This window comes from Rhodococcus sp. IEGM 1406 (assembly GCF_030056745.1).
GTDB lineage: Bacteria > Actinomycetota > Actinomycetes > Mycobacteriales > Mycobacteriaceae > Rhodococcus_F > Rhodococcus_F erythropolis.
This window is the reverse complement of record NZ_JASHKO010000004.1, coordinates 519,043-576,713: the sequence shown is the minus strand read 5'-3', so window position 1 is coordinate 576,713 and position 57,671 is coordinate 519,043. Positions and strand designations below refer to the sequence as shown.

At 63.4% G+C, this 57,671-nt stretch carries 52 protein-coding genes (2 of these 52 only partly in view); 36 read left to right on the top strand and 16 right to left on the bottom strand.

Annotation, left to right across the window (positions count from 1 at the left end):
• Window positions 1-151: the start of a formate dehydrogenase accessory sulfurtransferase FdhD gene (fdhD, locus tag QM596_RS21485; RefSeq protein ID WP_283309899.1), read on the bottom strand. The gene continues 719 nt to the left of window position 1, outside the view; only the first 151 of its 870 coding nucleotides appear in the window; it begins with the start codon at window positions 149-151; its stop codon lies off the left edge, out of view.
• Window position 152: 1 nt separating this feature from the next.
• Window positions 153-2,462, bottom strand: a complete 2,310-nt coding sequence (locus QM596_RS21480) for an FdhF/YdeP family oxidoreductase (RefSeq protein ID WP_024487627.1) — start codon at window positions 2,460-2,462, stop codon at window positions 153-155.
• 120 nt (window positions 2,463-2,582) lie between these two features.
• Here QM596_RS21480 and QM596_RS21475 point away from each other — a divergent pair, with 120 nt between their 5' ends.
• From QM596_RS21475 to QM596_RS21465, 3 genes are all read left to right on the top strand, one after another.
• Window positions 2,583-3,590 (top strand): iron-siderophore ABC transporter substrate-binding protein, encoded by a 1,008-nt coding sequence (locus QM596_RS21475; RefSeq protein WP_283309898.1) that lies wholly within the window; start codon window positions 2,583-2,585, stop codon window positions 3,588-3,590.
• Between the two features lie 63 nt (window positions 3,591-3,653).
• Window positions 3,654-4,268, top strand: a complete 615-nt coding sequence (locus QM596_RS21470; RefSeq protein ID WP_024487628.1) for a GNAT family N-acetyltransferase — start codon at window positions 3,654-3,656, stop codon at window positions 4,266-4,268.
• A gap of 12 nt (window positions 4,269-4,280) precedes the next feature.
• On the top strand, window positions 4,281-6,314 hold the full coding sequence (locus QM596_RS21465) for a S9 family peptidase (RefSeq protein ID WP_024487629.1): 2,034 nt from the start codon (window positions 4,281-4,283) through the stop codon (window positions 6,312-6,314).
• A 72-nt stretch (window positions 6,315-6,386) separates the two neighbouring features.
• On the opposite strand, the gene QM596_RS21460 is transcribed toward QM596_RS21465, so the two are convergent.
• The gene (locus tag QM596_RS21460) at window positions 6,387-7,088 is read right to left on the bottom strand and encodes a hypothetical protein (RefSeq protein WP_019749074.1); all 702 of its coding nucleotides are present in this window, start codon (window positions 7,086-7,088) and stop codon (window positions 6,387-6,389) included.
• A gap of 172 nt (window positions 7,089-7,260) precedes the next feature.
• Between QM596_RS21460 and QM596_RS21455 the strand changes: the two genes are divergently transcribed.
• The 9 genes from QM596_RS21455 (at window position 7,261) to proB (ending at window position 19,721) form a co-directional block, all read left to right on the top strand.
• Window positions 7,261-9,942: a valine--tRNA ligase gene (locus QM596_RS21455; RefSeq protein WP_024487630.1), complete on the top strand. Its 2,682-nt coding sequence runs from the start codon at window positions 7,261-7,263 to the stop codon at window positions 9,940-9,942.
• Window positions 9,939-11,378: a bifunctional tetrahydrofolate synthase/dihydrofolate synthase gene (gene folC, locus QM596_RS21450; protein ID WP_019749072.1), complete on the top strand. Its 1,440-nt coding sequence runs from the start codon at window positions 9,939-9,941 to the stop codon at window positions 11,376-11,378. Before QM596_RS21455 ends, folC begins: the two co-directional genes overlap by 4 nt.
• Entirely contained in the window at window positions 11,375-11,830 is a 456-nt protein-coding gene (locus tag QM596_RS21445) for a DUF4233 domain-containing protein (protein ID WP_019749071.1), read from the top strand. The genes folC and QM596_RS21445 overlap by 4 nt, the downstream gene beginning before the upstream one ends.
• A gap of 18 nt (window positions 11,831-11,848) precedes the next feature.
• The gene (gene ndk / locus QM596_RS21440; RefSeq protein ID WP_042952256.1) at window positions 11,849-12,268 is read left to right on the top strand and encodes a nucleoside-diphosphate kinase; all 420 of its coding nucleotides are present in this window, start codon (window positions 11,849-11,851) and stop codon (window positions 12,266-12,268) included.
• A 449-nt stretch (window positions 12,269-12,717) separates the two neighbouring features.
• On the top strand, window positions 12,718-15,966 hold the full coding sequence (locus tag QM596_RS21435) for a translation initiation factor IF-2 N-terminal domain-containing protein (RefSeq protein ID WP_283309897.1): 3,249 nt from the start codon (window positions 12,718-12,720) through the stop codon (window positions 15,964-15,966).
• A gap of 319 nt (window positions 15,967-16,285) precedes the next feature.
• The gene (gene rplU, locus QM596_RS21430) at window positions 16,286-16,597 is read left to right on the top strand and encodes a 50S ribosomal protein L21 (RefSeq protein ID WP_003944533.1); all 312 of its coding nucleotides are present in this window, start codon (window positions 16,286-16,288) and stop codon (window positions 16,595-16,597) included.
• 42 nt (window positions 16,598-16,639) lie between these two features.
• A complete protein-coding gene (gene rpmA / locus QM596_RS21425; RefSeq protein ID WP_003944532.1) occupies window positions 16,640-16,909 on the top strand; it encodes a 50S ribosomal protein L27 in 270 nt (89 codons plus the stop codon).
• A gap of 212 nt (window positions 16,910-17,121) precedes the next feature.
• Complete coding sequence (obgE, locus tag QM596_RS21420; RefSeq protein ID WP_019749068.1) at window positions 17,122-18,573, top strand: GTPase ObgE; 1,452 nt, start codon at window positions 17,122-17,124, stop codon at window positions 18,571-18,573.
• Window positions 18,574-18,617: 44 nt separating this feature from the next.
• Window positions 18,618-19,721: a glutamate 5-kinase gene (proB, locus tag QM596_RS21415; protein WP_019749067.1), complete on the top strand. Its 1,104-nt coding sequence runs from the start codon at window positions 18,618-18,620 to the stop codon at window positions 19,719-19,721.
• Here proB and QM596_RS21410 read toward each other — a convergent pair.
• On the bottom strand, window positions 19,694-20,551 hold the full coding sequence (locus tag QM596_RS21410; protein WP_283309895.1) for an NAD-dependent protein deacetylase: 858 nt from the start codon (window positions 20,549-20,551) through the stop codon (window positions 19,694-19,696). The two genes, proB and QM596_RS21410, sit on opposite strands and share 28 nt — an antisense overlap.
• A 50-nt stretch (window positions 20,552-20,601) precedes the next feature.
• Between QM596_RS21410 and QM596_RS21405 the strand changes: the two genes are divergently transcribed.
• Window positions 20,602-21,123 (top strand): VOC family protein, encoded by a 522-nt coding sequence (locus QM596_RS21405; protein ID WP_019749065.1) that lies wholly within the window; start codon window positions 20,602-20,604, stop codon window positions 21,121-21,123.
• Between the two features lie 44 nt (window positions 21,124-21,167).
• Here QM596_RS21405 and QM596_RS21400 read toward each other — a convergent pair whose 3' ends face one another.
• The 9 genes from QM596_RS21400 to QM596_RS21360 form a co-directional block, all read right to left on the bottom strand.
• Window positions 21,168-22,100 (bottom strand): D-isomer specific 2-hydroxyacid dehydrogenase family protein, encoded by a 933-nt coding sequence (locus QM596_RS21400; RefSeq protein WP_283309894.1) that lies wholly within the window; start codon window positions 22,098-22,100, stop codon window positions 21,168-21,170.
• 9 nt (window positions 22,101-22,109) lie between these two features.
• A complete protein-coding gene (locus QM596_RS21395) occupies window positions 22,110-22,508 on the bottom strand; it encodes an ectoine synthase (RefSeq protein WP_003944463.1) in 399 nt (132 codons plus the stop codon).
• Window positions 22,509-22,523: 15 nt separating this feature from the next.
• The gene (ectB, locus tag QM596_RS21390; protein WP_020969986.1) at window positions 22,524-23,786 is read right to left on the bottom strand and encodes a diaminobutyrate--2-oxoglutarate transaminase; all 1,263 of its coding nucleotides are present in this window, start codon (window positions 23,784-23,786) and stop codon (window positions 22,524-22,526) included.
• 48 nt (window positions 23,787-23,834) lie between these two features.
• Window positions 23,835-24,350 carry a diaminobutyrate acetyltransferase gene (gene ectA / locus QM596_RS21385; protein ID WP_019749063.1) on the bottom strand — a complete coding sequence of 172 codons (516 nt, stop codon included), beginning with the start codon at window positions 24,348-24,350 and terminating at the stop codon, window positions 23,835-23,837.
• 160 nt (window positions 24,351-24,510) lie between these two features.
• Window positions 24,511-26,610 carry a RecQ family ATP-dependent DNA helicase gene (locus QM596_RS21380; protein ID WP_070386586.1) on the bottom strand — a complete coding sequence of 700 codons (2,100 nt, stop codon included), beginning with the start codon at window positions 26,608-26,610 and terminating at the stop codon, window positions 24,511-24,513.
• Window positions 26,611-26,649: 39 nt separating this feature from the next.
• A complete protein-coding gene (locus QM596_RS21375) occupies window positions 26,650-27,471 on the bottom strand; it encodes a MerR family transcriptional regulator (RefSeq protein WP_113683735.1) in 822 nt (273 codons plus the stop codon).
• A gap of 69 nt (window positions 27,472-27,540) precedes the next feature.
• The gene (locus tag QM596_RS21370; protein ID WP_283309892.1) at window positions 27,541-28,407 is read right to left on the bottom strand and encodes a ribokinase; all 867 of its coding nucleotides are present in this window, start codon (window positions 28,405-28,407) and stop codon (window positions 27,541-27,543) included.
• Complete coding sequence (locus QM596_RS21365) at window positions 28,404-29,846, bottom strand: MFS transporter (protein ID WP_029255664.1); 1,443 nt, start codon at window positions 29,844-29,846, stop codon at window positions 28,404-28,406. Before QM596_RS21365 ends, QM596_RS21370 begins: the two co-directional genes overlap by 4 nt.
• 243 nt (window positions 29,847-30,089) lie before the next feature.
• Window positions 30,090-31,193, bottom strand: a complete 1,104-nt coding sequence (locus tag QM596_RS21360) for an NADH:flavin oxidoreductase/NADH oxidase (RefSeq protein ID WP_283309891.1) — start codon at window positions 31,191-31,193, stop codon at window positions 30,090-30,092.
• Between the two features lie 149 nt (window positions 31,194-31,342).
• Here QM596_RS21360 and QM596_RS21355 point away from each other — a divergent pair, with 149 nt between their 5' ends.
• The 11 genes from QM596_RS21355 (at window position 31,343) to holA (ending at window position 42,914) form a co-directional block, all read left to right on the top strand.
• On the top strand, window positions 31,343-32,629 hold the full coding sequence (locus QM596_RS21355) for a glutamate-5-semialdehyde dehydrogenase (protein WP_019749057.1): 1,287 nt from the start codon (window positions 31,343-31,345) through the stop codon (window positions 32,627-32,629).
• A 41-nt stretch (window positions 32,630-32,670) separates the two neighbouring features.
• On the top strand, window positions 32,671-33,582 hold the full coding sequence (locus QM596_RS21350) for an AAA family ATPase (protein ID WP_019749056.1): 912 nt from the start codon (window positions 32,671-32,673) through the stop codon (window positions 33,580-33,582).
• 8 nt (window positions 33,583-33,590) lie between these two features.
• Entirely contained in the window at window positions 33,591-35,054 is a 1,464-nt protein-coding gene (locus QM596_RS21345; RefSeq protein ID WP_283309890.1) for a vWA domain-containing protein, read from the top strand.
• Between the two features lie 18 nt (window positions 35,055-35,072).
• Window positions 35,073-35,789 carry a nicotinate-nucleotide adenylyltransferase gene (nadD, locus tag QM596_RS21340; protein ID WP_080657183.1) on the top strand — a complete coding sequence of 239 codons (717 nt, stop codon included), beginning with the start codon at window positions 35,073-35,075 and terminating at the stop codon, window positions 35,787-35,789.
• Between the two features lie 46 nt (window positions 35,790-35,835).
• Complete coding sequence (gene rsfS / locus QM596_RS21335; RefSeq protein WP_003944502.1) at window positions 35,836-36,282, top strand: ribosome silencing factor; 447 nt, start codon at window positions 35,836-35,838, stop codon at window positions 36,280-36,282.
• Window positions 36,279-36,953, top strand: coding sequence for a histidine phosphatase family protein (locus QM596_RS21330; protein ID WP_019749053.1), 675 nt, complete (start codon window positions 36,279-36,281; stop codon window positions 36,951-36,953). Before rsfS ends, QM596_RS21330 begins: the two co-directional genes overlap by 4 nt.
• Complete coding sequence (octT, locus tag QM596_RS21325) at window positions 36,940-37,722, top strand: diglucosylglycerate octanoyltransferase (RefSeq protein WP_019749052.1); 783 nt, start codon at window positions 36,940-36,942, stop codon at window positions 37,720-37,722. Before QM596_RS21330 ends, octT begins: the two co-directional genes overlap by 14 nt.
• Before the next feature lie 4 nt (window positions 37,723-37,726).
• Entirely contained in the window at window positions 37,727-38,581 is an 855-nt protein-coding gene (locus tag QM596_RS21320; protein ID WP_019749051.1) for a DegV family protein, read from the top strand.
• Window positions 38,582-38,662: 81 nt separating this feature from the next.
• Window positions 38,663-39,583, top strand: a complete 921-nt coding sequence (locus QM596_RS21315) for a ComEA family DNA-binding protein (RefSeq protein WP_020908213.1) — start codon at window positions 38,663-38,665, stop codon at window positions 39,581-39,583.
• Complete coding sequence (locus QM596_RS21310; protein WP_283309889.1) at window positions 39,580-41,940, top strand: ComEC/Rec2 family competence protein; 2,361 nt, start codon at window positions 39,580-39,582, stop codon at window positions 41,938-41,940. The genes QM596_RS21315 and QM596_RS21310 overlap by 4 nt, the downstream gene beginning before the upstream one ends.
• Complete coding sequence (gene holA / locus QM596_RS21305; protein ID WP_003944476.1) at window positions 41,937-42,914, top strand: DNA polymerase III subunit delta; 978 nt, start codon at window positions 41,937-41,939, stop codon at window positions 42,912-42,914. The genes QM596_RS21310 and holA overlap by 4 nt, the downstream gene beginning before the upstream one ends.
• Window positions 42,915-43,580: 666 nt before the next feature.
• On the opposite strand, the gene rpsT is transcribed toward holA, so the two are convergent.
• On the bottom strand, window positions 43,581-43,841 hold the full coding sequence (rpsT, locus tag QM596_RS21300) for a 30S ribosomal protein S20 (RefSeq protein ID WP_003944567.1): 261 nt from the start codon (window positions 43,839-43,841) through the stop codon (window positions 43,581-43,583).
• A 197-nt stretch (window positions 43,842-44,038) separates the two neighbouring features.
• On the opposite strand from rpsT, the gene QM596_RS21295 reads away from it, so the two are divergent.
• From QM596_RS21295 to QM596_RS21280, 4 genes are read left to right on the top strand one after another with little or no spacing between them, the layout of a single operon-like run.
• Window positions 44,039-45,661, top strand: a complete 1,623-nt coding sequence (locus tag QM596_RS21295) for a circularly permuted type 2 ATP-grasp protein (RefSeq protein WP_019749047.1) — start codon at window positions 44,039-44,041, stop codon at window positions 45,659-45,661.
• 56 nt (window positions 45,662-45,717) lie between these two features.
• Window positions 45,718-46,689 (top strand): alpha-E domain-containing protein, encoded by a 972-nt coding sequence (locus QM596_RS21290; protein WP_019749046.1) that lies wholly within the window; start codon window positions 45,718-45,720, stop codon window positions 46,687-46,689.
• A gap of 8 nt (window positions 46,690-46,697) precedes the next feature.
• Window positions 46,698-47,528, top strand: a complete 831-nt coding sequence (locus QM596_RS21285; RefSeq protein WP_007731033.1) for a transglutaminase family protein — start codon at window positions 46,698-46,700, stop codon at window positions 47,526-47,528.
• Window positions 47,529-47,587: 59 nt separating this feature from the next.
• Entirely contained in the window at window positions 47,588-48,361 is a 774-nt protein-coding gene (locus QM596_RS21280) for an aquaporin (RefSeq protein WP_019749045.1), read from the top strand.
• Window positions 48,362-48,391: 30 nt separating this feature from the next.
• On the opposite strand, the gene QM596_RS21275 is transcribed toward QM596_RS21280, so the two are convergent.
• Window positions 48,392-48,925, bottom strand: a complete 534-nt coding sequence (locus tag QM596_RS21275; protein ID WP_161120668.1) for a type II toxin-antitoxin system PemK/MazF family toxin — start codon at window positions 48,923-48,925, stop codon at window positions 48,392-48,394.
• Window positions 48,926-48,997: 72 nt separating this feature from the next.
• Between QM596_RS21275 and lepA the strand changes: the two genes are divergently transcribed.
• The 3 genes from lepA (at window position 48,998) to QM596_RS21260 (ending at window position 52,887) form a co-directional block, all read left to right on the top strand.
• Complete coding sequence (gene lepA, locus QM596_RS21270; protein WP_003944564.1) at window positions 48,998-50,890, top strand: translation elongation factor 4; 1,893 nt, start codon at window positions 48,998-49,000, stop codon at window positions 50,888-50,890.
• A gap of 6 nt (window positions 50,891-50,896) precedes the next feature.
• A complete protein-coding gene (locus tag QM596_RS21265) occupies window positions 50,897-51,826 on the top strand; it encodes an NAD(P)H-dependent flavin oxidoreductase (protein ID WP_283309887.1) in 930 nt (309 codons plus the stop codon).
• Window positions 51,827-51,906: 80 nt separating this feature from the next.
• Window positions 51,907-52,887 carry an ABC transporter substrate-binding protein gene (locus QM596_RS21260; RefSeq protein WP_232252677.1) on the top strand — a complete coding sequence of 327 codons (981 nt, stop codon included), beginning with the start codon at window positions 51,907-51,909 and terminating at the stop codon, window positions 52,885-52,887.
• Between the two features lie 144 nt (window positions 52,888-53,031).
• On the opposite strand, the gene QM596_RS21255 is transcribed toward QM596_RS21260, so the two are convergent.
• Window positions 53,032-54,990, bottom strand: a complete 1,959-nt coding sequence (locus tag QM596_RS21255; protein ID WP_003944557.1) for a glycoside hydrolase family 15 protein — start codon at window positions 54,988-54,990, stop codon at window positions 53,032-53,034.
• Window positions 54,991-55,072: 82 nt separating this feature from the next.
• Between QM596_RS21255 and QM596_RS21250 the strand changes: the two genes are divergently transcribed.
• The 5 genes from QM596_RS21250 to cysW all read left to right on the top strand — a co-directional run.
• Entirely contained in the window at window positions 55,073-55,279 is a 207-nt protein-coding gene (locus QM596_RS21250) for a hypothetical protein (protein WP_007731042.1), read from the top strand.
• 123 nt (window positions 55,280-55,402) lie between these two features.
• Window positions 55,403-55,492: an Ms4533A family Cys-rich leader peptide gene (locus tag QM596_RS29725; protein ID WP_309599318.1), complete on the top strand. Its 90-nt coding sequence runs from the start codon at window positions 55,403-55,405 to the stop codon at window positions 55,490-55,492.
• Window positions 55,493-55,688: 196 nt separating this feature from the next.
• The gene (locus QM596_RS21245) at window positions 55,689-56,720 is read left to right on the top strand and encodes a sulfate ABC transporter substrate-binding protein (protein WP_003944569.1); all 1,032 of its coding nucleotides are present in this window, start codon (window positions 55,689-55,691) and stop codon (window positions 56,718-56,720) included.
• A gap of 7 nt (window positions 56,721-56,727) precedes the next feature.
• Window positions 56,728-57,576, top strand: a complete 849-nt coding sequence (gene cysT / locus QM596_RS21240; RefSeq protein WP_003944556.1) for a sulfate ABC transporter permease subunit CysT — start codon at window positions 56,728-56,730, stop codon at window positions 57,574-57,576.
• Window positions 57,573-57,671 carry the 5' end (the start) of a sulfate ABC transporter permease subunit CysW gene (gene cysW, locus QM596_RS21235; protein ID WP_003944503.1) on the top strand. 708 nt of this gene lie beyond the right edge of the window, so the window shows 99 of its 807 coding nt (coding positions 1-99); the start codon lies at window positions 57,573-57,575; the stop codon falls past the right edge of the window. The genes cysT and cysW overlap by 4 nt, the downstream gene beginning before the upstream one ends.

The following is a 57,671-nucleotide window of genomic DNA, read 5'->3' as shown; positions in this document are numbered from 1 at the left end:
CGTCGTTGCCTGGTGTTCGCATCGTCACGGCCAGCACCTGACCGCCAACCCTCATTTCGAGTGGTTCTTCGACGGCCAGCGTGTCGGGGCGCGTGACGACCCGATCACCCGAGATTCGAACGACCGGTGTTCGTGCGGTGACCCGTCCCATCTCAGGCGCCTGATGCTTCGAGTCGAACAGTGACGGCCTTCGAGACCGGCGTGTTCGACTTGGCTGCAACGTGTTCGAGGGGAACGAGCGGATTTGTCTCGGGGTAGTACGCCGCCGCATTGCCGCGGGGGGTGTCGTAGGAGACGATGCGGAATTCCGTGACCCGACGCTCTTCGAGTGTTCCGTCTGGTGTTGTCCACTCGGACACGATGTCGACGAGATCGCCGTCGCGGAATCCGAGTGCAGTGATGTCTTCGGCATTGACGAGGATGACCTTGCGTCCGCCCTTGATACCGCGGTATCTGTCGTCGAGGCCGTAGATCGTGGTGTTGTACTGGTCGTGGCTGCGCATGGTCTGCAGTATCAGGCGCCCGCTCGGGGTGGGTATCCAGTGAAGTTCGTTCACGCCGAAGTTGGCTTTGCCGGTGTGCGTGCGGAACTCACGCGAGTCACGCGGTGGGTGTGGGAGCTGGAATCCATCCGGCTGGCGAACCCGGGTGTTGTAGTTTTCGCATCCGGGCACCACTCGTGAGATGGAGTCGCGAATCAGGTCGTAGTTGCCCTCGAAGGCCGACCAGCGGACGGAGTGATCGCTGCCGAGTAGTTCGCGGGCGAGTTGGCAGATGATGGCGACTTCGCTACGTAGGTAGGGGCTGACCGGCGTGAGGCGTCCGCGCGACAGGTGCACCATGGACATCGAATCTTCCACGGAGACAAGCTGCTTTCCGCCGGCCTGGACGTCGAGGTCCGTGCGTCCGAGGGTGGGGAGGATGATTGCGGTCTGCCCGTGAACGACGTGGCTTCGGTTCAGTTTGGTGGAAACCTGAACGGTGAGTTCGCATTGGCGCAGCGCGGTTTCGGTGGCTGCGGTGTCCGGGCTGGCCTGGATGAAGTTGCCGCCCATCGCCATGAAGAAGCTTGCCTTGCCGGCATTCATCGCGCGGATCGCGTCCACGGTGTCCCACCCGTGCTTGCGAGGGCTCGAGATCGAGAACTCGGTGTCGAGCGCGGACAGGAACTCTTCCGGCATCTTCTCCCAGATGCCCATCGTGCGGTCACCCTGGACATTGGAGTGTCCTCGCACCGGACAGACCCCGGCACCGGGTTTGCCCATCATTCCACGCATGAGCAGCAGGTTGACCGCTTCTTCGATGGTGGCGACTCCGTGTGTGTGCTGAGTGATGCCCATGGCCCAGCAGGTGACGGTTCGCTCGGATCGGGCAAGCGCGGCAGCCGTTTCCTCGAGCTGCGCCATCGACAGGCCCGTCGCCTCGAGTACCGTGTCGAGATCGACCGCGCGGATGTGCTTCTCGTATTCGTCCCAACCGGCGCAGTAGCGGTCGACGAATGCGCGATCGACCACGGTGCCGGGAGCGCGATCTTCCTGCTCGAGCAGCAGCTTCCCCAGACCTTGGAACAGCGCCATGTCGCCGCCCAGCCGGATCTGCAGGAACTCGTCCGCGATGTCGACTCCGTGCCCGATCACGCCGGAGACTTTCTGCGGATCCTTGAACCGTCGCAATCCCGCCTCGGGGAGGGGATTAATGGCAATGATCTTGGCGCCGTTGCCCTTTGCCTTCTCGAGTGTCGAGAGCATTCGAGGGTGGTTGGTGCCGGGATTCTGTCCGGCGATGAGGATGAGATCGGCGTTCTCGAGGTCGGGAACCGTCACCGAGCCTTTGCCGATGCCGATGGATTCGGTCAGTGCGCTTCCGGACGACTCGTGACACATGTTGGAACAGTCGGGCATGTTGTTGGTGCCGTAGCTACGAATCATCAACTGGTAGAGAAACGCTGCTTCGTTGGACGTGCGACCGGAGGTGTAGAACACTGCTTCGTCCGGCGACGCGAGGCCGTTCAGATGTTCGGCGATCAGTGCGTACGCGCCGTCCCAGTCGATCGGCTGGTAATGGGTTGCTCCCGGGGTCAGGACCATCGGGTGCGTCAGTCGGCCCTGTTGGCCGAGCCAGTAATCGGTCTTGCCTTCGAGGTCGGTGATCGAGTGCTCCGCGAAGAATTCGGGTGTGACGGTGCGAAGCGTTGCTTCCTCGGCAACGGCCTTCGCTCCGTTCTCGCAGAACTCGGCGGGCTTGCGATGTCCGGGAGTCTCCGGCCACGCACACCCCGGGCAGTCGAAGCCGTGACGCTGGTTGAGCCTGGTGAGCGTTCGGGCGGTCCGCAGGGCTCCCATCTGCTCGATTCCTCGTTGCAGCGACACCAGAACGGCCGGCACTCCGGCGGCGTAGTCCTTGGGGTGCGTGACTTCGAGATCCGATTCGTCGATGTCTTTCGAGGGGCCCTGGCGCGTCATGTCTCCATACTGGCCCGAACGGCGCGGTACTGCCATCGAATGGGCCGGTCGAACTCACCGGAATGCGACATTCATCGGCTAGCCTTACCTACCGAACGAGCGGACTTAAGGGGTAAGAGCATGGATCGAACGGACGCAGGTCGGCTGACCCGGCGCGGATTTCTGATCGGCACGTCGGGAGCGTTGCTGGCATTCGCCGCAGCCTGTTCCAGTTCGAACGACGAGGACACGCCCCCCAGCGGCGACTCTGCGGGATCGATCACCCACAAATTTGGGGCTACCGAGCTGCCCGAGGATCCGCAGCGGATCGTCAGTGTCGGATACAACGATCAAGATGCGATCCTCGCCCTCGGTGGGACTTTGGTCGGAACCTTCGACTGGTACGGCGATTACCCCTACGGTGTGTGGCCATGGGCGCAGCCGTTGTTGAACGGGGCGACTCCCGAGATCATCGGAACCGCGGGCACCACCATTCAGATGGAGAAGGTCGCTGCCACGACACCCGACCTGATTGTCGGCACCTACTCCGGGCTCACTCAGGCGCAGTACGACAAACTCAGTGCCATAGCGCCGACGGTGGCGCAGCCGAAGGAGTTCGCGGATTACGGAATCCCCTGGCAGAACCAGACGATCATCATCGGCGAAGCGCTGAGGCAGCAAGGAAAGGCCACCGAGCTGATCGCCGGCGTCGACAAGAAGTTCGCCGACGTGAAGACGGCCAATCCGGCGTTTGCCGGCAAGACCGTTCTGGTCGGCGCGTTGAAGGGGCCGGGGCAATTCGGGGTCTACGGACCGGAAGACCCCAAGGTGAGGTTCTTCACTGAACTCGGATTCGTGAATCCGCCTGTCACCGATCAGATCACGGGTAACTTCGCCGAGATCAGCACCGAGCAACTCTCGCTTGCGGACGTCGACGTACTCGTCTGGTACGCCGGTGGTGGCTACGGCGACAAGCTTCGGGCGGAATTGGACAAGACCCCGATCTACCAGGAACTCGAAGTCGTGAAGGACGGCCGCGCGATCATTCTGGAAGACGCTGCTGCCGAAGCCATGACGTGGAGCACCGTACTGAGCTTGCCGTATGCGCTCGAACAGATTCCGCCGCGGATTGCGGGCTTGCTCGTCTGATCGGTTCAAGGACAGCGCTGTTCAAAGTCCAGGGATTCGGACAGTCGGCGGTACTCTCGCCTCATGGGTGTACACGTGCGGCCGGCTGTCCGATCCGATATTCCGGCGCTGTCGGCGGTGTTGGCCGAGGCGTTCGAAGATGATCCTTTGATGGCCTGGATGTTGCCGGACGAGGACTCCAGGGCTGAGCGCCTGACGAAACTGTTTGCCGCAGAAGCTCGTTACCACCACTTCGCCGGTGGCGGTGTCGAGGTGGCCACCGATGACAACGGCGTGATCGGCGGGGCAACTCTGTGGGATCCGCCGGGGCGGTGGAAGCAGTCGTGGATTTCCGGGCTCGTGAGCCTGCCCGCAATGGTGCGTGTCTTCGGCAGGGGGCTACGACACGCGGCCGAGGTCAGCTCCGTTCTCGAAGGAGCACATCCGAATTCGCCGCACTGGTATCTCGCGACGGTCGGGACCGGCAGCGCGGCGCGCGGTGGGGGATACGGCAAAGCCCTACTGAACTCCCGGTTGGAGCGTTGCGATCGTGAACACGTCGACGCTTACCTCGAGAGCAGCAAGGAATCGAACATCCCGTACTACAACCGCTTCGGTTTCGAAGTGATCCGTGACATCGTCATGCCAGGCGGCGGGCCGACGATCTACGCAATGATGCGTCAACCGCGGGGCGCGTGATACCAACTAGTGGTGACCCAGATTCCCGAGCTCCACGCAGGCACACCGTTCGACGAACTCGACGACTACATCGCTCTGGCCAGGTTGTCCGGCCTGGTGTTGTCACCCGACGGCTCGCTGCTGATCTGCGCGCGCGCCGTTCTCGACGACAAGAGCGCCGAATACGTGTCCTCGTTGTGGGAGATCGACCCGGAAGGTCGGCGTCCTGCACGTCGGTTGACCTGGGGCTCGACCAGCGAGTCGGGTGCTGCCTTCGCGTTCGACGGCGACGTGCTCTTCACCGCCACGCGAGCCGTGCCGGGCGAGAGCGATCCGCAACCCGCACTCTGGCGCTTGCCCGCGGCGGGCGGAGAAGCTCAGCTGTTGATCTCACGTCCCGGTGGTGTCTCGTCGGTATCAGCGGCCAAGGCGGCGCCGACGTTCGTGGCCCAGACTTCGGTCATGGCTTCGGCGATCAGCCTCGACCAGGACGATCAGGTGCGATCGGCGCGCAAGGACAAGAAGGTCACGGCGATGCTGCACACTGGTTATCCGGTGCGGCACTGGGACCACGACCTGGGCCCCGATCATCCGCATCTGGTTGTCGCCGAAACGGATTCGAAGGAATCCGTCGAGTTGCGGGACATCACACCGACTGCAGGCGCGGCGCTGCGGGAGACGTCGACCACGATTTCCGACGACGGTCTCTTCGTCGTGACCACGTGGGCTGTCGGCGCGGCTAGTGCCGCCCGCCGATCGACGTTGGTTCGGATCGACACGGTGACCGGCGACCGAACCACCCTTGTCGACGAGGCCGACGCGGACGTCTACAACCCGGTGCTCTCGCCGGACGGAACCAAGCTCGCGTTCATCCGGGAGACTCTCACCACGCCGGAGTCCGCACCGCGAATGACTCTGCAGCTCTACGACTTCGGATCCGGTGCCGTGACCGGCGTGGCCGACGGCTGGGATCGCTGGCCTACCTCACTTGCCTGGCTACCCGACGGATCCGGGCTGGTGGTCACCGCTGACGACGGCGGCCGAGGGCCGATCTTCACCATCGACCTGTGGGGTCAGCCGGTGCGCCTGACAGCCGACGACGCGGCGTACACCGATGTTCGAGTGGCGCCGGACGGCGAGTCGATCTACGCGTTGCGAGCCTCGTACGAAGCGCCGCCGCACGTGGTGCGGGTGGATCTGGGATCCGGTGAGATCACTGCACTTCGTGGACCCGACGCATTGCCGGAGCTGCCGGGAACACTGACCGAGATCACCGCTCGCGCCGAGGACGGTTCGACAGTCCGGAGTTGGTTGGCACTGCCGACCGGCGCCGCACCGCACGCGCCGGTGCCGTTGCTCCTCTGGGTCCACGGCGGCCCACTCGGTTCGTGGAACACCTGGTCCTGGCGGTGGAACCCGTGGCTGCTCGTCGCCAAGGGCTATGCCGTACTGCTGCCCGATCCCGCACTCTCGACCGGATACGGGCAGGATTTCGTCCAGCGCGGGTGGGGTCAGTGGGGCAAGGCGCCCTTCACCGATCTGATGGCGATCACCGATGCTGCCGTCGCGCAGCCCGAGATCGACCCCAAGCGAACCGGCGCGATGGGTGGTTCGTTCGGCGGTTACATGGCCAACTGGATCGCCGGCCATACCAACCGTTTCGACGCGATCGTCACCCACGCAAGCCTCTGGGCACTCGATCAATTCGGCCCGACGACGGACGCGGCCTGGTACTGGCAACGCGAGATGTCGCCGGAGATGGCCGTCGAGAACTCGCCACACCTGTACGTCGCGGACATCACGACTCCGATGCTGGTCATCCATGGCGACAAGGACTACCGGGTTCCGATCGGTGAGGGCTTGCGACTCTGGTACGAACTGCTCGCAGAGTCAGGTCTGCCCGCCGACGACGACGGGAAAACGGACCATCGCTTCCTGTACTTCCCCGACGAGAATCACTGGGTGCTCAAGCCGCAGCACACCAAGATCTGGTACGAGGTGGTCACCGCGTTCCTCTCCGAGCACGTTCTCGGCGAAGATGTCGCGCTGCCGGAGATTCTGGGCTGAACGCGCGCATGCCTCGTTCGGCTGAAGCAGCCGAACGAGGCATGATCGTCTTCGCGCGGATCCGGACCGGACTCAGGCGCCGGGGCAACGAACGGTGTACGACCACTCGGTGTGGTCAGGGCCCGTGACGCGAACCAGAACGGACGACGCCCCACCGGCGGGCACGTTGACGACAGCTGAACCAGTTCCCTCGTTGATGTTGTCGCCGATGTATCCGGTGCTGTGGATCAACCGACCTTCGTAGTACACCTCGATCAGGTCCGGGACGTTTTCGGTCTCGTAGCCGAGCACGAACGAGGTCGGGCCACCGCGGCCGAGTTCGTGCTTGGTGCTGGTGATTCCTGCGCCGCCCGAGACGGTCGAGGCGTCGCAGCGCTGCGTGGGTGCAAACGATCCGCCGCCGCCGCTGCCGCTGGCCAGGCCACTGAGAATGTCCCTGACGTTGCCACTGGCCAGGCCGTTGACGATGTCCGTCGCGCTGGTCGAGCCGGCGTTCAGGCCGCCGAGAACGTCGTTGAGGTTCCCAGTGGCGATCCCGCCGACGATGTCGCCCACGCTGCCGCTGGCGATGCCGTTTGCGATGTCGTTCCCGATATCGCCGACGCTTCCGTTGATCGTGGCGCTACCACTGTCGATGCTTCCTTGCACACTTTCTTCGATGCCGGGGGCAGCGGACGCAGTCGCCGGAAGCACGAGGGCAACCGCCGCTCCGATCGTCGCGGCCGCCGCCAAGGTTCGAACGCCGGGACGGCGAGAACTCCAGTTGTTCAACATATTTGCTCCACAGGTAGTTGGTCGGTCGTCCTTCAGAGCGATCCTGTCAGCGGAGCGGATCGGTGAATATCGTTTGTTCGGCTGACCCCGGACTGCGGGGCAGTCGTTCGTGTGCGCCGTGGCGGCCGACGGGCGAATTCGTTCACGACGGGGGAGTCATTAGGATCAAGTGGTGACCAGTGCAGCTCCAGAGAACCCCCAGACCCCCGCCGACGCCCTACCCAAGAGCTGGGACCCCAGCGCTGTAGAGGCCGATCTGTATCAAGGCTGGGTAGACGCCGGGTACTTCCAGGCCGACGCGACCAGCGACAAGCCCGGCTACTCCATCGTGCTGCCGCCCCCGAACGTCACGGGCAGCTTGCACATGGGCCATGCCCTGGATCACACCCTCATGGACGTGCTCAGCCGTCGCAAGCGGATGCAGGGCTACGAGGTGCTGTGGCTACCTGGCATGGATCACGCCGGTATCGCCACGCAGTCCGTCGTCGAGAAGCAACTCGCTGCCGACGGCAAGACAAAGGAAGATTTCGGCCGCGAGCTCTTCATCGACAAGGTCTGGGACTGGAAGCGCGAATCCGGTGGAACCATCGGGGGCCAGATGCGGCGCATCGGTGACGGTGTCGACTGGAGTCGCGATCGTTTCACGATGGACGAGGGCCTCTCGCGCGCCGTTCAGACCGTCTTCAAGCGCATGTTCGACGAGGGTCTGATCTACCGCGCCGAGCGTCTCGTGAACTGGTCGCCGGTGCTGCAGACCGCGATCTCCGACATCGAGGTGAAGTTCGAGGACGTCGAGGGTGAGCTGGTTTCCCTGCGCTACGGCTCGCTCGACGACAACGAGCCGCACGTCATCGTCGCGACCACTCGCGTCGAGACGATGCTCGGTGATACCGCAGTGGCGGTCCATCCCGAAGACGAGCGCTACAAGCACCTCATCGGAACCACTCTCGATCATCCGTTCACCGGGCGTCAGATTCCGATCATCGCGGACGACTATGTCGACCCCGAGTTCGGAACCGGCGCAGTGAAGATCACGCCGGCTCACGACCCCAACGACTTCGAGATGGGCCTGCGGCACAACCTGCCGATGCCCACCATCATGGACAAGACCGGCAAGATCGCCGACACGGGAACCGAATTCGACGGTATGGACCGCTTCGAGGCTCGCGTCAAGGTTCGCGAAGCTCTCGCCGAGCAGGGACGCGTCGTCGCCGAGAAGCGCCCGTACCTGCACAGCGTCGGGCACTCCGAGCGTAGCGGCGAAGCCATCGAGCCTCGTCTCTCGTTGCAGTGGTGGGTCAAGGTCGAGACGCTCGCCAAGGCTGCGGGTGACGCGGTTCGCAACGGGGACACCGTCATTCACCCGGCGAGCCAGGAACCGCGATGGTTCGACTGGGTCGACAACATGCATGACTGGTGCATTTCCCGCCAGCTCTGGTGGGGCCACCGCATTCCGGTCTGGTACGGCCCCGAGGGTGAAGTTGCGTGCTTCGGTCCCGACGAAACGGCACCGGAAGGCTGGGTCCAGGATCCCGACGTCCTCGACACCTGGTTCTCCTCGGGACTGTGGCCCTTCTCGACGATGGGCTGGCCCGACAACACGCCCGAACTCGAAAAGTTCTATCCCACCAGCGTTCTCGTCACCGGCTACGACATACTGTTCTTCTGGGTCGCCCGCATGATGATGTTCGGCACCTACGTGTCCGAGGACGAGTCGATCACCGCCGGTCCGGGTAAGTCCGGCGCGCAGATGCCGTTCAAGGACGTGTTCCTGCACGGACTGGTCCGCGATCAGTACGGCAAGAAGATGTCGAAGTCTCGCGGCAACGGTATCGACCCACTCGACTGGGTCGATCGTTTCGGCGCCGACGCCCTGCGATTCACACTCGCACGCGGCGCCAACCCGGGCAGTGACCTGTCCGTCGGTGAGGATTCGGCGCAGTCCTCGCGCAACTTCGCGACCAAGTTGTTCAACGCGACCAAGTTCGCACTGATGAACGGCGCTGCTCCCGCGCCGCTGCCTGCTCGGAGCGAACTGACCGACGCCGATCGTTGGATCCTCGACCGTCTCGACACGGTCCAGGCCGAGGCGGACGCCGCATTCGATCGCTACGAGTTCAGCAAGGCGTGCGAAGGCTTGTTCCACTTCGCGTGGGACGAGGTCTGTGACTGGTACCTCGAACTCGCCAAGGTGCAGTTCGCCGCCGACGAGGCTGTCGCCGCGAACACCCGCGCCGTGCTCGGCAACGTTCTCGATGCACTGCTCCGCCTCCTGCACCCGGTCATTCCGTTCGTGACCGAAACCCTGTGGAAGGTGCTCACCGGTGGTGAATCCGTCGTCGTCGCCGACTGGCCGACGTTGTCCGGTGTGGCAGTCGACACCCAGGCCGCCACCAGGATCGAAGACACCCAGAAGCTGATCACAGAGGTGCGACGTTTCCGAAACGATCAGGGGCTCAAGCCTTCCCAGAAGGTTCCGGCTCGTGCGTCCGGGCTCTCGGAGGCAGGCATGGACGGCCAGTTCGCCTACGTGGCGGCGCTTGCCAAGCTGACCGAACCCGAAGAGGGATTCACCGCGTCGATCTCCGTCGAGGTGCGTCTGAGCCAGGGCACCGTCACGGTCGACATCGACACCTCGGGCACCATCGACCTCGGCGCGGAGAAGAAGCGGCTCGAAAAGGACCTCGCGGCAGCGCAGAAGGAGCTCGTCACCGCTGACAACAAGCTGGCGAACGAGGCCTTCCTGGCGAAGGCGCCCGACGCCGTCGTCGACAAGATCAAGACACGTCGCCAGATCGCCGTCGAAGAGATCGAGCGCATCACAGGACGTCTGAAGGAGTTGGCCGACAAGTGAGTTCGTACGAGCCGTCCCAATTCGACGCTCAGAGTTCGGTTCCGACTCCGGTCGACATCGCCGAACTGGCGCTGGTGGAAGCAGAACTCGACAAGCGTTGGCCTGAGACCAAGATCGAGCCGTCACTGACTCGTATCGAGGCGCTCATGGATGTCCTGGGCTCACCGCAGCACAACTATCCGTCGGTGCACGTGACGGGAACCAACGGCAAGACGTCGGTGACGCGCATGATCGACTCCTTGATGAGCGCTCTGCATCGTCGTACCGGCCGAACCACCAGCCCTCATCTGCAGATCGCGACCGAGCGGATCAGCATCGACGGTCATCCGATCTCCCCGCGGCTCTACGTGGACACGTTCCGCGAGATCGAGCCGTACGTGCAGATGATCGACGCACAGTCGCAGGAAGCCGGGGGACCGGCGATGAGCAAGTTCGAAGTGCTCACTGCGATGGCCTATGCGGCATTCGCGGAGGCTCCGGTGGACGTCGCCGTGGTCGAGGTCGGCCTCGGCGGACGCTGGGACGCCACGAACGTGATCGACGGACAGGTCGCGGTGATCACGCCGATCAGCCTCGATCACGCCGAGTACCTGGGCACCGACCTGGCCGGAATCGCGGAGGAGAAGGCCGGGATCATCAAGAAGGGCCGCGAGGACCTGGTTCCGGTGGACACCGTCGCGATCATCGCCGAGCAGACTCCCGAAGTCATGGAGGTATTGCTGCGCCGTGCTGTCGAGGTCGAGGCCGCGGTCGCGCGTGAAGGCTCGGAGTTCAAGGTGCTTGCTCGCCAGATCGCGGTAGGCGGACAGCAGCTCGAACTTCAAGGCTTGAGTGGTGTGTACACCGACATCTTCCTCCCCCTTCACGGTGAGCATCAGGCGCGCAACGCCGCGCTCGCGCTCGCTGCCGTCGAAGCGTTCTTCGGCGCCGGTCCGGATCGACAACTGGATCAGGACGCTATCCGCAACGGGTTCGCCTCGATCGTCAATCCCGGTCGCCTCGAACGTGTTCGGAGTGCGCCGACGGTCTTTCTCGACGCCGCCCACAATCCCGACGGCGCCCGCGCTCTCGCGGCCGCACTGGCCGCGGAGTTCGACTTCCGCAAGCTCGTGGGAGTTGTCAGCGTCATGGCGGACAAGGACGTCGACGCCATCTTGACCGCATTCGAATCCGTCTTCGACGAGATCGTCGTCACCCACAACGGGTCACCCCGGGCGATGGATGTCGAGGAGCTGGCGAACATTGCCGTCGCGAAGTTCGGCGACGAGCGCGTCGTCGTGGCGCCGGTGCTTGCCGACGCGTTGGAAGTCGCGATCGAAATCGCCGAGCAGGTCGCCGAACCCGGCGAAGCCGTATCAGGGGCAGGTGTGGTGGTGACGGGATCCGTCGTGACCGCAGGCGCCGCCCGCACGCTGTTCGGAAAGGACCCCGCGTGAGTACCCCGTCAGATGCCAATCCCGAGTCCGGAGGCCACGAGCCCGGAGACCCCGAGTCCGGAGACACTGCCGGCGAGTTCGGGCCTCCGACCAAGGACCCCTGGAAAAGTTTCCGCGGAGTGATGGCCGGAACCCTGATCCTCGAGGCGATCGTCGTGCTGCTGGCTTTGCCGGTTGTCGCGGTCGTCGGCGGTGGCCTCACCGCGGCCTCCGCGGGATTCATCATCGGGTTGGCGGTACTGATGATTCTGGGAGCCGGCGTCCAGGGCAAGCCGTGGGCGATGGGGTTCAACGTCGCACTGCAGGTGATTCTTCTATTCGGTTTCTTCGTCCACCCGTCGATTGCCGGTGTGGCGATCACCTTCGGGATCGTCTGGGGATACCTCGTCTACCTGCAGAGAGACATCAAGCGCCGGATGGACAAGGGCCTGCTTCCCGGCCAGCGGGACTGACCATTTAGGCTGTCCGCTGTGACTGAGCGCACCCTCGTACTGATCAAGCCCGACGCCGTTGCCCGTGGATACGTAGGAGAAATCCTCAGCCGTATCGAGCGCAAAGGCCTGACAATTGCAGCACTCGAACTCCGTGTAGCTTCCGAAGAGGTGGCTGGTAGCCACTACGCAGAACACTCCGAGCGCCCGTTCTACCCGAGCTTGTTGGAGTTCATCACCTCCGGTCCGCTGGTGGCCGCAGTGCTCGAAGGCCCCCGCGCCATCGCTGCTTTCCGTCAGTTGGCCGGCGGAACCGACCCGGTCGACAAAGCTCTTCCGGGCACCATCCGTGGCGACTTCGGACTCGAAGCGCAGCAGAACCTCGTTCACGGCAGTGACTCCGTGGAGTCGGCAGAGCGCGAAATCGCTCTGTGGTTCCCCGCGCTGTCGTCCATCTGAATCTTCGATCGGGGCCTCTGGCCCACATGAACGGGCCTTCGGCCCACATCTCCACAGCGAATTCTCGGCACGTATCCCACATCGGTGCGCCCTTTGCAGTTGCAGGCGCGTTGGTGTGGGATACTGCTTTCAGTTGAACCGCAATTTGTTTTACGCACGTTCAACCGGATGACACCTAGGTTCGATGCCCTTTCATCGCTGCTCCAGGTCAACAGGAAATCCCTGGACCTCTGCACGCTGGATGATCAGGCGCTCGCGCACAGGACAACGGCCATCCAGCCAGGCACTTCATGTGCTCGCAGTGAATAACGGGCATTGCGGACCATGCGGAGCGAGACCTTACAATCTCGCACTCACTTCTGAGTGCGAGTACACACAGCACGCTCCCGCGTGGCCGCGTGACAACTCGACTTCTGGGTTGGACGCGCCCGGGGGCTGAGGAGACTTACGTGGCCGATCAATCCCCAACCGAATCAGATTCCAGCACCACCCCGGAATTTCCCGACAAGATGCGCGTACACGCGCTGGCGAAGCTGCTCGGTGTCACCAGCAAGCAGGTCCTTGCCGAAGCCGCAGCGCTCGGTACCGAATTGCGCAGTGCGCAGTCGAGTCTCCAACGTGACGTTGCCCAGCGGATTCACGCCTCGCTGACTTCCGCGGCCGAGGCCATCGAGCCGGTCGTCGCCGAGTTCGATAGCCTCATAGACCCGGTTGTCGAGGCCCCGGTTGCCGAGGCCCCTGTTGCGGAAGAGCCTGCTGCAGAGGCTCCTGCCGAGAAGCCTGTCAGGGCTCGTCGCACCCGCAAAAAGGTCGTTGTCGAAGAACCGGCCGCCGAAGAACCTGCCGCCGACGAAACAGTGGATCCGGCTGTCGCCGAGATCAGCGCTGGACTCGACGCCGCTGCTGCGCTGCAGAGCAAGGAAGCCGAGCAGTCCGATCTGTTCACTTCCTTCGAGGCGCCGCAGACCCATCAGCCCGAGGTGGCTCCCGCCGCGCCGCAGGTCCCGCTGTTCCTGCAGCCGGATCTCGAAGCCGCCGAGGTAGCTCCGCGTCGCCGTCGCGCACGCCGCGAGCCCGCTGCACCGGCGGTCGTCGAAGAGAAGCAGACAACTGCGGAAGCCGAAACCGTCGTTCCCGAGGCAGCACCGGTTGCAGTTCCTGCCGTCGAAGAGCCGGCTGTGACCGCACCGCAAACCGAGGGCGAGAGCGCCGAGTCCGAGGACGAGGACGACGATCAGCCGCGTCGCCGTCGTCGTGGACGCCGTGGACGTGGACGTGGTCGCGGTGAACAGGGTGGCGAGCAGGGCTCGGACGAAGAGTCGGATACCGCTACCGAATCGGAGCAGGAATCTGCCCCTGCGGCAGTCGAGAAGCAAACCGACGACGCTGCCGGCGAAGAATCCGGTGATAAGTCCGAGTCCACCGCTGATGCGGATTCCGAGAATGCCGACGATTCCGATCTCGATGCCGACGGATCGAGCCGCCGTCGCCGCCGTCGTCGTCGTCGCAAGACCGGCACCGACGGCGCCACCGACGCGACTGCGACGTCCGAGGACGATCCGCCGAACACCGTCGTTCACGAGCGCGAACCTCGCAACAAGACCCGCGTCAAGGACGAGGTCCAGGGCATCAGTGGTTCGACACGTCTGGAAGCCAAGCGTCAGCGTCGCCGCGACGGTCGTGACGCCGGCCGTCGTCGCCCGCCGATTCTGACCGAGTCGGAGTTCCTCGCGCGTCGTGAGGCCGTCGATCGCGTCATGGTTGTGCGTGATCGAGCAGACAGCGGTCAGCCGCATGCGACTACACAGGTAGCAGTCCTCGAAGACGGAGTGTTGGTCGAGCACTTCGTCACCAACTCGGCGTCCGCGTCGATGGTCGGCAACGTGTACCTCGGACGTGTCCAGAACGTGCTCCCCAGCATGGAAGCGGCGTTCATCGACATCGGACGTGGCCGCAACGGCGTTCTCTACGCCGGTGAGGTCAACTGGGAGGCTGCCGGTCTCGGTGGCAACTCGCGCAAGATCGAGCAGGCCCTCAAGCCGGGCGATCAGGTGCTCGTTCAGGTCAGCAAGGATCCGGTCGGCCACAAAGGTGCTCGACTGACCACACAGATTTCGCTTGCCGGTCGTTTCCTCGTCTACGTGCCCGGTGGTACGTCCACGGGTATCAGCCGCAAGCTTCCGGACACCGAGCGCAAGCGTCTCAAGGAAATCTTGCGCGACATCGTTCCCGCCGACGCCGGCGTGATCATTCGCACGGCGTCCGAGGGCGTCAGCGAAGAAGAGTTGGCGCGCGACGTGACTCGTCTGCAGGCTCAGTGGGCCGGCATCGAGGAGCAGGCCGCGGCTGCGGACACCGGTAAGTCCGGCAACCCGCAGGCGCTGTACGAAGAGCCTGACATGCTGGTCAAGGTCATTCGCGATCTGTTCAACGAGGACTTCTCCAAGCTGGTCATCGAGGGCGAGAAGGCGCATACGACGGTCGAGAACTACATCAACTCCGTTGCGCCCGACCTGCTTCCGCGACTCGAGAAGTACACGCCGAACAACGGTATCGACGTCTTCGCTGCTCGCCGTATCGACGAGCAGTTGGCCAAGGCGCTCGATCGCAAGGTGTGGCTGCCGTCCGGCGGCACCTTGGTGATCGATCGCACCGAGGCCATGACCGTCGTCGACGTCAACACCGGAAAGTTCACCGGAGCCGGCGGAAACCTCGAAGAGACCGTTACCCGCAACAACCTCGAAGCAGCCGAGGAGATCGTTCGCCAGATGCGCCTGCGGGACATCGGCGGAATGATCGTCGTCGACTTCATCGACATGGTCCTCGAATCGAACCGGGACCTGGTCCTGCGTCGGCTCACCGAATGCCTGGGTCGCGATCGCACGCGCCATCAGGTGTCGGAGGTCACGTCACTCGGACTCGTGCAGATGACGCGCAAGAAGTTGGGCACCGGATTGGTCGAGGCCTTCTCGACCACCTGTGAGCACTGCCACGGCCGCGGCATCATCGTCCACTCCGAGCCGGTCGAGGTGAAGTCCTCGGACGACGGGGGATCGCGTTCGGGCTCGCAGCGAAGCGAATCCGGCACCTCGCGCAAGAACAAGCGTGGCCGCGGAGACAAGTCGCCTTCGACCGAGTCCAACGGACAGGAAGCTCCGGCGCCGGAGGTTCCGGCTGTCGACGCGACCGTCAAGCGGGCTCATCCGGTGGCATTGGCGATGGCCTCGCACCACCACGACGACGACGAGACCGTCGCGGCCGACTCGATCGAGTCTGATTCCACCGGTACGTCTTCGGGGGATGATGCATCCAAAAGTGCCGATCGGCAACAGGATCGGCCGATCGATACTCCTGCTGCTACTGAGCGCCATGACGTTCCTGTTGTGGACTCTGCTGCGGAAGAAGTATCCGCAGTGGACAACGAGTCGGCGGCAGCTTCGACCGAAGCAGCTCCGCGCGGTCGTCGGCGTAGTCGCCGGGCGTCGCGGGCAGCGTCGGCACCGGTTGCCGAGGCAGCTCCCGAGGTGGGTACGGTCTTCGTGATTCCGACTCCGGAACCCGTGGCAGAAGCGGTCGTGGAAAACGTTCCGGCTCCGGCCACCGAAGTTCCGGCTGAGGAAGAAGTTGTCGTCGTCAAGCGACCCCGTCGCAGGCGTGCAGCAGCACGCCCCGCAGGTCCTCCGGTAGACGGAGAGTAAGAACTACTGGCTTTCGGTCGGTTGGATGACTTCGCGATGAGCGAGGACATCCAACCGTTATCCGAAGTTTCAGCTGGTAGAAGCAGTACAGAGTAGTGAGCACCACCCCTCGGCGGGGCGGTTTGACCCTGACGGTTGCTTTCCCGTAACCTTGGAGGGTCGCCACCCGGCGGTAGAGATTCCGTGTGCCTAGAGTGCGCGTGAATGTCCCGGTACGTCAGTGCCGAGCCGAGGTGACATAAACCAGACCAGTCGCGATGCATTTGAAGCCTCAGGCAGCAGCGCGAGCAAGTTCGAAGAAGCAAGGGGTAGCCCTCCGATGGCAACGTACGCGATCGTCAAGACCGGCGGAAAGCAGTACAAGGTCGCTGTTGGTGACCTCGTCAAGGTCGAGAAGATCGAGGGTGAGCCCGGCACTGCTGTCTCGCTTGCTCCCGTTCTCGTGGTCGACGGATCTGACCTGACCACCGACGCGGCCAAGCTGGCCAAGGTCGCAGTCACCAGTGAGATCGTCGAGCACACCAAGGGCCCGAAGATCCGCATCCACAAGTTCAAGAACAAGACCGGTTACCACAAGCGTCAGGGCCACAGGCAGCCGATCACGGTGCTCAAGGTCACGGGCATCAAGTAACCAGTTCTTTCTAGCTAATTTCACCCGAGGAGGGTCAATAGCATGGCACATAAGAAGGGTGCATCCAGCTCCCGTAACGGTCGCGATTCAAACGCCCAGCGCCTCGGCGTGAAGCGCTTCGGCGGCCAGTCGGTCAGCGCAGGCGAAATCCTGGTTCGCCAGCGCGGCACGCACTTCCACCCCGGCGTCAACGTCGGCCGTGGCGGCGACGACACCCTGTTCGCTCTCGCTGCCGGTGCAGTCGAGTTCGGCCAGAAGCGTGGACGCAAGACCGTGAACATCGTTCCGGCCGTCGTTGCGGCTGAGGTCTAGTCTTTCTCGCTAGTTGTGCGTCACCGGTTCTACTTTCGGTAAGAGAGTGACGCGTTCCAAGCTCCCGATAGGGGCGGACCAGGGTTGAAATAACCCGGTCCGCCCCTATCGTTTGTTTAAGCAGTGCCAGTTTTACCCCGAGCAACCCTGCTCACCAGAAGTTCAGCTCATCGCGTGAGACCCGCAATTGACTGAGGAAGGATCCGGCAGTCATGTCCCGATTCATTGACCGTGTTGTGCTGCACGTCAGCGCTGGAAAAGGCGGCAATGGTTGCGCCTCCGTACACCGCGAGAAGTTCAAACCGCTCGGCGGTCCGGACGGTGCCAACGGAGGTCGCGGTGGCGACGTCATCCTCGTGGTTGACGAGAACATCCACACCCTCCTCGACTTTCACTTCCATCCCAACGCGAAGGCGACCAACGGCAAGCAGGGCGCCGGCAGTAACCGCGAGGGTGCAAACGGTGAAGACCTCATCCTCAAGGTCCCGGATGGAACTGTGGTTCTCGATACCGACGGCAACGTCCTTGCCGACCTCGTCGGTGTCGGCTCGCGCTACGACGCCGCTCAGGGCGGCCGCGGCGGACTCGGCAACGCAGCACTCGCCTCGAAGGCTCGCAAGGCCCCAGGTTTCGCACTCCTCGGTGAAGACGGTGTCGAGCGTGACCTGGTGCTCGAACTCAAGTCGGTAGCCGACGTCGGTCTGCTCGGATTTCCCTCTGCCGGTAAGTCTTCGCTGGTGTCCGTTCTCTCGGCGGCCAAGCCGAAGATCGCCGACTACCCCTTCACCACTCTGGTCCCCAACCTCGGCGTCGTCTCGAGCGGTGACACCACCTTCACCGTCGCCGACGTGCCCGGGCTGATCCCCGGTGCCAGCGAAGGCCGCGGTTTGGGCCTGGACTTCCTGCGCCACATCGAACGCTGCGCCGTATTGGCGCACGTGATCGACTGCGCCACCCTCGATCCGGGGCGTGACCCGATATCCGACATCGACGCCCTGGAAGCAGAGCTGGCCGCGTACACGCCCGCGCTCTCCGGCGACTCGGGACTCGGTGACCTCGACAAGCGCCCGCGCGTCGTCATCCTGAACAAGACCGACGTTCCGGAGGCAGCCGAGCTGGCCGAAATGGTCACACCCGAGATCGAAGCTCGCGGATGGCCGGTCTTCACCATCTCGGCGGTGAGCCGAGAAGGTCTGCGACCGTTGACATTCGCGCTGGCGAAGATGGTCCGCGACTACCGCGAAGCTCATCCGAAGCCCGAGCCGAAGCGCCAGGTCATTCGCCCGGTCAAGGTCAAGGACTCCAGCTTCACCATCGAGAAGGATCCCGACATCCCCGGTGGGTTCGTCGTCCGAGGCACCCGCCCGGAGCGGTGGATTCGTCAGACCGCCTTCGACAACGACGAAGCCGTTGGTTACCTCGCCGACCGTCTTGCACGCTTGGGTGTCGAGGACGCATTGGTCAAGAAGGGCGCTCAGCCAGGGGCCTCCGTCACCATCGGTGACGTCAGCTTCGAGTGGGAGCCGATGACGCCGGCCGGTATCGATCTGACCCGTACGGGCCGTGGAACCGACCCGCGTCTCGATCAGGTGGAGCGTATCGGCGCCGACGAGCGCAAGCATGCTCGTCGCGTCCGCCGCGGGCTGCTCGACGAAGACGCCTGACTCACGCGATTTCAGGACGAAAACCGAAGAGAGGGAACGGGACTGTGCTCGGGTCCACCAGGGAGTCGATAGCGTCGGCTCACAGTATCGTCGTGAAGATCGGGTCGTCTGCGCTCACCAGTCTGGTGGCGGGACTCGACACTCACCGACTTGATCTGTTGGCCGATGCCATCGAGGCCCGCATGCGCGCGGGCTCCGATGTTGTCGTCGTCTCGTCCGGTGCCGTCGGCGCCGGACTGGCGCCGCTGGGACTGACCAAGCGACCGCGGGATCTCGCGACCAAGCAGGCTGCGGCCAGCGTCGGTCAGTTGGCGCTGGCTCACGCCTGGGGTACGTCGTTCGCCCGTTACGGGCGTACCGTCGGGCAGGTTCTACTCACGGCGGACGACATCGCTCGACGGACGCAGCACCGCAACGCCCAACGGACACTCGATCGTCTACGGGCATTGCACGCGGTGGCGATCGTGAACGAGAACGACACCGTTGCCACCACCGAACTTCGATTCGGTGACAACGATCGGTTGGCTGCTCTGGTTGCTCATCTCGTCGGCGCCGACGCGTTGATCCTGTTGTCGGATGTGGACGGTCTGTACGACGGGGATCCCCGAAAGGGCGATGCCACACTGATTCCCGAGGTCAACAGTCCCGAGGATCTCGACGGTGTGGTTGCCGGTTCGGGTGGCGCTCTCGGTACCGGAGGCATGGCGTCAAAGCTCTCAGCAGCACGCCTGGCCGCTGATTCCGGAGTGCCGGTGCTGCTCGCGGCAGCATCGGACGCTGCGCAGGCACTCAGTGGTGCCGATGTCGGAACAGCATTTGCGCCCCGGCCGACGCGATTGTCGGCTCGCCGATTCTGGGTACGTCACGCCGCTGACACATCGGGTGACCTTCACCTCGACGAAGGCGCCGTTCGCGCGGTGGTGTCCAAGCGTCGAAGCCTGCTATCCGCGGGCATCGTCGGTGTGTCCGGCGATTTTCACGCCGGCGATGTCGTGTCGCTGATGGGACCGGGGGAGAAGCCCGTCGCTCGGGGTGTCGTTGCGTTCGACGCTACGGAGATCGAGGAGATCCTGGGGCGCTCCACCGCCGATCTACCGGCCGACATGCAGCGTCCCGTGGTTCACGCGGACGACTTGGTGGCGCTGTAGCTGTCGTACTCGACCAGGGCGGAAAGTGCTTCAGCACAACCGACTTCGAGCTTGAGGTCGGCGTATTCGTCACCTCGGGTCGTTCCGCGATTGACGATGGCGATCGGCTTCCCGGTCTTGGCGGCATGCCGAACGAAACGCAGACCGGACATCACCGTCAACGACGACCCGGCTACCAGCAGTGCATCGGCTTGGACGACGAGGCTGTACGCCCGGGCCACACGTTCCTTGGGGACGGATTCACCGAAGTAGACGATGTCCGGCTTGAGTAGCCCACCGCACACGGCGCAATCCACGACGCGAAAGTGTGCGGTGGATTCGATCACGGCATCTGCATCGGGCGCGATCTCGACTCCCGTTGCAGCAGCCACAGTTTCGGCAAATCCGGGGTTGGCTTCCTCCAGTCTCTCGGCGAGAGTGGTGCGGGAGATCAGCCGCTGGCAGCTCAGGCATCGAACCTGCGCGTAGGTGCCGTGGAGGTCGATGACGTTTCGCGCGCCGGCCTTGGTGTGCAGGAGGTCGACGTTCTGGGTGATCACACCGACGGCTCGCCCTGTTTGCTCGAGTGCCGCGACGGCCCGGTGGCCCTGGTTGGGCCGCGAGCTGTCCATGTATCGCCAGCCGATGTGGTTACGCGCCCAGTAGTGACGTCGAAACGCCGGATCGCCGATGAACTGCTGGAACGTCATCGGATTGCGCGGGGGTGAATCGGGGCCACGGTAGTCCGGGATTCCGGAGTCGGTGGAGATGCCTGCACCCGTCAGAACTGCCAGGCGACGGCCGGACAGGAGCTCGGGAAGGGCGTCGAGGCGGCTGTTGTCGGTAGGCACCGTTCCAGGATAGGCGCGTGTGCGAGACGGCGGCGCGGAGGAAGTCCGAAATGTTCAATAGAACACGTGTACGACTGTCGATACTCGTAGACATGAACACAGTGAACCCAATTCCCGCTGGTTACCACACGATCACTCCCTACCTTGCGGTGCCGGACGGCCATGCCGCACTCGACTACTACAAACGAGCACTCGGAGCTGAGATCGTCGACGCGATGAATGCACCTGACGGCACTCTCATGCATGCCGAGATTCGGATCGGTGATTCGATGCTGCAGCTTTCGCAGGAGATGCCGGACTTCGGTCTCAGGTCGCCGCAGGACGGCTGGGTGCATTCGTCCATCGTCGTTTACACCGAGGACACGGATGAGTTCGTCGATCGGGCCGTCGCCGAGGGAGCCACGCTGGTCACGGCGGTCGCCGATACGTTCTCGGGTGACCGGCACGGAGTGTTTCTCGACCCATTCGGCCATCGGTGGGCCGTATGCACGAAGGTCGAGGACGTACCTGCGGAGGAGGTGGCTCGCCGGGCGCGGGCGCTCTTCTTCCCGGATACGGATTCGCCACAGTAACTTTCAGCAGCTTTCGCCGGATCATTCAGGCTGCGGCGGCGTGCTCAGTATCCGGCGACCGGGTCGACGAGGGCAGCCAGTGCCTCGCCCTTCGCGAAGCGGGTCACGTTCTTGGAGACGTGATCCGCAAACGCGGCGGGGCGAATTCCCGGCGGATTGGAATCGTGGGGTGTGATGATCGCATTCGTCAGATCCCACAGCGGGTGGCCGTCCGGGAGGGGTTCGGGGTCGGTGACGTCGAGACCGGCGCCGCCGATCTGTTCCGACTCGATTGCCTCGACCAGCGCGTCGGTATCGACCAGCGATCCGCGCGCGACATTGATCACCCAGGAATGGGGTTGCATCGCCGCCAACTGCGTGCGGCCCACGAGGTGACGTGTGGCCGGGGTGGCGGGCGCAGCGATCACGAAGTGATCTGCGCGAGAATAGATTTCATCCATCCTGGAGGCGGGGTACGTCGAGATGGCCCCGGGAACCGGGCTACCGGAACGATTGACTGCGATGCTGTCCGCCCCCTGCGCGGCCAGCATCGGAATCAGCGCGCGGCCGATACCGCCTGCGCCGATGATCGCAACCGTCGAGCCACGAAGGGTGCCGATCTTGGGAAAGAACTCGAACTGACGCCACGTTCGAGCTTCGATGTGTGCGGGCAGGTGACGAACTCCGGCCAACAGCAGCATGAGCGCGTGCTCGGCCACCGAGGCCGAAAACGCGCCGGCCGCCGAGGTCCACGTGATTTCGGTGTCCTTCGGAATCACACCGGAGTCGAACCAATCCTCGATTCCCGCCGACGGCAGCTGCACCCACCTGACCGACGCCGGTAACTCCGACGGAAAAGTTTCGGGTGAGCCCGCCCAGATCAGGGCGTCGGCAGTGTCGATCGGACTGATCAGACCTCCGCCCCGAAGCACCGCGCTGTCGAGCAGTGCATCGGGGACGGGGCCGATCGCTACGCGTGGAGAGGTGTCAGTCGCCATGACTAGACGCTACGCGGGGACCTCCACCAGTGGGTAGACACCGTTCTCGTCGTGTACTTCACGCCCGGTGACCGGCGGATTGAAAACGCAGAGCATGCGCATCTGCGTATCGGGCTCGACGCGGTGACGCTCGTGACCGTTGAGCAGGTACATCGACCCCGGTGCGAGATCGTATTCCTTGTTGTTGTCCAGGTCGATCAGCTTGCCGGTGCCCTCGACGAGCCAGACCGCTTCGACGTGGTTGGCGTAGTGGAACTCGTTGACCGAACCTGCCTTGATGGTGGTTTCGTGGAACGAGAACCCGACGCGGTCGCCGCCGAGGACGATGCGCTTGCTGCGCCAGTTGCCGTCCTCGCTCGTGATGTCGCGGTCGGTGTCGGTGATCTCGGTGGTGGTGCGAACGATCATGGGAGAGTCCTTCCTCTAGCTGCAGACCTTGAGTGTCGCCTCGGCCAGGATGGAGAGGCCGTGCTCGAGCTCGTCATCGGTAATCGTCAGTGCCGGAAGCAGTTTCACAACCTGGTCGGAGGGTCCGGAGGTCTCCGCGAGCAATCCCTCGTCGAATGCCAGCTGGCAGACCTTGCCGGCGCGCTCGGGTTGATCGAAAACGAGGCCCTGAACCAGGCCGCGTCCGCGGTGCGAGACCTCGCCGGGGAACTGATCGGAGAGATTGGCGAAGCATTCGCTGATGCGTGCGCCCTTCTTCAAGGTTGTCTTCGTCAGTGCGTCGTCGGACCAGTAGTGGTCGAGTGCAACCTTGGAGGTGACGAACGCCGGGTTGTTGCCACGGAAGGTGCCGTTGTGTTCGCCCGGTCCCCAGACGTCGAGTTCACGCTTGAACAGCGTGAGCGCCATCGGCATTCCGTAACCGCTGATCGACTTGGACAGCGTGACGATGTCGGGAACGATTCCGGCCTCTTCGAAGGAGAAGAACGGCCCGGTGCGGCCGCAGCCCATCTGGACGTCGTCGACGATCAGCAGGATGCCACGATCCGAGCACAGTGTTGCCAGCGCCCGAAGCCATTCGGGGCGAGCGACATTGACGCCGCCTTCACCCTGAACGGTCTCGACGATCACTGCCGCGGGACGGTTGATGCCGCTACCGGAATCATCGAGAACGCGGGAGAACCACTGGAAGTCCTCGGTGACGCCGTCGAAGTAGTTGTCGAAGGGCATCGGTGTCGTGTGCACGAGCGGAACACCGGCGCCCGCGCGCTTCATCGAGTTGCCGGTCACGGAGAGTGCACCAAGTGTCATTCCGTGAAATGCGTTGGTGAAGTTGATGACTGCCGAACGTCCGGTCACCTTGCGAGCCAGCTTCAATGCAGCCTCGACGGTGTTCGATCCGGTCGGGCCGGGGAACTGGACCTTGTAGTCCAGGCCGCGCGGCTCGAGGATGTTGCGCTGAAAGGTCTCGAGGAACTCGCGCTTGGCGACTGTCGACATGTCGAGGCCGTGCGTGATGCCGTCGCTCATGATGTAGTCGACGAGCGCCGATTTGAGCACCGGGTTGTTGTGGCCGTAGTTGAGGGCGCCGGCACCGGCGAAGAAATCGAGGTATTCGCGTCCGTTTTCGTCACGAATCCAGGATCCGGATGCGCTGGTGAACACTGCAGGCCAGTCACGGCAGTAGCTGCGGACCTCGGACTCGAGGGTTTCGAAAATGCTTGCTTCGTTGATATTCATATCTTCTTTGTTCCTCCGGGGCATGCTGTATGCCGAGCGCGAAATGCGCTAGGCGCCGATCGTGTAAAGATCTTCGGCTTCGTGTCCATCGGGAAAATCTTTGGGCGAGAACAAGTTCTGCCTGGTTATCGGTACTTCGCGTCGACGTGCGAGCGCGGTGAAGAGTGCGATCGAAGCCTCGTTGTCGGGGCTGATCGTCGTCTCCAGATGTGTAACACCCAGTGGGGCAGTGCGATCCATCAAGTCGGACAGCATGCGGGCAGCAATTGCCTTGCCGCGCTGGTCCTCGTCGACCGCGACTTGCCACACGAACAGGGTTTCCTGCGCGCTGGGACGGGTATAACCGGAAACGAATCCGACTACGCGGCCGTCTACCTCTGCGACGATGGACGTCGCGCTGAAATCCCTGCACCACAACAGGTATGCATAACTCGAATTGAGGTCGAGCACCTTCGAATCACGTGCGATCTCCCAGAGCCGGACTCCGTCATCGATCTGTGGGCTTCTGAACAACACCGCGTCCGGCGCGGTGGTCGGGATAGCTCTCGTATCAACAGGCTTCATCGGTCATCTGAACGTAACAATCATTGCTGTCGAAGTCATGCAGATGTCCGTTTCGGGCCGTGCGGAACCCGTTGCGCCCCAGGTGAGGACATGAATGTGATCGTGCTCACATTATGTAACTTTTGGTGTTGTCCGAGCGACTATTTCGGGCCAAAACTCTCTATTTGGGGCTCGCGAGCGCCAATGGGAGGACTGAATGCGCACCTGCCTGCCGAAGTGCGCGTGCGGCCATCGTGAAAGTCCAACCGGTGTCGGCGATTGCGTCGACAAGAAGTATCGGTCCCTGATGGATACTCATGTCCGGGACTTCCCAAACATCGACCAGTCCGGACACGCGATAGGCGGAGTTCGCTGCCGACACCGGAGGGTGGTCGGGTCGCAAGCGAAGGGTGCCCAGGTCGGTCAATCGCCCGACCTCGGCCAGCTTGGCAGCCAGGCTCGACACCAGCAACGGATGCGTCGTGGATTCGAGGGCCATGACACCGGTGGGGCGCTCGGCCCAATTCCAGGCGGCCAGAACGCTGATACACGCGCTGACCACCGCATCGGGTACCTCCGCGTCGGGTCCGTCGAAAAGCGCGCGGAGACGTTGGCCCCAGCCCAGGTCCGACATCCGTCCGAGAATGCGCCCGGTTTCCGGTCCCTCGGTGATCTTCCCGGACAGCTTGACGCCCAGCTTGCTCAGGCCGGTCGGCCACATCTTGCGCGGCTCCAGGTCGAATCCGGGGCGCTGCAAGCGTGCCCGAGTCTCGTCGAGGGCGGTGGTGTCGACAGTGGTGTCGTAGCGATTGCCGGTGCAGTTGTCACAGCGTCCACACTGTGAGTTCTCCGATGTCAGACCAGGATCGTCGAGTTGTTCACGCAGGAAGGTCATTCGGCACGTGGTGATGCTCTGGTACTCGACCATTGCAGCCTGCTCGGCCTGGCGAGCGTCGTCGAGTCGACCGTAACGCTCGGCGTCGTACACCCAAGGTTCTCCGGTGCTGATCCAACCGCCCTTGACTCGTTTGACCGCGCCGTCGACGTCGAGAACTTTGAGAACCATTTCGAGACGGGTGCGATTGAGCTCCACCAGCGGTTCGAGTGCCGGTGTCGACGTGGCCTTTTCGGTGTCGAGGTGCTCGATGACGCTGCGGACCAGATGCTCGCGGGGGAAGGCGACCGAGGCGAAGTAGCTCCAGATCTGCTTGTCCTCGGCGCCCGGCAGCAGGATCACGTCTGCCCTGTCGGTGGAACGCCCGGCGCGGCCCACCTGCTGGTAGTACGAGATAGGTGACGACGGTGCGCCGAGGTGGACGACGAACCCGAGATCAGGCTTGTCGAAGCCCATCCCGAGGGCCGAGGTGGCCACCAGAGCCTTGACGCGATTGCCCAACAGGTCCTGCTCGAGGGATTCACGTTCGGTGGGATCGGTCTGGCCCGTGTAGGCGGCGACTGTATGACCGCGCTCGGAGAGCAGGCTTGCGAGGTCGCGAGCGGCCGAAACCGTCAGCGTGTAGATGATGCCCGATCCCGGCAGCGTCTCGAGCATGTCGGCGAGCCAGGCAGCGCGCGCCGTCGCCTCGGGAATGTGAACCACGGAAAGGTGAAGTGACTCGCGTTCGAGCCCGCCACGAAGTACGAGAGTTTCCTCGCCGCCGACGCCGAGTTGCGCGGACACGTCCTCGACGACGCGGTTGTTTGCCGTAGCCGTGGTCGCGAGGACGGGAATGCCCTCGCCCAGTTCGGCGATCAAAGTCCTGATACGCCGATAGTCGGGACGGAAGTCGTGTCCCCAGTCGGAAACGCAGTGAGCCTCGTCGACCACTACCAAGCCGGCATCAGCTGCCAGGGACGGGAGAACCTGATCGCGGAAGTCGGGGTTGTTGAGGCGCTCGGGGCTGACCAGCAGTACGTCGAGATCGTTGGCTGCAACGCGGGCGTGGATGTCGTCCCACTCCGTGACATTGCCCGAGTTGATGGTCGCGGCTCGCACCCCGGCACGCTCGGCAGAACTGACCTGGTTTCGCATCAGGGCCAACAACGGAGAGACGATGACCGTGGGGCCATGACCTGCTGCCCGGAGCAGCTTCGCCGAGATGAAGTAGACCGCAGACTTGCCCCAGCCGGTCCGCTGGACGACGAGGGCACGCTTGCGTTGCACCACCAGCGCCTCGATGGCCGTCCACTGGTCCTCGCGTAGGCGGGCATCCGGCCCCGCGAGTTCACGGAGCAGTCGCTCGGCTTCGTCGCGCATGGCTGGGGCAGTGGCGGTGGTCATGGACCCCATGGTGCACGACCCTGCCGACACGTGCGGGCTTCAGGCCTTGGCAACAGGTTCCTGCAGCTCGGTGACCCAGCCGTCGACGTCCTCCGGGCACGCCAGCGTGACCTCCCGGCTGGGGCCGGCATTGCGGTATCCCGCTGCGTCGATCCACTGAGCCAAGGCTTGATAGGCGGGTAGGCAGTTGTCCATCGACCCCTTGTGCAGCAGCGAGGCCACCTGAGCTTCGGCCTGCAGTTCGACGACCGCGAACTCGTAGTCGCCCTCGGGATCCGCATCGACCGGTAGCGCGGCATGCACGACGACGTTCTCGTCGTCACCGGCATCCTCGTAGTACGCGAGCGCAGGTCCGATCGCGGCGATACCGGCACGATCCAAACCGGTGCACAGGCGCTCGTACAGCCCGCGAACCACCGGACCGATCGACGACGGATCCATCGTCTTGGCGGTACCGGTCAACTCCGCGACCCGCAGCGCCGGAACGGACTTGATCACAACCTCGTATGCGGACATCTGTCCCTCACTTTCGATGATGCGTAGGCGCGCCTGTACATGCGCCAGTCGCGCGGTGTCTTCCTGGATTCGGGTCTCGAGTTCTGCTCGGCGAAGCGTGAGCATCCCGCGGATTTCGTCGACGGTGACCGCCGACTCCACCACCTGCTGGACCTGGGCCAGGGTCAGGCCCAGCTCCTTGAGTGCGACGATGCGGTTGAGCAGCGCCAACTGGCCCGCGGTGTACGAGCGGTACCCGGTGGATGCGTCGACCCTCGCGGGCGTGAGCAGGCCGATGGCGTCGTAGTGGCGGAGCATGCGCACGGACACGCGACCTGCTCTCGCGAAGTCTCCGATGCTCAACATGGTTACTTGCCCCGTTTCTCCCTCACGAACCCGACACCTACAGGTTTACGACCTCACACGGTGTCAGAGTCAACCCTGACGCTTCAGCACTTTTTCGATCGCAGCGCGAGTGGGTGACGACACCGAAGCGCCGCGGACCGTCGTCGCCAGACTTCCCGCCGTGGCAGCGAACTGCAGGGCGCGGTCCTGGTCCTGCACCCACTCCACGGCGAAGGCGCCGGTGAAAGCATCGCCTGCGCCAGTTGTATCCACGGGTGTCACGGCCGGGGAGTCGGCGTGGATTGTCTCCTCGCCCGACCGGAGATCCGCGCCGCCGGCCCCGAGCGTCGTGACGAGGTATCGGACGCGACCGGTGACCGCGGCCAACTGCTCCGACTCGGTCTGGTTGACGATCAAGATGTCGACTGCATCGATCAGTGGATCCGGAAGTTCTTGCACAGGAGACGGATTGAGGATGACCGTCGTCCCGTTGGCATGTGCGTGCTCGGCTGCTGCTGTAACTGTCTCGACCGGGATTTCGAGTTGGCACAGTAGAACGTCGGCGTGTGCGATCGCGTCGAGGTCTGCTTCTGACAACGAGGTGACCGAGGAATTGGCGCCCGGGACTACGATGATGTTGTTCTCCGCGTCTTCGCTCACGGTGATGGCGGCAACGCCACTCGGGCCGTCGACACTACGAAGCAACGCGGTGTCGACCCCGGCGTCTTGCAGGGTCTCGCGCAATTGGGTACCGAAACCGTCGTCGCCGACCGCGCCGACGAACGACACGTCCCCACCGGCTTTCGCGGCGGCGATGGCCTGGTTGCTGCCTTTGCCTCCCGCCGCGGTGGCAAAGGCAGTGCCGAGCAGCGTTTCTCCCGGAGCGGGGAATCTGGACACTGACGTGGTCAGATCCATGTTGATACTGCCGACGACGACGATTCGAGGCGTGCTCATACCTCGAGGTTATCGGCCTTCATTCTCTTGCGGCGAACCTTGCGGATGATCCGACGTGCTTCCTCGTCGGTGGCGACGGAGGGCGGAGAGCCGTCGAGTGGCTTGCGTGCGGTCTCGGGGATCATCAGGACTGCGATACCGCCGATCACGGCGGCGATCATCATGTACATCGGTGCGACCAAGTTGCTGCCCGTTGCACTTTCGAGGGCGGTGAGCACCAGGGGAGTGGTTCCACCGAAGATCGACACCGCGAGGTTGTATCCGATTGCCAAGCCGCCGTACCTGATTCCGGTCGGAAAGAGCGCGGGAAGCACGGACGGGAACACCCCGACGAACAGCAGGAGCAAGCCGCCGAGAATTGCGAGTCCCAGGAAGACCGTCACGTAGTTGCCGATGCCGATCAACAGGTAGGCAGGCAGGGACAGGACGAAGAATCCGATGAAACCGCTGAGCAGCAAGGGTTTACGCCCGACGCGGTCCGAGAACTTTCCGACGTAGCTGATTCCCATCATCATCACGATCATGACGATGATCATCAGAACGAGTCCGTGGGATTCGTCGTAACCCAACGTGTTGGTCAGATACGTCGGCATATAGCTGAGCAGGCCGTAGTGAGCGATGTTGTACGTGGCCACCAGAACGATGCACAGAACAAGCGGACGCCAGTTGTCGACGAGAGTTTCGCGTAGTTTCTTGCCGGTGGATTCGTCTGCGAGGGAACGCTCTTCGGCCTGCTCCATCATCTGGAATGCGGGAGTTTCCTCCAAACGTAGACGGAGGTACAGGCCGATGAGACCCAGCGGTCCGGCAATGAGGAAGGGGATGCGCCAGCCCCACTGGAGGAGGTCCTCGGCGCTGACGACGGTCTGGATGATCGTCACGATGCCCGCTGCCGCCACATATCCTGCCAGAGTCCCGAATTCGAGGAAGCTGGCGAAGAAACCGCGCCGCTTGTCCGGCGCGTATTCGGCAACGAACGTACTGGCCCCGCCGTATTCGCCGCCCGTGGAAAAGCCCTGCAACAGGCGTAGGAGTACCAGCAGGATCGGGGCGGCGATACCGATGGATTCGTAGCTCGGGATGAGGCCGATGGCGAAGGTACTGCCGGCCATCAGAATGATGGTGGTGGCAAGGACTTTCTTGCGTCCGATGCGGTCACCGAGTGGACCGAAGAACAATCCGCCGAGAGGGCGGACGATGAAGGCAGCCGCAAAAATTGCAAACGTCGAGAGGAGTTGAGCGCTGCCGCTCGCGTCCGGGAAGAACACTTTTCCGATAGTGGTAGCTAGATATGCGTAAACGCCGAAATCGAACCACTCCATGGCATTTCCGAGCATCGTTGCCTTGACAGCGCGCTTGACGGACGCATTGTCGGTGACGCAGACATCGGGTGATTCGGCCACTTCGAGAGCGCTGATCGAGTTCTCTGGTGTAGTCATGACATGCGCTCCCCAGCGCAATCATCGAACCGAGCGGGGCACGTACCTGATGCACGCATCTTTTCGTTGCCCACTCGCCGATGAGCCGGTCGGGAAATCGAGCGTCCGCGTGCCCTGTGGCTCGTTGCGACCCCCGTCGCACGGCTCTGGCCCGCGGCAGTGTCCGGAGCCCACAGGGCTCCGGACTACCGGCAAGTAAGACGCTTACGCTATCAAAGTTGGGCGCGGGAGCCGATTTTCGGGCTAGAAGGCGCGGGCGTACTGCGACGGGATATGCGGTCCTACCTCGGCGTTCAGTTCACGGGCCGCCCGGCGCGCCCAGTAGGGATCACGCAACAGTTCGCGGCCGAGGAGCACCGCCACTGCGCTTCCGTCTTCGACGATCTTCTCGGCCTGTTCGGGTTCGGTGATGAGGCCGACGGCGGCGGCCGGTAGCAGGCTCTCGTTCTGCAGGCGACGGGCGAACGGAACCTGGTATCCCGGTTCCACCGGAATCTGTGCCGCCGGTGAATTGCCGCCAGTGGAGACGTCGACGAGATCGACCCCGTAATCGGAGAGGATGTTGGCCAGGGCAACGGTCTGATCCGCGGTCCAGCTGTCGACCTCGAGCCCACGCTCTTCCGTCAGCCAATCGGTCGCCGAGACCCGGACGAAGAGCGGTAGCTCGGCCGGCCACACCTCGCGGACTGCTGTCAGGATTTCGAGGAGCAATCGAATGCGGTTCTCGAAGCTGCCTCCGTAGCGGTCCGTTCGCTTGTTGCTCTCGGGGGAGAGGAACTGATGGATCAGGTATCCGTGGGCCGCGTGAATTTCCACGACCTTGAATTCGGCCTTCAATGCGCGGGTAGCCGCCGCTGCGAAGTCCGCGACGACCTTCTCGATGCCCTCCGGTGTGAGCTCTACCGGATCGGCAAGGTGACCGAACGGAACCGCGCTCGGGGCAACCGTCTGCCATGAGAGTCGGTCGTCGGCGGGCAGGCTCTTGCCGCCGCGCCACGGAACCTGCGTCGACGCTTTGCGTCCGGCGTGCGCCAACTGGATTCCGGGCACTGCGCCGAAGTACGCGAGTTGCGCGTTGATCTCGGCGAAGGCTTGCGCCTGCGTGTCGTTCCAGATCCCCAGATCAGCTGCCGATATGCGGCCTTCGGGATTGACGGCCGTCGCCTCGGTGAGAATCAGGCCGGTGCCGCCGATTGCACGGCTCACCAGATGCGTGCGATGCCACTCGTTGGGCACTCCGACCTGGTCGCCGATGACGTCAGCGGAGTACTGGCACATCGGTGCCATCCAGACGCGGTTCGGGATGGTGACGCCACGCAGGGTCAAAGGCTCGAACAACACACTCACGGATGGCTCCTGACTCGAAGAAGAAGGTCGGTGGGTGCAACAGCGCCGCGCATCGGAATTGTTCCCCGGCGGTCCGCCGGAATGGTCCCGGGTGGTCACAGCCTCGTTCCGCCGAGCAGGCCGCGGAGGTGGGTGGTTAATGTGTATTCATGACCGCTGTGACTTCCAACGCAGAAACCGTCGACTCGAACGCGTCCGACACCAAGTCCGTCGTGCACGACGCCGCACGCCGAGCCCGTAAGGCTTCGCGTGTCCTGGCTTTGCTGACCACGGCGCAGAAGGATGCTGCGCTCCACGCCGCAGCCGACGCGGTACTCGCGGCAAGCGATCGGATTCTCGCGGCCAACGCTCTCGATATCGACACCGCGAAGGCGGGCGGCACCGAGGAATCGCTGCTCGACCGTCTTCGTCTGACGGCTGACCGGATCGAGGGCATCGCGTCGGGTTTGCGTCAGGTTGCCGGACTACCCGATCCGATCGGTGAAGTTCTTCGCGGCTCCACTCTGCCGAACGGTTTGGAGCTACGCCAGCAGCGCGTTCCGCTCGGTGTCGTCGGCATGGTCTACGAGGCTCGCCCCAATGTTACCGTCGACGCTTTCGGGCTGACTCTCAAGTCGGGAAATGCTGCGCTGCTTCGTGGTTCGTCCTCGGCAGTCAAGTCCAACGAAGCGTTGGTGGCGGCGCTACGCGCGTCGTTGGTTGCTCAGGGGCTCCCCGAGGACTCCGTTCAACTTCTGCCGAGTGCGGATCGGTCGACGGTCACGCACCTCATCCAGGCCCGCGGCCTCGTCGACGTCGTCATCCCGCGCGGTGGCGCCGGCCTGATCAGCGCCGTCGTGCGTGATGCCACCGTGCCCACCATCGAGACCGGTGTCGGTAACTGCCACGTCTATGTTCACTCGGCCGCCGATCTACTGATGGCCGAGAAGATTCTTCTCAACTCCAAAACCCGTCGGCCCAGTGTCTGCAATACAGCCGAAACCGTCCTGGTCGACGCCGCCATCGCCGAGACGGCCGTGCCGAAGTTGCTTCAAGCGCTTCAGATGCACGACGTCGTCGTGCACGGCGATCTGCCGGGACTCGTCCCGGCCACCGAGGACGACTGGTCGAAGGAGTACCTCACGCTCGACGTCGCGCTCAAGGTCGTCGAGAACCTGGACGCTGCGGTCGAGCACATCGACCAATACGGGACCGGCCACACCGAAGCCATCGTGACTTCCGATCTCTCGGCTGCCCGTGAGTTCACCGCTCGCGTCGACGCCGCGGCAGTGATGGTCAATGCGTCGACTGCCTTCACCGACGGTGAGCAGTTCGGATTCGGCGCCGAGATCGGCATCTCCACCCAGAAACTGCATGCGCGTGGCCCCATGGGGCTACCGGAACTGACGTCCACCAAGTGGATCGTCTGGGGCGACGGGCACACCCGACCCGCCTGAAAAGTTCACCAGACTTGCCCCACCCTTTTTAGGAGTTAACCGTGGACCGAGCTCTTCCCGATACAACACCGTTCTTCTCGAGCGTCGACGACGTGATCGAGCGTTTGGCCGAGACGGGTTACCTGTCCGACAAGGGCACTGCAACGGCAGTGTTCCTTGCCGACCGACTGGGCAAGCCCCTGCTCATCGAGGGACCGGCCGGTGTCGGAAAGACGGAACTCGCCCGCGCAGTCGCCCAGACCACGGGCGCAGAACTGGTGCGTCTGCAGTGCTACGAGGGCGTCGACGAGGCTCGTGCGCTGTACGAGTGGAATCACGCGAAGCAGATTCTTCGGATTCAGTCGGGCGGGGCGAGCGGAGCGAGGGGTGATGTCGCGGTCGACCACAGCTGGGACTCGACGAAGGCGGATGTCTTCTCGGAGGAGTTCCTGCTCGCACGTCCACTGCTCAAGGCCATTCGCCGCGAGGACCCGACGGTGCTGTTGATCGACGAGACGGACAAGGCAGACGTCGAGATCGAAGGTCTGCTCCTCGAAGTGCTCAGCGACTTCGCGGTCACGATCCCCGAGCTCGGAACGATCACCGCCACCCGCAAGCCGTTCACGGTGCTGACGTCCAACGCCACGCGCGAACTCTCGGAGGCTCTTAAGCGTCGTTGCCTCTTCCTGCATCTCGATTTCCCGGACGCCGACCTCGAGCGTCGCATCCTCGCAAGCCGGGTGCCGGAGCTTCCTGAAGCGATTGCCGAGCAGCTGGTCAACACCATTCGTGTTCTTCGCGGAATGCAGCTCAAGAAGGTTCCCTCGGTGTCCGAGACCATCGACTGGGGACGCACCCTCCTCGCGCTGGGCATGGACACGCTCGACGACGACGCCGTACGCGCCACGCTCGGCGTGATCCTCAAGCACCAGTCGGACCAGGTGCGTGCCGCCGCTGAACTTCGGCTGAACTGAGGTCTGTCATGGCTCCCGCAGGATCGACGTCGCCGCTCTCACCCGGCGGCCTGGCAGCGCCGCACGGGATTCCCGGTCACCTCGTCGATTTTGTCGAGGCTCTGCGACGACGCGGAATCATGGTCGGCCCGTCCGAGACCGTCGACGCCGGTCAGGTCATGTCGGTTCTCGACCTGCTCGATCGTGAAGCGCTTCGTGAAGGGCTGGCATGCTCGCTCCTGCGTCGACCTACCCACCGGGCGACGTTCGACGCCGTCTTCGACCTGTGGTTCCCCAAGGCGATCGGTGACCGTGCGGTCGGCGACGTCGACGTCACACTGCCGCGCAAGCCAGACGGCTCGATCGACCTACAGGCATTGCGTGAGCTGATCGCCGAACTGCTGACAGACGGCAGCGACGAGGCGATGGAGATGACCGAACTCCTGACCGCCGCGATGGTCGAGGAACTCGGGCAGTACCAGTCGAGTAACGGCCCGTCGTTCTCCGCCTATCAGGCGCTGCGCGACGTCGCCCCGGAGACGTTGCTCAACAAGATCCTGCAAGGTCTACTCGGCAACCAGGAAGGCGCCGGGTCCGAGGGCAAGGACAATTCCGACTATCAGTCCGAGGTCGCCAAGCGCACGGCAGCGCAGCGCATCGCGGACTTCCGCAAGATGGTCGAGAAGGAAACGCGTCGACGCACCGCCGAGAATCTGGGTAAGGAACGCGTCGCCACGTACGGCGTTCCGAAACTCGCCGAGGAAGTCGACTTCCTGCGGGCCTCCGACGCCGAACTCACCACACTGAAGAAAAACGTCGCACCACTCGCTCGTCTGTTGGCCAGCCGTCTCGCGGTGCGTCGTAGCCGCTCCCGCTCGGGTTCGATCGACCTGCGTCGCACGTTGCGCAAGTCCATGTCGACGGGCGGAGTGCCGATCGATCTGGTGCAGCGTAAGCCGAAGCGAGCGCGTCCGGAACTTGTGGTGATGTGTGACGTGTCGGGTTCGGTGGCGGGGTTCAGCCATTTCACCCTGCTCCTCGTCAACGCGTTGCGCGAGCAGTTCTCACGAGTGAGGGTGTTCGCGTTCATCGACACGACCGACGAGGTCACGCGGTTCTTCGACTCGAACGCAGACCTCGGGTCCGCGATGTCACGGATGGTGCGTGAAGCCGAACTGATCACCTACGACGGCCACTCCGACTACGGGCACGCCTTCGGGGTCTTCCAGGAGAAGTTCGCGCAGTCGATCACCAGTCGCACGTCGCTGCTGGTACTCGGCGACGGTCGCAACAACTACCGCGATCCCAACCTCCAGTCGCTGTCGCAGATGGTTGCGGTTGCCAAGCACGCACACTGGCTCAACCCTGAGTCGAAGGGGCAATGGGGAACGGGTGACTCTGCGGCGAAGGTGTACAACGAGGTCATCAGCATGCACGAGTGCCGCTCGGCCCAGCAGCTTGCCGACGTCGTGTCCCGTCTGCTGCCGGTCTGACCCGTAAGCTCGACACTCGTGCAGAAGGGACTATCGGTGGAACGTGCTCGACGCCTCGGAGTGATGGGTGGCACCTTCGACCCCATTCACCATGGCCACCTCGTTGCGGCCAGTGAGGTCGCCGACCGGTTCGGACTCGACGAAGTGATCTTCGTCCCCACCGGGCGGCCCTGGCAGAAGCAGGGGAGGGGCGTCAGTCCTGCCGAGGACCGGTACCTCATGACGGTCATCGCCACCGCCTCCAACCCGCGGTTTTCCGTCTCTCGGGTCGACGTCGACCGTGAAAAAGTGACGTACACCGTGGACACACTGCGAGACCTCAGGGCCTACCATCCCGACGCCGAACTCTTCTTCATCACCGGTGCCGATGCGCTGGCCAGCATCCTTTCCTGGCAAGATTGGGAAGAGTTGTTCGCATTGGCGAAGTTCGTCGGGGTATCGCGACCGGGTTTCGATCTCAATGCAGAGCACCTGGCCGGTCACCTCGACACCATGCCCGCCGACGCGGTCACGTTGATAGAGATTCCGGCACTTGCCATTTCGTCGACCGAATGTCGTCGTCGGGCAAGTGAAGACCGCCCTGTCTGGTACCTGGTGCCGGATGGAGTGGTGCAGTACATCTCGAAGCGGAACCTGTATCGACCTGTCGACGCGGAGCGCCGCGACGGAGCTACAACGATGTCGGAGCCCGCACCGGGGAAGTCGGAAGCCGTCCCGGGCGCCGAATCGAGCTAGCCGAGAACAACAAGTACTTTCTGAAGACGAAACTGGAGAACATCGAGTGAGTGCAAACACCGAAGCCATCGACATGGCACGCATCGCGGCCTTGGCAGCCGACGAGAAGCTGGCCACCGAAGTGGTGGTGCTCGATGTGTCCGAACAGTTGGTCATCACGGACTGCTTCGTGATCGCATCTGCGACCAACGAGCGTCAGGTCAACTCGATTGTCGAGAACATCGAAGACCGCCTCCGCGAAGCGGGACACAAGCCGGTCCGCCGTGAAGGCACCCGCGAGGGCCGCTGGGCACTGCTCGACTACGCCGACATCGTCGTCCACGTCCAGCATGACGAGGAGCGCAACTTCTACGCTCTCGATCGTCTGTGGAAGGACTGCCCGACGGTCGAGGTCGAAGGCCTCGGACAGAACCGTCCCGGCCCCGCCGATGCCAACACGGTGTTCGAGACCGACACGGTTTCCGAGCCGGACGCGCAGGATCCCTCGCTGTGACTTCGTCGGCGCCCAGTGCGGCGTCGAACCCTGTCCGCCGGCTCATCCTGCTGCGTCACGGACAGACCGAATACAACGCCGACTCTCGGATGCAGGGGCAACTCGACACCGACCTGTCGGAGTTGGGACGCACGCAGGCCAAGAGTGCAGGTCCGGTGATCGCCGATCGCAGACCGTTGACGATCGTGTCCTCGGATCTGCGGCGCGCGTATTTCACGGCAGTCGCTGTCGGTGACGCCGCCGGACTTCCGGTCCTCACCGACACGCGTCTGCGTGAGACACACCTGGGTGAATGGCAAGGCCTGACTCATCATGACGTCGACGAGCGCACTCCCGGTGTGCGATCTGCCTGGCGGGCGGATGCCACGTTGGCGCCGCCCGGCGGCGAAAGCCGAATCGACGTCGCGAATCGCAGCCTCCCCGTAGTTCACGAATTGCTCGACACGCACCCGGACTGGGCCGAGCGGCCCGTAGTTCTGGTGGCGCACGGAGGCTTGATCGCGGCACTGACAGCGGCATTGCTCGACTTACCCGTCGATCGCTGGGCCGTCCTCGGCGGATTGGGAAACACCAGTTGGGTGCAACTCAGCGGACACGGTGACGTCAAGTCGATCGAGTGGCGACTCGACGTATGGAATGCTTCTGCGAGTGTCGCAAATGACGTCCTCTGAAAGTGCCGACGGGCAGCGCCCCGTCCTCCTCGTGCTCGCGGATTCGCTGTCGTATTTCGGCCCCAAAGGCGGCCTCGCGGCAGATCATCCACGCATCTGGCCCAACATCGTGGCCGACGAACTCGGCTGGGACGTCGAGTTGGTCGCCCGTATCGGCTGGACGTGCCGCGACGCGTGGTGGGCACTGACTCAGGATCCTCGTGTGTGGGCGGCCGTGCCGCGGGCCGGCGCCGTCGTGTTCGCGGTCGGCGGTATGGACTCGCTACCGTCCCCATTGCCTACCGCGCTCCGCGAGACCATCCGCTACGTTCGTCCTCCGGCGCTTCGACGCGTGGTGCGCGAGGGTTATCAGTGGCTGCAGCCGCGGCTTGCACCTCTGGGCCGCCCGGTCGCACTTCCGCCCAAGCTGAGCGTCGAGTATTTGGAAAGCTCGCGAAATGCGTTGGAGTACATGCGGCCGGAACTGCCGATGATCGCGACCCTGCCGTCGGTGCACCGCAGCGATGCCTACGCGAGCGTGCACGCCGGACGACCTGCCGCGGTGTCCGCGATCACCGAGTGGGCTACGGAGAAAGACGTTCCCGTAGTCGATCTCGCGGATGCAGTGCGTGACAACGTCTTTTCCGAGAACGGCAACCCCGACGGTATTCACTGGGGTTGGGACGGTCATGTCGGTGTAGCCCGCGCGATGATCGCTGCGATTCGCGGGGTGGAGTCGAAGAAAGTGGTTTCGCCGCAACTGGTATCACCGCCGAGCGAAGTCGGGTAGCAGAATGCCGGTCGTCGTCGTCACGGATTCCTCCGCCTGCATCCCGCAGGAGTCGGCCGACGCATGTGGGATTCAGGTGGTTCCGCTCCATGTGCTCCGTGACGGCTGCGACTTGCGTGAGGGTGTCGACGCAATGCCGAGCGACCTGTCAGGAGTGACAACGGCCGGAGCGTCGCCCGCCGAGTTGTCCGAAGCGTATGCACGCGCCCTGGACATGAGCGACGGTGACGGCGTTCTCGCCGTGCACATTTCACGGCAACTCTCGGGAACGTGGGAAGCCGGACGAGTCGCAGCCCAGGAGTTCGGTGGAGCCGTCCGGATCGTCGATTCGCAGTCGGCCGGAATGGGTTTGGGCTATCCCGCTCTCGAAGCTGCGCGCTTGGCCGAGAAGGGTGCGTCACTCGAAGAGGCGTACGGCCGGGCGGTCGACGTCGCGAGTCGTGGGCGCTGCTACATCGTCGTCGACAAACTTGATCAATTGCGTCGGGGCGGACGAATCGGAACCGCAGCCGCGTTGTTGGGTACTGCGTTGGCGATGAAGCCGATCCTGCATCTGGTGGACGGCAAGCTCGTGCTCGGTGAAAAAACACGTACGACCACCAAAGCGCTTGCACGCTTGGTGGATTCGGCAGTCGAGCGCGCCGGTCTCGGCCGCGTGGCGATAGCCGTGCATCACATGCGAGCGCGAGAGCGTGCCGACGCGATAGCGGAACAGTTGGCCGAGCGCATTCCCGATGTGGCGGAATCCGTGGTCACCGACTTCAGCGCGGTTATCGGAGCGCACGTCGGTGTCGGCGCGATCGGTGTTGTGGTGTGCCCGCTGCCGGAGATCGACAGCGCGGTGGACGCGAACACCTGATCGTTTCTCCACAATCCGCGAGTTCTCCACAGATTGAAATTGCTCGTCTTCGGCGGCATGGTCTCTCGTTAGCGTCCAGTCATGAGGATCAGCGAGGAGCGCGAGCGGGCGCGTGATCGCCTCGCGGCGATGGACGGGAACTACCGGCAGCGACAGGCCGTCGACGACTTCGAGGATTCAGCGTCTTTCGAGAGGTCCCCGCAGCCATTCGAGAGGTCCCCCGAGTGGCTTCAGGACTTCGACGAAGACGAATACGAAGCTCAACCCGACTCGTCACGGTTCGATCGGCTGCCCGAGCGCTGGCGCGGTACACGTTGGCGCCCGAGCCGATCGGCGACCTGGGTGTTGGCGATCGTTGCAGCCCTGGCCACGGCAATCGGCTTGTTCACGGTGTGGTGGGATTCTCCGAGTTTGCAGGCGGTCCCACCGTTGCCCTCGCCCCAGAATGTCACGGAGCAGAATGTCACGGCGCAGAATGTCACTGCCGACGATGGTGAATCAGCCAGTCCCGTACCGACCGGCGTCGTAGCGGAGCAGCCGCCTGAGGCTTTGGTGGTCAGTGTCGTCGGACTCGTGCGCACGCCTGGGCTCGTCAACCTACATTCGGGCTCGCGCATCGCCGACGCGCTCGCTGCGGCAGGTGGAGTGCTCGAGGGCGCAGAGACGGTGGGCCTGAATCTGGCACAGAAGCTTGCCGATGGTGATCAGATCGTGGTGGGGGCCGCCGATCAGTCCGGTGGTGTTTCAGCGAGTTCGAGTACCACTGCGGGAGGGACCGGCCCCGCCGCCGCGGGGGAATCCGGCGGGGCTGGTCTGGTGAACCTCAACACCGCTACCGAGGCCGAACTGGACGACCTTCCCGGGGTAGGGCCGGTAACGGCTGCGGCGATCATCTCCTGGCGAACTTCCAACGGAAAATTCACGGACATAGAACAATTGGGGGAAGTCGACGGGATCGGCCCGGCAAGGTTGGCCAAACTGCGAGTGCTGGTATCGGTGTGAACGAACCGGAAGTCTCGCCGGTCCTCGACGCTCGACTGCTACCGTCAGCCGTCGCAGTGTGGGGGAGCAGTGCGGTGGGGATCCTGTTCGGCGCGGTCGCCGCGTGGGTACTGGCGGTGGCATGCGCTATTCCAGCGGCAATCCTCACTTACGCGGTTGTGCGCCGGACATCTGCGGGGTGGGCACGAATCATGTTGGTTGCATTGCTGTTCGGTGCCGGATGCAGTGTCGTCATCGGGTGGCGGGCGACCGAGGTCGAGGGGCACCCACTGACCCGGGCTGCGCTCGAAGGAGCGTGGGTGAGTGTCGAAGTGGAACCCTCGGAGGATCCGCACGCAGTCTCTGGCGCGGCGGGTCAAGGTCAGGTTTTCTTCAGGGCAAGCGTCAATTCGGTGACTGCCCAGAATCACAGGTACTCCGGAGGCGGCTTGGTCACGATCCGGGCGCCCAGTTCGTCGTGGCTCGAAGTTGTTCCAGGGCAGAGCCTCACGGTTCGCGGCCGGGCGAGTCAGCCATGGCGTAGCGATTCCACGCTCGCCGTGATCACGTCCGAGGGGCCTCCCGTCGCGGTGGGAGAAGTGCCCTGGTATCAGCGATGGGCGAGTGTGGTGCGTACTCGTTTCGCCGCTGCGTGCTCGGCTGCGCTCCCGCCGGATCAGGCAGGTCTGCTGCCTGGCCTCGTCGTCGGAGACACATCGGCGTTGTCGCCGGTGGTGAAGGACAACTTCACCGTTGCCGGGCTTTCCCATCTCACCGCGGTGTCCGGCGCCAATATCAGCATTCTGCTCGGGGCGGTTCTGCTGCTGGTCAGAGCCGCGGCGCTCAGTCCGCGCGTCGGCGCTGCTTTGGCGCTGGTAGCCCTCGTTGCGTTTGTTGTCGTCGCGAGGCCGTCGCCGAGTGTTCTGCGCGCCTCGGTGATGGGCCTGATCGGCCTGCTCAGTCTGGTGACCGGTCGACGCAAACAGGCACTGCCTGCTCTTGCCGCAGCCGTCATCGTTCTGGTTGTCGTGATGCCCGAACTTGCCGTCGACTGGGGGTTTGCGCTGTCGACCACGGCCACGGGCGCGTTGGTAATCATTGCTCCGGTGTGGGTGGATGTGCTTCGCCGACGAGGTTGGCCCCGTTGGTTTTCGGAGATGACGGCTGTCTCGAGTGCTGCGTTTGTCGTGTCTGCGCCACTGGTGGGCGCCATGGCGGGAACCTTCAGTGTGGTTACGATTGCCGCGAACATGGCCGTGGCGCCTGTGATCGGAATCATCACGGTGTTCGGTGCGGTGATTGCCTTGTGTGCGCTGATCTGTCCACCGATCGCGGTGTTCATCACGCCGCTGGTCCGGCCGCCGATGGGGTGGCTGCTGTACGTGTCCGAGCGGGCGGCGGCGCTTCCCGGAGCGTCGGTGGCGGTGCCGTCAGGGCTCATCGGTGCTCTGATCGTCGTAGGCGTCTTACTGGCCGCGGCCCTGACGCTGTGGAATCGGATCTCGAGATGGGTGGTCGGCGTCCTCGTTCTGGGAGTTGTTCTAGCCCTCGTCTTTCAGCACGTGTTCGGCGGTGGTCGTATTGCTCCGGGGTGGGTACTGGTGATGTGCGACGTCGGTCAAGGGGACGGTCTTGCGCTCTCGACTGGAGACGGCAGGGTGATCGTCATCGATGTCGGTCCTGATCCCACGTCGATGGATCGTTGCCTGAACATGTTGGACGTCAACGACATCGCGTTGCTGATGATCAGTCATTTTCACGCCGATCACATCGGTGGATTGGAAGCAGTCCTGGGTGGGCGTTCGGTCGCTGCGGTCGGAGTCGGGTCGATGTTGTTGCCGGAGTCAGGTTTTCGGACGGTAAAGGATGCCGCCGAGTCGCACGGCGTTCCGGTTGTCTCGTTGCGGGCAGGTATGGAGTTGACGTTGGGATCGGTGAACATGGAGGTTCTCGGACCGTTGCTTCCGGCTCCCCGCGATACGGGGGACGGCGCGGACGCCGCCAACGATCAGTCGCTGGTGGTGATGGCGCACACGGGCGCGGGTCGCATTCTGTTGACGGGCGACGCCGAAGTTGCGGGGGAGGAGGCCATCCTCCGATCGGGAACGGACGTGAAGGCCGATGTGTTGAAGCTGCCCCATCACGGTTCTCGGACCACATCGTCGGCTTTTCTGGAAGCGGTGCGTCCGAGGTTGACGATGATCAGCGTCGGCGACGGCAACAGTTTCGGGCACCCGAATGAGGAGGTTCTCGACGAACTGGTTTCGTTGGGCGGGGCGGTGGTTCGGACCGACGTCGACGGCACCGTCGCTGTGTACGGCGGGGGCGGCGGGTCTGTGTCGATCGTGTCGGTTCCTCGTGGGACCATCTTCGGGTGAGTAATCCGTCTGGAGTCGATCCGCTGCATCTTGTTCTCGGGGACGACGAGTTCCTGATCGACCGCACGGTATCGCAGCTCATCAGAGCCGTCCGCGGTGACCGCGGCCAGGGTATTTCGGATCTCCCGGTGACCAAGATGCGTGCCGGAGACACCAATGCTCCCGAGTTGGCTGAGCTGCTCAGCCCCTCTCTTTTTGCCGAAGACCGTGTGATCGTCCTGGAATCGGCCGCAGAAGCAGGCAAAGATGCCGTAGCTCTTGTTCTCGAGGCGGCGCGTGAGCCGGCAGAAGGCGTCGTTCTGATCGTCGTGCACTCGGGCGGCGGTCGCGCGAAAGCGTTGGCGCCGGCTCTCGAGAAGCTCGGCGCGACGGTTCACAACTGCGGAAAACTGAACAAGAGTCAGCTTGTCGACTTCGTCCGGGGTGAGTTTCGGACCGCCGACGTGAGGGTTGCTCCCGATGCGATCGCCGCGATGATCGAAAGCGTCGGATCCAACCTTCGCGAACTTGCGTCGGCCTGCTCGCAATTGGCGGCAGATACCGGCGGCAAGATCGACGTTGATGCGGTCCACAAGTACTACTCGGGCAAGGCCGAGGTTTCCGGATTCGATGTGGCCGACAAGGTTATCGTCGGAGATACCCGGGGTGCGCTCGAGGCGCTCCGATGGGCTGACCAGATCGGAACTGCGCACGTTCTGCTCGCTGACGCCCTCGCCGATGCAGTCCACACCATCGCGAAGGTCGGCCCGTTTGCACGGGGCGGTGACCCGTTCCGGTTGGCGTCGGATCTCGGGATGCCGCCGTGGAAGGTCAAGAAGGCGATCAAGGAAGTCGGCGGTTGGGATCCAACGTCGATCGGCGCTGCGATGCAGATCGTCGCCGCTCTCAATGCCGACGTGAAGGGCGCCGCAGTCGACTCGTCCTTCGCTCTGGAGATGGCAGTGCGGAAAGTGTGCGCGTTGCGGAAGAACTGAGGACAACCTGGCCGATCGCGCGGCCGGCCAGAAGTAGTCCGACGACAGTGGCGGCCGTGGCCTCGGCCACCCGGTAGTCGAGGCGTTTCACGCAGGCTTGCTCCAACTGGGTGTGCGGAATGGCCTGAGGCCGTGTCGTTGGTTCACCAGTCCTGATGTCGGTCACTCGTAGGGAGTCGTTCGGCGCCGGATTCATCACACTGCCGCAGACAATTGTTTCTTGGCCGATGCTGTCTACCGGCACCTTCACGGTGGTGAGAAGCGCTCGTCCAGTGGCGAGAAACGCCAGAATCGCAACGAGTGAACACATCACGCCGAAGAAGATCCAGAATTCGCTCCGTTGCCTGCGCCTCCACCATCCGTAGCTTGCTGCGACTCCGACGACTGCAACCGTCAATGATTCCCACCAACGAGGGATCCCCAGGGCTGCCAATACGCCGAAAGCGACGACCGCCCAGAAGACAGTCGTGAACAACCAGCTGCGAGGGCGTTTCCCGGTGACCGCCATCATCAGATGGTCGCAGCCCGATCCACATATTCCGTGCAAGACATGGATGGCGGGTTTTTGCTCTGATCCGATTGAGCACGCAAAATAGCCGCCTGGTCTTTCGACCTGGCGGCTATCGAGACGAACCAGTATGACGGCGAACCGTCACAGTGGAAACGTCAGAGCTTGTTGGCAGCCTGCGAGAGTGCAGACTTCTTGTTGGCAGCCTGGTTGGCGTGAATGACGCCCTTGCTGGCTGCCTTGTCGAGCTTGCGGCTGGTGGAGACGAGGAGCTCGTTGGCCTTGTCCTTGTCACCGGCTGCCGCAGCCTCGCGGAATGAACGGATCGCGGTACGCAGCGAGGACTTCACCGACTGGTTACGGAGTCGGGCCGCCTCGTTGGTACGGATTCGCTTCACCTGGGACTTGATGTTGGCCACGCGTAAAATCCTTGTCGTCTTTAGCTGGTTACGGTCGAGAAAGCTGTGGGCGCACTGATGCACCGACTGGCAAGATTACCAGCCGAGGGCCCAAGAACCCAAACCGTCGCACGTTGCGTCTGTCGAGAAGAGTACACCGAGCGCCCGATTTCTCGCCGCGCTGCCGAATAGCCCCACTTGTAGCAGCATGTTGCCCTATGACGCCGCCGCCTTCGAAAAGTTCGAGTAAAACAGGTTCGACCACCACCCGAGCGCGTCCTGCCGCAGTGTTCGACGGATATTCAGACATCGGTCGCTACGAGTTGGCTTTCGACGAGATGTTCGAGCCCGACGGCTCGGTGCGTGCCCCGTACAAGGGTGTGTACAAAGCCCTTGCGCCGACGAGCAGCGCCGACCTTGCCGCGCGTGCCGACGCACTCGGACGCGCATTCATCGACCAGGGCGTGACGTTCTCGCTGTCCGGGCAGGAGCGACCATTTCCGTTGGATCTGGTGCCGCGCGTCATCGCCGCGCAGGAGTGGTCGCGGCTGGAAAAGGGCATCAAGCAGCGGGTGAAGGCGCTCGAGCTGTTCCTTGCGGACATTTACGGCGAGCAACGAATCCTGCGCGATCACGTATTGCCGCGCCGCCTGGTGACCTCGTGCGAGCACTTCCACCGTGAAGCAGCCGGCATCGTGCCGCCCAACGGTGTGCGAATCCATGTCGCGGGTATCGACCTGGTCCGAGACGAGGCGGGAGAGTTCCGAGTTCTCGAGGACAATCTGCGATCTCCGTCCGGTGTCTCCTATGTGATGGAAAACCGTCGCACCATGACTCGGGTGTTCCCGGATCTGTTCATGTCCCACAAGGTGCGGGCGGTGGGTGACTACGCAACACACCTGCTGAGGGCGCTGCGTGCGGGTGCTGCACTCAACGAAGCGGACCCGACAGTGGTTGTTCTCACACCGGGTATCGCCAATTCCGCCTATTTCGAGCATTCATTGCTCGCTCGTCAGATGGGTGTGGAACTCGTCGAAGGTCGCGACCTGTTCTGCCGCGACAACATGGTGTACATGCGCACGACGGAAGGCGAGCGTCAGGTCGACGTCATCTATCGCCGCATCGACGACGAGTATCTCGACCCGATGCACTTCCGTCCGGATTCGATTCTCGGCGTCGCAGGCCTATTGAATGCGGCGCGAGCGGGCAACGTGGTGATCTCGAGTGCCGTCGGCAACGGAGTCGGTGACGACAAACTCGTCTATACCTATGTTCCGCAGATCATCGACTACTACCTCGGTGAGAAGCCGCTCTTGCAGAACGTCGACACGTTCCGCTGTTGGTTGGACGAGGAGTGCGAGCAAGTCCTCGACCGCGTCGCCGAACTCGTCATCAAGCCGGTGGAAGGGTCCGGCGGCTACGGAATCGTCTTCGGACCGGACGCGAGTCCCAAGGAACTGGCCGCGATCACCCGCAAGATCAAGGCAGACCCGCGCGGGTGGATCGCGCAGCCTCTCGTGCAGTTGTCCACGGTGCCGACCAAGATCGACGACGTTCTCTCGCCGCGCCACGTGGACTTGCGACCCTTTGCCGTCAACGACGGTGAGGACGTGTGGGTGTTGCCCGGCGGCCTGACCCGGGTGGCACTTCCGGAAGGTTCGCTGGTGGTCAACTCGAGCCAGGGCGGCGGAAGCAAGGACACATGGGTGCTCGCCAGCCGCAGCTCGGACGAGGACCCAGAGCTGTCCGGTGAGGAACTGGTGTCCGAGCCCCCGGAATCCGCGGAGCCGGTGCAGGGACCCGAACTGAGCACCTCTCAACAGCAGCAGCAACAACAGTGAACACCTCAGAAGTGCCCAGCTACCAAGAACTATCAGCGAACGGAGCGTGGTGACCGATGCTTGCTCGCAACGCAGAGTCCCTCTACTGGATCGGCCGCTACGTCGAGCGCGCCGACGACACCGCTCGGATCCTCGACGTCGCCGTCCACCAACTGCTCGACGACGCAACCGTCGACCCGGACCGCACGTCGCGTCTGCTCCTGCGTGTCCTCGGCATCGAAGCGCCGGAGGAGAAGCTCGACGTGCGCTCGCTCACCGACCTGGTTGCGTTCAGCCGCAATCAGGTTGGATCGATCGTGGACTCGCTGGCAAGTGCCCGTGAGAATGCTCGCGGAGCACGTGAGGTCACGTCGAGTGAGATGTGGGAGTGCCTGAACACCACGTACAACGGACTGGCGGAGCGTGAACGCGCGTCACGCAGGCTGGGGCCACACGAGTTCTTCCGTTATGTGGAGGAACGCGCAGCGATGTTCGCGGGGCTGGCGGATTCCACACTCAGCCGCGACGACGGTTACCGGTTCCTTCTGCTGGGCAGGTCGATCGAACGTGTCGACATGATTGTGCGGATGCTCCTGGCGCGCGCCGGTGACCGCCCGTCGTCGCCGGCGTGGGTCAGTGTTCTTCGCTCGGCAGGCGCACATGACACGTATCTGCGTACGTATCGCGGAGCGCTCGACGCCAACCGCGTCGTCGAGTTCATCTTGTTGGACAGACTCTTTCCGCGCTCGGTGTTCCATTCGATCAGGCAGGCCGAGAAGTGCCTGCAGGAACTCGACCCGCAGCCGGGCAGTCGCGTCGGAATCCGGGCGGAGGCGCCGCGGCTTCTCGGCCGCGCACGCAGCGAACTGGAGTTTCTGCCGCAGGGCGTGTTGCTCGAAGATCTGCAAGGACGGTTGCTCGGTTGGCAGGAGACCTGTCGCGAACTGGGTGAGGCGATTGCATTGCAGTACTTCCACGCTGCGCCGTGGGTCGCGTGGACGGATGCCGGCGCCGCGTATGCGGAGTCGACGGTGGAGGGAGAGCTGTGAGCTGGCGAATGAGGGTCGTGCACACCACGGGATATGCGTACGACGCCCCGGTGACGTCGTCGTACAACGAAGCGCGATTGACACCCCGCGGCGACACCAGGCAGACGGTGATCCTCACGCGCGTCGAAACCCAGCCGGCAACGCGTTCCTATAGGTACACCGATTACTGGGGCACCGCGGTGACCGCCTTCGACTTGCACGCGCCGCACACGGAGTTGGAAGTGACCGGACTGTCGGTGGTGGAGACGGAACCGTTTGTTCAGCCCGAGGAAACCGTCGACTGGGATGAATTGTCGGGAAACGCGATTAAAGATCGATTCAACGAACAACTGAGTTTCACGAGATATGTTCCGCGTGATCGTAAGCTGGCGACAATTGCCAAGGAATTGCGCAAAGATAAATCACCTGAAGATGCAGTAGTGGCTGCGTCGCAATGGGTTTACGGTGAAATGTCATATGTTCCGGGTACGACCGGAGTGCATACGTCGGCGGTCGAGGCCTGGTCGGCCAGGAAAGGCGTCTGCCAGGATTATGCACATCTGACCTTGGTGTTGCTTCGAACGATGGGCATTCCCTGTCGGTACGTTTCCGGCTATCTCCACCCCAAACGTGATGCGGCAGTCGGGGACACGGTGGTCGGGGAATCGCACGCGTGGATCGAAGCGTGGACCGGCGCGTGGTGGGGATATGACCCGACCAATGCGATAGCTGTGAATGAACAGCATGTCTCGGTCGGAATAGGAAGGGACTATTCGGATGTGCCGCCTTTGAAGGGAATCTTTTCCGGTGGACGCTCCACAGATCTCGAAGTTGTTGTGGAGATCACCAGGCTTGCGTAAAGTCCGGCAAATCTAGGCGCGTGAGCATTACTACCGTTCGATGAGAAGAAGGTGGGAATATGTCTCCAACTGCACAGGAATTGACTGAGATCGAACCGATCTCGGATGTGAAGAAGTATGCGGCCGAAGCGGTGGGGACATTTGTGCTCGTGTTCTCCGCGGTCGGAACTGCCGTCTTCGCAGGTGCGAAAGTCGGCAATCTCGGAGTTGCCTTCGCATTCGGCTTGACCCTGCTGTTCCTCGTATATGCGATCGGACCGATTTCCGGTTGCCACGTCAACCCAGCCGTGACTCTCGGCCAATTCGTGATCGGGCGCATCTCGGCCGTCAATGCGGCGATTTACGTTGTCGCGCAAGTGATCGGCGGCTTGGTCGCCGGCGTCGTGATCTACACGGTGGCCAACAGTCTCCCGGCGTACAACCGGGCCGCAGATGGCCTCGGCGCAAACGGTTGGGGCGCACACAGTCCGTCAGCCGAGAAGAATCTTCTCGGACAGGTGGTTTCCGACGGTTACGGCATCGGTGCCGCCATGATCATCGAGATCCTCCTGACCGCACTGTTGGTATTCGTCGTTCTCGCGTCGACCGACCAGATCTCCGACGTGCCGCTCGCCGGGGTGTCCATCGGCTTCACCCTGGCCGTCATTCACCTGATCTCGATCCCGATCGACAACACCTCCGTCAACCCTGCTCGAAGCCTCGCTGTCGCGCCGTTCCAGGACGGTGCACTCGGTCAGGTGTGGTTGTTCATCGTGTTTCCGCTGATCGGCGGTGCGCTCGGTGCACTCATCTATCGAGCACTCTTCGGACGGTTCAACCGTCTGGACAGCTGATCGATACTGTTTCCATCGTTCGGGTCGGCTTCAGCTCCAGCTGAAGTCGGCCCGAAGTTTTGCCGCGACCGCGTCGAACTTCTTGTGATCCATGACGGCGCCCTCGCGCCGAATCCCGCTCTCGGGAACGTCGAGCACCCGGTCGAGCCGGACCCAGCTGGGCCTTCCCTCGCCGTCCCACGGGCCCGAACCGATTGCGAGCCAATCACGCTCGCCTTCGCGTTTGCTCTGCGAGGACAGCATCAAACCGAGCAGCGTGTTGCCGTCGCGGCCGACAACCAGCACCGGGCGGTCTTTGCCCTGGGTCGGATCCTCCTCGTAGGCAACCCAGGTCCAGACGATTTCGCCCGGATCGGCCTTGCCGTCGAGGTCGGGGGAGTACTCGACCTTGCGGGCGCGATGTGCGGTCGGAGACGTTCGCGCGGCGATTGGGCGGCCGGTCGGACCCGGCTTCGAGGCAGACGACTGAGACGTGGACGACTGCAACTGGCGCAGCAACGCAGGGCCCTTCTCCACCGCGAGGGCGCCGAGGGTTCTGCCGATCTGCTTCCACATGCTTGCCATAGCGTTCGAGCATAATCACCCACCCGTGGGAACCCCTGGTACGGCGGCGCCGAGACTTGGATATCCTGAGGGTTGACAGTGGCCCGGATCCGGGCCGGTGCCGGTCCGACTAAGGGGTCTCCCATCAGCAGCTTCGCCGACAAGACGTTCACGGATCCTGCGCAGATCCGGAACTTCTGCATCATCGCGCACATCGACCACGGTAAGTCGACGCTGGCAGATCGCATGCTTCAGCTCACCGGCGTGGTCGAAGAGCGGGCGATGCGTGCGCAGTACCTGGACCGCATGGACATCGAGCGTGAACGCGGCATCACCATCAAGGCCCAGAACGTTCGTCTGCCCTGGACCGTCGACGGCGAAGAGTTCGTCCTCCACCTCATCGACACACCCGGCCACGTCGACTTCACGTACGAGGTCTCCCGCGCGCTCGAAGCATGTGAGGGTGCAATTCTGCTGGTCGACGCAGCTCAGGGCATCGAAGCTCAGACGCTGGCCAATCTGTACCTGGCGATGGAGAAAGATCTCAAGATCATTCCCGTCCTCAACAAGATCGACCTCCCGGCCGCGGATCCCGACCGCTATGCCGAAGAGATTGCGCACATCACCGGCTGCGAGCCAGGCGATGTCCTGCGCGTCTCGGGCAAGACCGGCATGGGCGTCAAGGAACTGCTCGACGAGGTGATCAAGCAGGTACCTGCACCCGTCGGCGATGCAGACGGCCCCGCCCGCGCGATGATCTTCGACTCCGTTTACGACGCGTACCGCGGCGTGGTCACCTACGTGCGTGTGGTCGACGGTCGGATCCGTCCCCGCGAGAAGATCACGATGATGTCCACGGGCACCACACACGAACTGCTCGAGGTCGGCATCATCTCGCCCGAGCCGAAGGCCAGTATCGGTCTGGGCGTCGGCGAGGTGGGCTACCTCATCACGGGTGTGAAGGACGTCCGCCAGTCGCGCGTCGGTGACACCGTCACCACAACCCGCAACGGCGCGACCGAACCGCTGGTCGGCTATCGCGATCCGAAGCCGATGGTCTATTCCGGTCTCTACCCGATGGACGGCTCGGACTACCCGGTGCTGCGCGACGCTCTCGACAAGCTCCGTCTCAACGACGCGGCCCTGGCGTACGAGCCGGAGACGTCGGTTGCCCTCGGATTCGGCTTCCGCTGCGGCTTCCTCGGCCTGCTGCACATGGAGATCACCCGCGACCGCCTCGAACGTGAGTTCGGCCTCGAACTGATTTCCACTGCGCCCAACGTCGTCTACCGCGTCGTGATGGAGGACGGGGCCGAGGTCATCGTCACCAACCCGTCGTACTGGCCGGAAGGCAAGGTGCGCGAGGTCTACGAGCCTGTCGCCAAGTGCACCGTCATCGCCCCGAGCGAGTACGTCGGCGCCATCATGGAGCTGTGCCAGTCCCGTCGCGGTGAGCTCGGCGGCATGGACTACCTCTCGGAGACGCGCGTCGAACTGCGCTACGAACTGCCCATGGGCGAGATCATGTTCGACTTCTTCGACGCCCTCAAGTCCCGCACCAAGGGATACGCCAGCCTCGATTACGAGGAGGCCGGTGAGCAGCAGGCCGACCTGGTGAAGGTCGACATCCTTCTGCAGGGCGAGGCCGTCGACGCGTTCTCGTCGATCGTGCACCGCTCCAACGCCGGTGCTTACGGCGGACGCATGACGTCGAAGCTTCGTGAGCTGATTCCTCGCCAGCAGTTCGAGGTTCCGATTCAGGCCGCGATCGGCGCGAAGATCATCTCGCGCGAGAACATCCGCGCAATCCGCAAGGACGTTCTTGCCAAGTGCTACGGCGGCGACATCAGCCGTAAGCGCAAGCTGCTCGAGAAGCAGAAGGAAGGCAAGAAGCGCATGAAGACCATCGGTCGCGTCGAGGTGCCGCAGGAAGCATTCGTGGCGGCCCTGACGTCGGAATCGGTCGGCGAGAAGCCCAAGAAGTAGGAGCGCATGGTCACCACCTGGTTGTCCCGAGAGTTCGGAATCGAAATCCCGGTTCTCGGGGCGCCCATGGGTGGTCGCGCGGGCGGCGCGCTCGCCGGAGCTGTTTCGGCGGCCGGTGGGTTGGGTCTGCTTGGCGCGGCCCGGTACAACACACCGGAGTGGATCGAGGCCGAAGCCGAAGTGGCCCGCTCGATCGGCGGAAAGTTCGGCGTCGGCCTGATGACGTGGTCGCTGCCCGAGAACGAGTTGATGCTCGACGCCGCGATTGCCGTCGAGCCGACCATGATCACCTTGTCGTTCGGTGATCCCGCCGCGTATGTCGGACGAATCCATGATGCGGGCATTCCCGTTGTGTCACAGATCAATACGCTCGAGGACCTTCGCATTGTCGAGGCCGCGGGTGTCGATGCTGTGATCGCGCAAGGCGGTGAGGCAGGCGGCCACACGGGCCGAATCGGAACCTTGCCGCTGCTGCAGGAGATTCTCGAAGCGACGTCACTTCCGGTGCTGGCTGCCGGTGGAATCGGAACCGGACGCGGTTTGGCCGCCGTCCTGGCAGCCGGTGGCGAAGGCGTGATGATCGGAACGGCGCTGCTCGCCAGCCCGGAGACGGTCGGGCCGGACTATGCCCGCGACCGCGTCGTCGAAGCCGGAAGTGCCGACACGATTTACACCTCGGTATTCGACCGAGCGCGCAGTCAACCGTGGCCGCAGCGGTGGGGTGGCCGCGCGGTGGCCAACGAGTTCACTGCCGCGTGGCACGGAGTCGGCGCCGACGAGGAAACTCTGGCACAGGCGTACGACCCGTCGGATCCGCACAGCGGAGTCGTCTACGCCGGAGAAGCTGTCGGACTCGTGCACGGAACCCATCCGGCCGGCGATGTGGTTCGACGCATCGGCGCGGATGCGGAGCGTCTGCTCTCTCGTTTCGCCTGAAAGCAAGGTCGGACACAGCCGGGTCCCATATGAGAAGGTAAGCCTCTACTAACTAGTGGAGGAGTATTTTCGTGCGTGCGATGAAGTTCTCGGCGGTGGCTCTCTTGGGAGCACTGGTCGTTGGTATCAGTGGATGTTCGTCCTCGGACGCCGACGAGATCGCGGACGGTCGGGTCACCACGATCGATCACAAGTTCGGCGCCACCACGATCACCGGGACGCCGACGCGCATCGTCGCGGCCGACACCCAGTGGCTCGACGCTCTGCTCGAACTCGGAATCCAGCCGGTGGGGTACCTGGCTGCCGGCCCGATGGGCGACGAGCGTGGCCTGTTCCCGTGGGAGAGCGGCGTGGACGCGTCGGCGAAGGAACTTGATCGCTCGGCGATCCAGCAGTTCGGTGTCCCGCTCAAAGCTGAAGAAATTGCAGCCTTGGATCCCGATCTGATTCTCGGCGGGTTCTCCGTCGCCGATCAGGACGATTTCGACCAGTTGAGCAAGATCGCTCCCACAATTGCCGGTCTGTCCGACGTCCAGGTCGATCCGTGGCAGGACCAGGTCGAGATTCTCGGTCGAGTTCTCGACAAGGAGTCGCGCGCCGACGAGATCGTCGAGGCGACAAACGGGCAGATCGATGCGCTCGCACAGCGACTGCCAGGCCTGAAGGGCAAGACGGCGCTTCTGTCGCAGTATGTCTTCCCGACGTCGCAGTTGGTGATCGTCGCCGATCCCAAGGACGGCGCATCGGGATTGTTCACGAGCCTGGGAATGTCGTTGCCGCCCAAGCTGGTCGAAGAGGCGGGCGTTACCGGTGGCCGGCTGACGCTCAGCCCGGAACGGGTCGACGCTCTGAGCGCCGACGTCGTGGTGTTGCTGCCGAACGGCGGAACGCTGGAAGACATGATGAAGCTGCCGGGGTTCGCCGACCTACCCGCAGTCAAGAGTGGCGGTCTGGCGATCGTCGACTATCCGACAGTTGCCGGGTTGAACACTCCGTCGTCGCTGTCGCTGAAGTACTCGCTCGAATCGATCACGCCGCAGCTCGAAGCGGTGGCCGGCTAGCACTGCTGTGCGCCTTTATTAACCGCGGGCGGTTTAAAAATGCCCCCACCAGGGGGGCGATGTCCCGTTTTGGGGGGGCCGGGTCGCCTCGGGGGGCCGTTTTTTCACCCGGGGGGGTTTAAATACCGCCCCACAGCAGGGGGTCTAGGTCGCGTTGTGCGCGGGCTGGAAAGCTCCGGCTTCGGCAGCTTCCTCGGCGCGGATCACGTGGACCACCGCGTTGATCAGCGCCAGGTGTGTGAACGCCTGCGGGAAGTTGCCCAGATGGCGACCGGTGTGGGCGTCGATCTCTTCGGCGTACAGCTTGAGCGGGCTCGCGAACCCGAGCAGACGCTCGCAGAGATGCTTTGCCCGATCCAGTTCGCCGATCTCGACGAGGGCGGAGACGAGCCAGAAGGAACAGATGGTGAACGTGCCCTCCTCTCCGCTCAATCCGTCGTCGGTGGTGTCGACGCGATAGCGCAGGACCAACCCCTCCTCGGTGAGCTCGTCGGCGATCGCCAGTACCGTTGCCCGGATGCGCGGATCGTCGGCCGGCAGGAAGCGCAGCAGCGGTGCCAACAAGAGCGACGCGTCGAGTGAATCGTGGCCGTACCGCTGCGTCAGAACTCCACGCGAGTCGACTCCGTGCGCGAGGATGTCGGCCTTGATCTCGTCCGCGATGGCCGTCCATTGCTGCGCAAAGCTCTTCTCGCCCTGCATCTCCGCCAGCTTGGCGCCGCGATCGAGTGCGACCCAGCACATGATCTTCGACGACGTGAAGTGCTGTGGTTCACCGCGCACCTCCCAGATCCCACGGTCGGGTTGGCGCCAGTGCTTGATCGCTTCTTCGACCTGCTTCTTGAGTAGCGGCCACAGCGCTTCGGGGACACGCTCGCGGGTACGGATGTGGAGATACACCGAGTCGAGCATGGTGCCCCAGATGTCGTGCTGCTGTTGATCGAATGCGCCGTTGCCGATGCGCACCGGACGGGCACCGTCGTATCCGGAGAGATGGTTGAGTTCAGATTCCTCGAGTGTGCGCTCGCCGCCGATGCCGTACATCACCTGCAAGGGATGCGGCTGACCGTTGTCCGAACTCGACACGTCGTAGATGAAGTTGAAGAAGTCGTTGGCCTCACGGTCCAACCCGAGCGTGTAGAGGCCCCACAGTGCAAAAGTAGAGTCGCGAACCCATGCGTAGCGGTAGTCCCAGTTACGTTCTCCGCCTGGTGTTTCCGGTAGCGATGTTGTCGAAGCCGCGAGCAAGGCTCCGGTCGGTGCGTAGGTGAGCCCCTTGAGTGTGAGCGCACTGCGCTGCAGGTATCCGCGCCACGGGTGATCGGGGAACTTGCCGATCGTCACCCACTCGCGCCACGACTTGGACGTCTGCCACATTTTGTCGGCGGCCTCGTCGAACGTCTGCGGCGCGGGAAGATCCGACCACGAGAGCGCGACGTAGACGTTGTCGCCTTCGACCAGTCGCGTCCGGGCCCGTGCCTCACGACCTTCCAGGCCCAGTCGTAGGTCAGTGGTCAAGCGCAGAGTTGGGTGGTCTCCGGGCTTGGCGGAGCGACACGTTGCCGTTGCTTCCTCGTAGACCTTTCCGGTGTACTCCCAATTTGCCGTGCCGCGGTGATAGTCGAACGCGGGCTCGCAGCTCATCTCGAGTTCAACGGTGCCGCTGACGCATTTGACCGTACGGAGAAGGGTGTGTTCGGCATCCCAGTCTGTGGGTGTGCGCTTGTGCGTGTTCGATCGCTTGTCGACGTTGTGCCAAGGACCGAGGACCAAGGCGTCGCGTACGACGAGCCAGCCGGTCTCGGTCTGCCAGGTGGTCTCGAGAATGAGTCCACCCGGCAGATAGCGTCGGGCGGCCGGGACGTTCTGGCCGTACGGGCCGATGCGGAAATGGCCTGCGCTGCGGTCGAGGATGGCACCGAACACGCTGGGGGAGTCCGGTCGGGGAACGCACATCCACTCGACAGATCCGTTACGGGCAATCAGGCACGAGGTTTCGCAATCGGAAAGAAACGCGTAGTCGTCGATAGGGGGAAAGTTGCTTCGATGGTGACCCGTGGAGGCGGGAGGAATCGTCTGCACCACTTCGTCGTCAGCACTCATTCGGCCATCATCCGGCCAGAATCGACACACGTCCAATCCACACGCTGTCGGGACCGTATCGTCCGAAGGATAGGGTGTTGGCGTGGATCGGATAGCGGATTGGTGGGACAGCTTCGAGCTGTGGATGGCGGGGCTCCCGTTCATCCCGCAGGTCGCGTTGGTCCTGATCGTCGTCGTTCCGCTGTGCCGCCTGGTGGCCATCGGTCTGGATCGCGTGTTGGCCGCCGTTCTCGCTCTGCCGCTCTTCGGCTGGTTGCGTAGGAATTCTCGAGAAGTAGAGGAAAGCTGATGCCCCGCTCACGGGTCACTCTCGCCCTGATAGCCCTGATTCTCCTCGTGATCGTCGCGTGGCTTCTCACCCGTTAGTTCTCCCGATTAGAGCGGGCGCCGGTGCTCTGCTAAAGTCCACCGCGTGTCCGAAGCAACAGCTCCCGTAATCCGCCATCAGTTGGCGTTGATTGCTGTCGGCATGCTCGACGTCGCTGACGTCGCCTGTTGTTGATTTCCTGAGTTCGACCTCTCCGGTGGTGCTGCGCACCCCACTCGAACTTCTCTGCGCGTAACTCGCGCCCCCGATTCAGGGCTCATTGCCCGTCGGCTCTCCATGTCTGAACATCCCGATGGAATCAGCCCCAGAGGTCTCGGACTTGTCGTTTGACCAACCCTCGTTTGTCAGTCCTTTCAGGAAGGTATCTGCAATGAAACGCCGTTCCCGCACACTTCTCACTGCTATCGCGACCATGGGGGCCGTGGTACTCACAGCGTGCAGTGGTGGCTCGAGCGACACCGTGGGTGGTGACAGCGCCGCCAGCGACGGTAGCGCCGGCACGATCAACCTGTTCGCCTACGCCGTGCCGAAGCCCGGCTTCGACAAGCTCACCGCAGCCTTCCAGGCGACAGACGAGGGCAAGAACGTCAACTTCAATCCTTCGTACGGCGCCTCGGGCGACCAGTCGCGCAAGGTGAAGGACGGCGCCGAGGCAGACTTCGTCAACTTCTCCGTCGAGCCCGACATCACCCGCCTGGTCGATGCCGGTCTGGTAGATCAGAACTGGAACCAGGACGCCTACAACGGAATTCCGTTCGGATCGGTAGTCACCATCGTGACGCGTCCGGGGAACCCGAAGGGCATCAAGGACTGGGACGACCTGCTTCAGCCCGGCCTCGAGGTCGTCACGCCGAACCCGTTCAGCTCCGGCTCGGCCAAGTGGAACCTCTTGGCGCCGTACGCCGCCAAGAGCGACGGTGGCAAGAACCCGCAGGCGGGTCTCGACTACGTCACCGCCTTGGTCAACGATCACGTCAAGATCCAGCCCAAGTCGGGACGCGAGGCTTCGGAAGCCTTCCTGCAGGGCAGCGGTGACGTTCTAATCAGCTACGAGAACGAGGCACTGTTCATCGAAGGCAACGGCGACCCGGTCGAGCACGTCACCCCGCCCACGACCTTCAAGATCGAGAACCCGGTTGCCGTGATCTCGAACAGCAAGGTCCTCGACAAGGCGACCGCGTTCAAGGACTACCTGTACACGACCGAGGGTCAGACGCTCTGGGCCGAAGCAGGATTCCGTCCCGTTGATCCCGCCGTCGCTGCCAAGTTCACCGACAAGTTCCCCGAGCCGACCAAGCTGTGGACCATCGCAGACCTCGGCGGCTGGAAGGCCGTGGACAGCGCTCTGTTCACCAAGGACACCGGTTCGATCGCAGTGATCTACGACAACGCGACCAAGTAACACTGACGTGACTGACACTATTGACCCCACCCCCGTGGCTCGTCGGCGAAAACTCGCGCGGGTCACGGGGAGTGTGGGGCCGCTCGGAATCGGAGTGGCCACCCTGTGGCTCTCCGTGATCGTTCTGCTTCCGCTCGCCGCGTTGACCGCCACCGCGTTCGACGAGGGGATCTCCGGATTCTGGGACGCCATCACCGCACCCGTCGCCTTGGCGTCGTTGCGCGTGACGTTGTTGGTCTCGGTGATCGTGGCATTGATCAACGTCGTGATGGGCACGATCATCGCGTGGGTGCTGGTCCGGGACGACTTCCCGGGCAAGCGCATCGTCAACTCGATGATCGATCTGCCGTTCGCGCTACCCACCATCGTGGCGTCGATCGTGCTGCTGTCTCTCTACGGCCCGCAGTCACCGATCGACATCCACCTCAATGCAACCCAGCCCGGACTGATCGTGGCATTGGCCTTCGTGACCTTGCCGTTCGTGGTTCGCTCGGTGCAGCCGGTGCTGATGGAGGTCGACCGCGAAGTCGAGGAAGCCGCTGCATCGTTGGGGGCTTCCAACTGGACGATCTTTCGTTCCGTCGTTCTTCCGACGCTGGCGCCTGCCGTCATCTCCGGCGCGGGGCTCGCATTCGCCCGAGCGATCGGTGAATACGGCTCGGTCGTTCTGATCGGCGGCAACATCCCACGCGTGACACAGATGACGTCGCAGTACATTCAGCAGCAGATCGAGATCGATCGTCCGACCAACGCCGCTGCCGTCTCGGTAGCGTTGCTGGCCATCGCATTCGTGACGCTGTTCGTCCTGCGAATCTTTGCCTCGCGGGGACAGCGACGTGAGGAGAGTTCCCGATGAACGTGTCCAGAGGATCGAAGATCGGTCTGCGGACCATCGCTCTCGTCTACCTGTTCGTGTTGTTGGTCGTGCCGATCGGTGTGATCCTGACGCGA

Bases quoted from the DNA above. Each gene is read 5' to 3' on its own strand.
- QM596_RS21245 (WP_003944569.1), top strand. From the start codon at position 55,689: ATGAAACGCCGTTCCCGCACACTTCTCACTGCTATCGCGACCATGGGG.
- rpmA (WP_003944532.1), top strand. From the start codon at position 16,640: ATGGCACATAAGAAGGGTGCATCCAGCTCCCGTAACGGTCGCGATTCA.
- QM596_RS21285 (WP_007731033.1), top strand. From the start codon at position 46,698: ATGAGGGTCGTGCACACCACGGGATATGCGTACGACGCCCCGGTGACG.
- QM596_RS21460 (WP_019749074.1), bottom strand. From the start codon at position 7,088: ATGTTGAACAACTGGAGTTCTCGCCGTCCCGGCGTTCGAACCTTGGCG.
- ectA (WP_019749063.1), bottom strand. From the start codon at position 24,350: ATGAAGCCTGTTGATACGAGAGCTATCCCGACCACCGCGCCGGACGCG.
- QM596_RS21315 (WP_020908213.1), top strand. From the start codon at position 38,663: ATGAGGATCAGCGAGGAGCGCGAGCGGGCGCGTGATCGCCTCGCGGCG.
- octT (WP_019749052.1), top strand. From the start codon at position 36,940: ATGACGTCCTCTGAAAGTGCCGACGGGCAGCGCCCCGTCCTCCTCGTG.
- QM596_RS21280 (WP_019749045.1), top strand. From the start codon at position 47,588: ATGTCTCCAACTGCACAGGAATTGACTGAGATCGAACCGATCTCGGAT.
- QM596_RS21470 (WP_024487628.1), top strand. From the start codon at position 3,654: ATGGGTGTACACGTGCGGCCGGCTGTCCGATCCGATATTCCGGCGCTG.
- QM596_RS21370 (WP_283309892.1), bottom strand. From the start codon at position 28,407: ATGAGCACGCCTCGAATCGTCGTCGTCGGCAGTATCAACATGGATCTG.
- QM596_RS21255 (WP_003944557.1), bottom strand. From the start codon at position 54,990: ATGAGTGCTGACGACGAAGTGGTGCAGACGATTCCTCCCGCCTCCACG.
- QM596_RS21345 (WP_283309890.1), top strand. From the start codon at position 33,591: ATGGCTCCCGCAGGATCGACGTCGCCGCTCTCACCCGGCGGCCTGGCA.
- QM596_RS21260 (WP_232252677.1), top strand. From the start codon at position 51,907: ATGAAGTTCTCGGCGGTGGCTCTCTTGGGAGCACTGGTCGTTGGTATC.
- QM596_RS21395 (WP_003944463.1), bottom strand. From the start codon at position 22,508: ATGATCGTTCGCACCACCACCGAGATCACCGACACCGACCGCGACATC.
- QM596_RS21320 (WP_019749051.1), top strand. From the start codon at position 37,727: ATGCCGGTCGTCGTCGTCACGGATTCCTCCGCCTGCATCCCGCAGGAG.
- QM596_RS21400 (WP_283309894.1), bottom strand. From the start codon at position 22,100: ATGGCGACTGACACCTCTCCACGCGTAGCGATCGGCCCCGTCCCCGAT.
- QM596_RS21290 (WP_019749046.1), top strand. From the start codon at position 45,718: ATGCTTGCTCGCAACGCAGAGTCCCTCTACTGGATCGGCCGCTACGTC.
- QM596_RS21480 (WP_024487627.1), bottom strand. From the start codon at position 2,462: ATGACGCGCCAGGGCCCCTCGAAAGACATCGACGAATCGGATCTCGAA.
- QM596_RS21265 (WP_283309887.1), top strand. From the start codon at position 50,897: ATGGTCACCACCTGGTTGTCCCGAGAGTTCGGAATCGAAATCCCGGTT.
- obgE (WP_019749068.1), top strand. From the start codon at position 17,122: ATGTCCCGATTCATTGACCGTGTTGTGCTGCACGTCAGCGCTGGAAAA.
- QM596_RS21375 (WP_113683735.1), bottom strand. From the start codon at position 27,471: ATGTTGAGCATCGGAGACTTCGCGAGAGCAGGTCGCGTGTCCGTGCGC.
- QM596_RS21275 (WP_161120668.1), bottom strand. From the start codon at position 48,925: ATGGCAAGCATGTGGAAGCAGATCGGCAGAACCCTCGGCGCCCTCGCG.
- QM596_RS21380 (WP_070386586.1), bottom strand. From the start codon at position 26,610: ATGACCACCGCCACTGCCCCAGCCATGCGCGACGAAGCCGAGCGACTG.
- ectB (WP_020969986.1), bottom strand. From the start codon at position 23,786: ATGAATATCAACGAAGCAAGCATTTTCGAAACCCTCGAGTCCGAGGTC.
- QM596_RS21355 (WP_019749057.1), top strand. From the start codon at position 31,343: ATGACCGCTGTGACTTCCAACGCAGAAACCGTCGACTCGAACGCGTCC.
- rplU (WP_003944533.1), top strand. From the start codon at position 16,286: ATGGCAACGTACGCGATCGTCAAGACCGGCGGAAAGCAGTACAAGGTC.
- QM596_RS21475 (WP_283309898.1), top strand. From the start codon at position 2,583: ATGGATCGAACGGACGCAGGTCGGCTGACCCGGCGCGGATTTCTGATC.
- QM596_RS21405 (WP_019749065.1), top strand. From the start codon at position 20,602: ATGTTCAATAGAACACGTGTACGACTGTCGATACTCGTAGACATGAAC.
- QM596_RS21365 (WP_029255664.1), bottom strand. From the start codon at position 29,846: ATGACTACACCAGAGAACTCGATCAGCGCTCTCGAAGTGGCCGAATCA.
- QM596_RS21295 (WP_019749047.1), top strand. From the start codon at position 44,039: ATGACGCCGCCGCCTTCGAAAAGTTCGAGTAAAACAGGTTCGACCACC.